This is a genomic window from Antarcticirhabdus aurantiaca (assembly GCF_009765365.1).
Taxonomy (GTDB): domain Bacteria; phylum Pseudomonadota; class Alphaproteobacteria; order Rhizobiales; family Rhizobiaceae; genus Antarcticirhabdus; species Antarcticirhabdus aurantiaca.
This window is the reverse complement of sequence record NZ_VTOM01000012.1, coordinates 113,163-169,773: the sequence shown is the minus strand read 5'-3', so window position 1 is coordinate 169,773 and position 56,611 is coordinate 113,163. Positions and strand designations below refer to the sequence as shown.

48 protein-coding genes and 1 tRNA gene (1 of these 49 running past the window's edge) are annotated in these 56,611 nt (G+C 71.4%); 30 read left to right on the top strand and 19 right to left on the bottom strand.

Features of this window, described 5'->3' with window-relative positions:
• Nucleotides 1–134 precede the first annotated feature (134 nt).
• From FZN60_RS15730 to FZN60_RS15680, 11 genes are all read left to right on the top strand, one after another.
• Nucleotides 135–1,244, top strand: coding sequence for an extracellular solute-binding protein (locus FZN60_RS15730; protein WP_158874439.1), 1,110 nt, complete (start codon nt 135–137; stop codon nt 1,242–1,244).
• 23 nt (nt 1,245–1,267) lie between these two features.
• The gene (locus FZN60_RS15725; RefSeq protein ID WP_246726851.1) at nt 1,268–2,269 is read left to right on the top strand and encodes an ABC transporter permease; all 1,002 of its coding nucleotides are present in this window, start codon (nt 1,268–1,270) and stop codon (nt 2,267–2,269) included.
• Entirely contained in the window at nt 2,269–3,066 is a 798-nt protein-coding gene (locus tag FZN60_RS15720) for an ABC transporter permease (protein ID WP_158874438.1), read from the top strand. The genes FZN60_RS15725 and FZN60_RS15720 overlap by 1 nt, the downstream gene beginning before the upstream one ends.
• Nucleotides 3,066–4,136, top strand: a complete 1,071-nt coding sequence (locus FZN60_RS15715; protein WP_158874437.1) for an ABC transporter ATP-binding protein — start codon at nt 3,066–3,068, stop codon at nt 4,134–4,136. The genes FZN60_RS15720 and FZN60_RS15715 overlap by 1 nt, the downstream gene beginning before the upstream one ends.
• A gap of 142 nt (nt 4,137–4,278) precedes the next feature.
• Nucleotides 4,279–5,766: an NAD(P)-binding domain-containing protein gene (locus FZN60_RS15710; protein ID WP_158874456.1), complete on the top strand. Its 1,488-nt coding sequence runs from the start codon at nt 4,279–4,281 to the stop codon at nt 5,764–5,766.
• Nucleotides 5,767–5,779: 13 nt separating this feature from the next.
• Nucleotides 5,780–6,274, top strand: coding sequence for a CMD domain-containing protein (locus tag FZN60_RS15705; protein WP_158874436.1), 495 nt, complete (start codon nt 5,780–5,782; stop codon nt 6,272–6,274).
• Nucleotides 6,275–6,278: 4 nt separating this feature from the next.
• Nucleotides 6,279–6,860, top strand: coding sequence for a peroxidase-related enzyme (locus FZN60_RS15700; RefSeq protein ID WP_158874435.1), 582 nt, complete (start codon nt 6,279–6,281; stop codon nt 6,858–6,860).
• 4 nt (nt 6,861–6,864) lie between these two features.
• Entirely contained in the window at nt 6,865–8,214 is a 1,350-nt protein-coding gene (locus FZN60_RS15695; RefSeq protein WP_158874434.1) for an MATE family efflux transporter, read from the top strand.
• A gap of 146 nt (nt 8,215–8,360) precedes the next feature.
• Nucleotides 8,361–9,563 carry a M24 family metallopeptidase gene (locus FZN60_RS15690; RefSeq protein ID WP_158874433.1) on the top strand — a complete coding sequence of 401 codons (1,203 nt, stop codon included), beginning with the start codon at nt 8,361–8,363 and terminating at the stop codon, nt 9,561–9,563.
• Nucleotides 9,564–9,706: 143 nt separating this feature from the next.
• A complete protein-coding gene (locus FZN60_RS15685) occupies nt 9,707–10,876 on the top strand; it encodes a DUF3095 domain-containing protein (protein WP_158874432.1) in 1,170 nt (389 codons plus the stop codon).
• A gap of 150 nt (nt 10,877–11,026) precedes the next feature.
• Nucleotides 11,027–11,707: an HAD hydrolase-like protein gene (locus FZN60_RS15680; protein WP_158874431.1), complete on the top strand. Its 681-nt coding sequence runs from the start codon at nt 11,027–11,029 to the stop codon at nt 11,705–11,707.
• Between the two features lie 387 nt (nt 11,708–12,094).
• On the opposite strand, the gene FZN60_RS15675 is transcribed toward FZN60_RS15680, so the two are convergent.
• Nucleotides 12,095–12,171: transfer RNA gene (locus tag FZN60_RS15675), tRNA-His, on the bottom strand.
• A gap of 136 nt (nt 12,172–12,307) precedes the next feature.
• A complete protein-coding gene (locus FZN60_RS15670) occupies nt 12,308–12,778 on the bottom strand; it encodes a phasin (RefSeq protein ID WP_158874430.1) in 471 nt (156 codons plus the stop codon).
• Nucleotides 12,779–13,071: 293 nt separating this feature from the next.
• On the opposite strand from FZN60_RS15670, the gene FZN60_RS15665 reads away from it, so the two are divergent.
• Nucleotides 13,072–16,623 carry an ATP-binding protein gene (locus FZN60_RS15665; protein WP_158874429.1) on the top strand — a complete coding sequence of 1,184 codons (3,552 nt, stop codon included), beginning with the start codon at nt 13,072–13,074 and terminating at the stop codon, nt 16,621–16,623.
• 144 nt (nt 16,624–16,767) lie between these two features.
• A complete protein-coding gene (locus FZN60_RS15660) occupies nt 16,768–18,594 on the top strand; it encodes an AsmA family protein (protein ID WP_158874428.1) in 1,827 nt (608 codons plus the stop codon).
• Between the two features lie 3 nt (nt 18,595–18,597).
• Here FZN60_RS15660 and FZN60_RS15655 read toward each other — a convergent pair whose 3' ends face one another.
• From FZN60_RS15655 to FZN60_RS15645, 3 genes are all read right to left on the bottom strand, one after another.
• The gene (locus FZN60_RS15655) at nt 18,598–20,034 is read right to left on the bottom strand and encodes a DUF6513 domain-containing protein (RefSeq protein WP_158874427.1); all 1,437 of its coding nucleotides are present in this window, start codon (nt 20,032–20,034) and stop codon (nt 18,598–18,600) included.
• A gap of 46 nt (nt 20,035–20,080) precedes the next feature.
• A complete protein-coding gene (locus tag FZN60_RS15650) occupies nt 20,081–20,719 on the bottom strand; it encodes an amino acid kinase family protein (RefSeq protein ID WP_158874426.1) in 639 nt (212 codons plus the stop codon).
• A gap of 115 nt (nt 20,720–20,834) precedes the next feature.
• On the bottom strand, nt 20,835–21,902 hold the full coding sequence (locus tag FZN60_RS15645) for a (5-formylfuran-3-yl)methyl phosphate synthase (RefSeq protein WP_158874455.1): 1,068 nt from the start codon (nt 21,900–21,902) through the stop codon (nt 20,835–20,837).
• Between the two features lie 201 nt (nt 21,903–22,103).
• Between FZN60_RS15645 and FZN60_RS15640 the strand changes: the two genes are divergently transcribed.
• From FZN60_RS15640 to FZN60_RS15605, 8 genes are all read left to right on the top strand, one after another.
• Complete coding sequence (locus FZN60_RS15640; RefSeq protein ID WP_246726847.1) at nt 22,104–23,390, top strand: ABC transporter substrate-binding protein; 1,287 nt, start codon at nt 22,104–22,106, stop codon at nt 23,388–23,390.
• A gap of 98 nt (nt 23,391–23,488) precedes the next feature.
• Complete coding sequence (locus FZN60_RS15635) at nt 23,489–24,850, top strand: HAMP domain-containing sensor histidine kinase (RefSeq protein WP_158874425.1); 1,362 nt, start codon at nt 23,489–23,491, stop codon at nt 24,848–24,850.
• Nucleotides 24,847–25,512: a response regulator transcription factor gene (locus FZN60_RS15630; RefSeq protein WP_158874424.1), complete on the top strand. Its 666-nt coding sequence runs from the start codon at nt 24,847–24,849 to the stop codon at nt 25,510–25,512. Before FZN60_RS15635 ends, FZN60_RS15630 begins: the two co-directional genes overlap by 4 nt.
• Before the next feature lie 152 nt (nt 25,513–25,664).
• Nucleotides 25,665–26,654, top strand: a complete 990-nt coding sequence (locus FZN60_RS15625; protein ID WP_158874423.1) for a PQQ-dependent catabolism-associated beta-propeller protein — start codon at nt 25,665–25,667, stop codon at nt 26,652–26,654.
• 74 nt (nt 26,655–26,728) lie between these two features.
• The gene (locus FZN60_RS15620; protein WP_158874422.1) at nt 26,729–27,379 is read left to right on the top strand and encodes a hypothetical protein; all 651 of its coding nucleotides are present in this window, start codon (nt 26,729–26,731) and stop codon (nt 27,377–27,379) included.
• Nucleotides 27,380–27,639: 260 nt separating this feature from the next.
• Nucleotides 27,640–28,455 (top strand): ABC transporter ATP-binding protein, encoded by an 816-nt coding sequence (locus tag FZN60_RS15615; protein ID WP_158874421.1) that lies wholly within the window; start codon nt 27,640–27,642, stop codon nt 28,453–28,455.
• Between the two features lie 95 nt (nt 28,456–28,550).
• Nucleotides 28,551–29,342, top strand: coding sequence for an ABC transporter permease (locus FZN60_RS15610; RefSeq protein WP_158874453.1), 792 nt, complete (start codon nt 28,551–28,553; stop codon nt 29,340–29,342).
• Between the two features lie 58 nt (nt 29,343–29,400).
• Nucleotides 29,401–30,189, top strand: coding sequence for a hypothetical protein (locus FZN60_RS15605; RefSeq protein ID WP_158874420.1), 789 nt, complete (start codon nt 29,401–29,403; stop codon nt 30,187–30,189).
• Between the two features lie 100 nt (nt 30,190–30,289).
• On the opposite strand, the gene FZN60_RS15600 is transcribed toward FZN60_RS15605, so the two are convergent.
• Nucleotides 30,290–31,390, bottom strand: coding sequence for a TRAP transporter substrate-binding protein (locus tag FZN60_RS15600; RefSeq protein WP_158874419.1), 1,101 nt, complete (start codon nt 31,388–31,390; stop codon nt 30,290–30,292).
• A 200-nt stretch (nt 31,391–31,590) separates the two neighbouring features.
• On the opposite strand from FZN60_RS15600, the gene FZN60_RS15595 reads away from it, so the two are divergent.
• Both FZN60_RS15595 and FZN60_RS15590 read left to right on the top strand, forming a co-directional pair.
• Nucleotides 31,591–32,229, top strand: coding sequence for a thiamine diphosphokinase (locus tag FZN60_RS15595; protein WP_158874418.1), 639 nt, complete (start codon nt 31,591–31,593; stop codon nt 32,227–32,229).
• Entirely contained in the window at nt 32,226–32,801 is a 576-nt protein-coding gene (locus FZN60_RS15590; protein ID WP_210253420.1) for a hypothetical protein, read from the top strand. The genes FZN60_RS15595 and FZN60_RS15590 overlap by 4 nt, the downstream gene beginning before the upstream one ends.
• On the opposite strand, the gene FZN60_RS15585 is transcribed toward FZN60_RS15590, so the two are convergent.
• The 4 genes from FZN60_RS15585 to osmF are packed head-to-tail and all read right to left on the bottom strand — an operon-like array spanning nt 32,802 to nt 36,614.
• Complete coding sequence (locus tag FZN60_RS15585; protein WP_199266571.1) at nt 32,802–33,539, bottom strand: ABC transporter permease; 738 nt, start codon at nt 33,537–33,539, stop codon at nt 32,802–32,804.
• On the bottom strand, nt 33,536–34,489 hold the full coding sequence (locus tag FZN60_RS15580) for an ABC transporter ATP-binding protein (protein WP_158874415.1): 954 nt from the start codon (nt 34,487–34,489) through the stop codon (nt 33,536–33,538). The genes FZN60_RS15585 and FZN60_RS15580 overlap by 4 nt, the downstream gene beginning before the upstream one ends.
• Nucleotides 34,486–35,676: an ABC transporter permease gene (locus tag FZN60_RS15575; protein ID WP_158874414.1), complete on the bottom strand. Its 1,191-nt coding sequence runs from the start codon at nt 35,674–35,676 to the stop codon at nt 34,486–34,488. Before FZN60_RS15575 ends, FZN60_RS15580 begins: the two co-directional genes overlap by 4 nt.
• Before the next feature lie 23 nt (nt 35,677–35,699).
• The gene (osmF, locus tag FZN60_RS15570; protein WP_158874452.1) at nt 35,700–36,614 is read right to left on the bottom strand and encodes a glycine betaine ABC transporter substrate-binding protein OsmF; all 915 of its coding nucleotides are present in this window, start codon (nt 36,612–36,614) and stop codon (nt 35,700–35,702) included.
• A 335-nt stretch (nt 36,615–36,949) separates the two neighbouring features.
• Here osmF and FZN60_RS15565 point away from each other — a divergent pair, with 335 nt between their 5' ends.
• The 4 genes from FZN60_RS15565 to xylB all read left to right on the top strand — a co-directional run bounded on the left by FZN60_RS15565 (nt 36,950) and on the right by xylB (nt 42,508).
• Entirely contained in the window at nt 36,950–38,305 is a 1,356-nt protein-coding gene (locus tag FZN60_RS15565) for an MFS transporter (RefSeq protein ID WP_158874413.1), read from the top strand.
• 51 nt (nt 38,306–38,356) lie between these two features.
• A complete protein-coding gene (locus tag FZN60_RS15560) occupies nt 38,357–39,394 on the top strand; it encodes a LacI family DNA-binding transcriptional regulator (protein ID WP_158874412.1) in 1,038 nt (345 codons plus the stop codon).
• 103 nt (nt 39,395–39,497) lie between these two features.
• Nucleotides 39,498–40,811, top strand: coding sequence for a xylose isomerase (gene xylA / locus FZN60_RS15555; RefSeq protein WP_158874411.1), 1,314 nt, complete (start codon nt 39,498–39,500; stop codon nt 40,809–40,811).
• 233 nt (nt 40,812–41,044) lie between these two features.
• Entirely contained in the window at nt 41,045–42,508 is a 1,464-nt protein-coding gene (xylB, locus tag FZN60_RS15550; RefSeq protein WP_158874410.1) for a xylulokinase, read from the top strand.
• A 15-nt stretch (nt 42,509–42,523) separates the two neighbouring features.
• Here xylB and rpe read toward each other — a convergent pair whose 3' ends face one another.
• The 4 genes from rpe to fni form a co-directional block, all read right to left on the bottom strand.
• Nucleotides 42,524–43,198, bottom strand: a complete 675-nt coding sequence (gene rpe, locus FZN60_RS15545; protein WP_158874409.1) for a ribulose-phosphate 3-epimerase — start codon at nt 43,196–43,198, stop codon at nt 42,524–42,526.
• A gap of 97 nt (nt 43,199–43,295) precedes the next feature.
• Nucleotides 43,296–45,302, bottom strand: a complete 2,007-nt coding sequence (tkt, locus tag FZN60_RS15540; RefSeq protein WP_246726846.1) for a transketolase — start codon at nt 45,300–45,302, stop codon at nt 43,296–43,298.
• A gap of 101 nt (nt 45,303–45,403) precedes the next feature.
• Nucleotides 45,404–46,441: a class 1 fructose-bisphosphatase gene (locus FZN60_RS15535; RefSeq protein WP_199266572.1), complete on the bottom strand. Its 1,038-nt coding sequence runs from the start codon at nt 46,439–46,441 to the stop codon at nt 45,404–45,406.
• A 337-nt stretch (nt 46,442–46,778) separates the two neighbouring features.
• Complete coding sequence (gene fni, locus FZN60_RS15530; protein ID WP_246726844.1) at nt 46,779–47,846, bottom strand: type 2 isopentenyl-diphosphate Delta-isomerase; 1,068 nt, start codon at nt 47,844–47,846, stop codon at nt 46,779–46,781.
• A gap of 170 nt (nt 47,847–48,016) precedes the next feature.
• On the opposite strand from fni, the gene FZN60_RS15525 reads away from it, so the two are divergent.
• Nucleotides 48,017–49,012 (top strand): polyprenyl synthetase family protein, encoded by a 996-nt coding sequence (locus FZN60_RS15525; RefSeq protein WP_246726843.1) that lies wholly within the window; start codon nt 48,017–48,019, stop codon nt 49,010–49,012.
• 46 nt (nt 49,013–49,058) lie between these two features.
• Here FZN60_RS15525 and FZN60_RS15520 read toward each other — a convergent pair whose 3' ends face one another.
• From FZN60_RS15520 to FZN60_RS15500, 5 genes are all read right to left on the bottom strand, one after another.
• Nucleotides 49,059–50,264 carry a diguanylate cyclase domain-containing protein gene (locus FZN60_RS15520; RefSeq protein WP_158874406.1) on the bottom strand — a complete coding sequence of 402 codons (1,206 nt, stop codon included), beginning with the start codon at nt 50,262–50,264 and terminating at the stop codon, nt 49,059–49,061.
• A 100-nt stretch (nt 50,265–50,364) separates the two neighbouring features.
• Nucleotides 50,365–51,297 carry a phytoene/squalene synthase family protein gene (locus tag FZN60_RS15515; protein WP_158874405.1) on the bottom strand — a complete coding sequence of 311 codons (933 nt, stop codon included), beginning with the start codon at nt 51,295–51,297 and terminating at the stop codon, nt 50,365–50,367.
• Nucleotides 51,294–52,835, bottom strand: a complete 1,542-nt coding sequence (locus tag FZN60_RS15510; RefSeq protein WP_158874404.1) for a phytoene desaturase — start codon at nt 52,833–52,835, stop codon at nt 51,294–51,296. Before FZN60_RS15510 ends, FZN60_RS15515 begins: the two co-directional genes overlap by 4 nt.
• Nucleotides 52,832–54,013: a lycopene beta-cyclase CrtY gene (crtY, locus tag FZN60_RS15505; protein WP_158874403.1), complete on the bottom strand. Its 1,182-nt coding sequence runs from the start codon at nt 54,011–54,013 to the stop codon at nt 52,832–52,834. The genes FZN60_RS15510 and crtY overlap by 4 nt, the downstream gene beginning before the upstream one ends.
• On the bottom strand, nt 54,010–55,293 hold the full coding sequence (locus tag FZN60_RS15500; protein ID WP_158874402.1) for a nucleotide disphospho-sugar-binding domain-containing protein: 1,284 nt from the start codon (nt 55,291–55,293) through the stop codon (nt 54,010–54,012). The genes crtY and FZN60_RS15500 overlap by 4 nt, the downstream gene beginning before the upstream one ends.
• A 181-nt stretch (nt 55,294–55,474) precedes the next feature.
• Here FZN60_RS15500 and FZN60_RS15495 point away from each other — a divergent pair, with 181 nt between their 5' ends.
• Together FZN60_RS15495 and FZN60_RS15490 are read left to right on the top strand one after the other, a co-directional pair.
• The gene (locus FZN60_RS15495; RefSeq protein ID WP_158874401.1) at nt 55,475–56,059 is read left to right on the top strand and encodes a DUF2585 family protein; all 585 of its coding nucleotides are present in this window, start codon (nt 55,475–55,477) and stop codon (nt 56,057–56,059) included.
• A 35-nt stretch (nt 56,060–56,094) separates the two neighbouring features.
• Nucleotides 56,095–56,611: the 5' portion of a glutathione S-transferase family protein gene (locus tag FZN60_RS15490; protein ID WP_158874400.1), read on the top strand. Its footprint extends 113 nt past the window's final position; the window shows 517 of its 630 coding nt (coding positions 1–517); the start codon lies at nt 56,095–56,097; its stop codon lies off the right edge, out of view.

Here is a 56,611-nt window from a genome sequence, read left to right as displayed (position 1 = left end):
GCCCGCCATCCCATTTGCCAAACCTAGACCGGCGCCGGCGCAGAATCGGGCATGCCGCTTCGATGCGCAGCGCTGGGTCATCAACCCAACGCGTTGATCAACAAAGACGGGAGCCGGCGCGGCCGGAAACGGATATGGGCGACATCAAGACGACGCGCCGCTCGGCGATCAAGCTCCTGGGCGCTAGCGCCGCCGGTCTCCTCGCGGCACCTGCGATCCTGCGCTCGCGCTCCGCCTTCGCGCAGTCCAACGTCCTCAACATCACGACCTACGACAAGTTCATCCCGGCCGACTTCCTCGAGAAGTTCCAGGCGGATACAGGCATCACCGTCAACATCCGCCTGACCGACGACCAGGGCAAGCAGTACAACCTGCTCACCGCCGAAGGTGCCAACCCTTCGACCGACATCGTCACCGTCGTCGGCCACCGCTTCTCGCAGTTCATCGGCTCGAACCTCCTCGCGCCCCTCGACACGGCGCGCATCGCCAGCTGGAATTCGCTGATCCCGGCCTATCAGCAGGCCGACTGGCTCACGACCGACGGCAAGACCTGGGGCCTGCCGATCCTCGCGGGCTTCGAGTGCCTGGCCCGCAACACCGACTACGTCGAGGACACCGGCAGCTGGGACGTGATGTTCGCGGACGCCAACAAGTCGGCCACCTCCTACATCGTGTCCGACTTCCTCTCGATCACCATGCGCTATCTCGGCGACGACGGCGACTACGTCACCTACGTCGACAAGCCAGACGTCGCGCAGGCCGCGACGAACAAGGCGCGCGACTTCCTGATCCAGCACAAGGACAAGGTGCGCAAGTACTACGACGCCGGGTCCGAGATCCAACAGATGTTCATCAACGAGGATGTCTACGTGGCGCAGGGCTGGTCCGGCCCGATCTCCAAGCTGATCATGGACGGCCACCCGATCGCGATCTCGGTGCCCAAGGAAGGCACCTACGGCTTCGTCTACACGCTGAACGTCGTGAACAACGCGCCGAACGCCGACAACGCCTACAAGTTCATCGAGGCGGTGGCCGCTTCGCCCGAGGTGGGCGCGGCGATGACGCGCCAGTCCGGCTTCACCTCGACCTTCGCCGGCGTCGAGGCCATCCTCGACGAGAAGGAGCGCGCCGCCTCCACCCTTCCGGCGGACCAGGTCGAGCGCATCACCTTCTTCTCCTCGGTGAACCGCGACATGAAGAACGAGATGGTCGATCGGGCGAGCGCCGAGATCAAGGCGGCCTGACGACGGGACGGGGCAAGACGCGGATGACGAGCCTTCCGGCAGACACGACGCATCGGGCGGAAGCGGGGGCGAAGCCGCCCGCCTCGGCCCCGCGCTACGCGCCCGGCTACGGCCGCCTCATGCGCTCGCCCTTCTACCGCGCGACCCTCGGGCTTCTGGCCGAGAACCGCGCCGCGCGGCTCGCCGTCTTCATCGGCGTGCCGCTCCTGTGGATCGCGATCGCCCATGTCGGGCCGATCGTCCAGCTCGTGCGGATCAGCCTCCTCCAGCATTATCCGATCACCGACGGGTCGAGCCCGAGCTACACCGTCGCCAACTACTGGGCTTTCCTGTCGGAGCCGCTCTATTCGCTGCCGCTCATGCGCTCGGTGGTCTTCGCCTTCTGCGTGACGCTGGTCACGCTGATCGTCGTTTATCCCGTCGCCTACTACGTGGCGAAGATCGTGCGCCCGCAGAACCGGACGCGGGCGCTGCTCCTTCTCCTCATCCCCTTCTGGGCGGGCGAGGTGATCCGCACCTTCTCCGTCATCATGCTCCTGGCGAACCGCGGCGCGCTGAACGTCCTCCTGCGCGAGATCGGCCTGATCGACCGCCCGATCCCCATGCTCTACAACTACTTCTCGCTGTCCTTCGGCGTGATCTATCTCGTCTGCCTCTACATGCTCCTGCCGCTCTATTCGGCGATGGAGAAGATCCCGAACCACCTGCTGGACGCGGCGGCAGACCTCGGCGCCGGACCCTTCACGCGCTTCGGCCGGATCATCCTGCCGCTGTCGAAGGACGGCATCGTGTCGGGCTGCTCGCTGGTGTTCCTCACCACCATCGGCGTCTTCGCGACCCCGATCCTCCTCGGCGGCCCCTCCACCGGGCTCTTCCCCGAAACCATCGCCGCCTTCTTCCACGGCGCCAGCGACAAGTGGCCGGTGGGCGCGGCGATGGCCGTCGTCATGCTCGCCGCCTCGCTCGGGCTCGCCGCGCTCTTCATGCGCCTCGTCGGCGGCAAGCGTTCCGCGAGGTTCCTGTGATGGCGGCCGGACGCACCCTCGACGGACCGAAGGCGGCGCTTTCCGCCGCCTACTGGGTCTTCGTCCTCTACCTTCTCGGCCCCCTCCTGCTGATGACCGCCATGAGCTTCAAGGCGGCCGAGTTCATCGCCTTCCCGATCGGGGAAACGACGCTCGACTGGTACGCCAAGGTCGTCCAGGACGGGCAGTTCCTGTCGGCCGTCGGCTATTCCATCCTCATCGCCGCGGCGACCACGCTCTTCGCGACCGTGATCGGCACCTGGATCGCGCTCGTCGTCTCGGCCGAGAGCCTGTGGCTGCGCAGCCTCGTCTTCGCGCTCGCCTGCCTGCCGGCCGTGGTGCCCGGCATGATCCAGGCGATCTCGGTCCGCATCTTCATCGCGACGCTCGACGTGCCGACTGGCACCGGCGCGATCATCTTCGGCCACACGCTGCACGCCGTACCCTTCGTCATGATCATGGCGCTGACGCGCCTTCGCACCATGCCGGGCAGCCTCGTCGACGCCGCGCGCGACCTCGGCGCCGACCCGGTGGTCGCCTTCCTGCGCGTGACGCTGCCCTACCTCAAGCCCGCCCTCTACGGCGGCATGATCTTCTGCGCGCTCCTGTCGATCGACGACTTCGTGCGCACCTTCTTTCTCGGCGGCTATCGCACGACGCTGCCGATGCTGATCTTCGCCCGCCTCCAGGGCGGCATGTCGCCGGAGATCAACGCCATGGCGACCCTGGTCCTGCTGACCACCGCCGTCGTCGGCCTCTACGCCGAGCAGCTCACTCGCAAAGCCAGGACCCGCTGATGGAACCGATCGTCCGCTTCGAGGCCGTCACCAAGGCCTACGGCAAGAGCGTCGCCGTCGACGCCCTCGACCTCGACATCGCGCCCGGCGAGTTCGTGACGCTTCTCGGTCCCTCGGGCTGCGGCAAGTCGACGACGCTGCGCATGCTCGGCGGCTTCGAGACGCCGAATTCGGGCCGCATCCTCCTGGCCGGCCGCGACGTGACGCGCCTCCCGCCGAACAAGCGCGACGTCAACATCGTCTTCCAGGACTACGCGCTCTTTCCCCACATGACGATCGCGAAGAACATCGCCTTCGGCCTGGAACTCAAAGGGCTCGAGAGCGCCGCCATCCACCGGCGCGTCGGCGAGCTCCTCGACCTCGTCCAGCTCGGCGACTACGCGGCGCGGATGCCGCACGAGCTGTCCGGCGGACAGCGCCAGCGCGTCGCGCTGATCCGCGCGCTCGCGCCCGACCCGCAGATCCTCCTCCTCGACGAGCCGCTCTCGGCCCTCGACGCCAAGCTGCGCGGGCAGATGCAGATGGAGCTGAAGGCCATCCAGCAGCGCACGGGCAAGTCCTTCCTGTTCGTCACCCACGACCAGGAGGAAGCGCTGACGATGTCCGACCGCATCGTCGTCATGAATGCCGGCCGCATCGAGCAGATGGGAACGCCCGAGGCGCTCTACGGGCGGCCCGCGAGCCGGTTCGTCGCGAGCTTCATCGGCGACACCAACCTCCTCGACTGCTCCGTCGTCTCGGCGGACGGCCCGCGCGTCGCGCTGGACTGGCAGGGCGTCGCGATCACCGCCGCGCGCGGCGAGACGAGCCCCGCGCCCGGAACGCGCGCGCGCCTCGCCGTGCGGCCCGAGGCGATCCGCCTGTTTCCCGCCGAGCCGGACACGGCCAACCGGGTGCGCGGGCGCGTCAGCCGCCGCGTCTTCAAGGGCAATCACGCGCTCCTGAGCGTCGAGGTGGACGGGCGCGGCCAGATCGAGGCGCTGGTCGACCCGCTCGACCTCGCCGTCCCGACCGAAGGCGAGGTCTGGCTCGGCTGGCGCGCGGAGAACGCCGTGGTGCTGCGGGACTGACCGCGCGAGGTGCCGGCTCCGCGCGCCGCGGATCGGGGCCGGCGCCCGGCGTCCGAGACCCGAGACCCACATCGAACGAAGCGGGCGGCGCCCTTTCGCACCGCCCGCCTGAAAACGGCGTGAAGCCAGAGGCATGAAGCTTATGTCGAGCCCCATTCCCGCTCCCGTCCCTCTCCATCCCGATGCCCGGCGCCGCCTGGCGGCGCTGGAAGCGCGGCTCGCCGAGGACCTCGCTCTCCTCAACGATCCGCCGGCGAACTGGGTGCCCCCGACCGCGGGGCCGAACGGGGAGCCCGTCAGCGACGTCGTGGTGGTGGGCGGCGGCATGTGCGGCCTCGTCGCGGCCTTCGCCCTGAAGCGCGCGGGAATCGCGAACATCCGGATCCTCGACCGCAACTCGGCGGGCCTCGAGGGCCCCTGGATGACCTATGCGCGGATGGAAACCCTGCGCAGTCCCAAGCAGCTCCTCGGGCCGGCCTACGGCATGCCCTCGCTGACCTTCCAGGCCTGGTACCGCGCGACGCACGGGTCGAGCGCCTGGGAGCAGCTCTTCCGCATCCCGCGCCCGCTCTGGATGGAGTACCTGCGCTGGTACCGCGCGGTTCTAAAGCTGCCGGTGGAGAACGGCGTCCATGTTTCCCGCGTCGGGCCGGCGGCGGACGGGATCCTGGCGCTGGAGATCGCGGGCAGCGCCCAGCCGATCCTCGCGCGCCGCGTCGTTCTCGCCAACGGCCGCGAAGGGCTGGGCAAGCCGACCATCCCCGCCTTCACCGACGGCCTGCCCCGCGAGCGCTGGGCGCATTCCATGGACGACATCGACTTCGAGGCGCTGAAGGGACGCCGCGTCGTCGTGATCGGCGTCGGCGCCTCGGCGGTGGACAACGCCGCGACGGCGCTGGAGGCCGGCGCGGCGGAGGTGCGGCTCCTCGCCCGGCGCGCCGTCATGCCGACGATCAACAAGCTGATGGGCGTCGGCTCCTACGGGCTCGTCGCGGGCTTTCCGGCGCTTTCGCCCGACTGGCGCTGGCGCATCATGAACTATGCCGGCCGCCAGCAGACGCCCGCGCCGAGCAACTCCACCCGCCGCGTCGGCCGTTTCCCCAACGCCTTCTTCCACTTCGATGCGGGCATCGCGCGGGCGAGCGTCGAGGAGGGTTCCGTGCGCCTCGAAACCACCAAGGGGCGCGTCTTCGAAACCGACTTCGTCATCCTCGGCACCGGCTTCACCATCGACGCCACCGCCCGGCCCGAGCTGGAGCCGCACACGGCCGCCGTCGCCGCCTGGCGCGACCGCTACACGCCGCCGCCCGAAGAGGCCAACGAGGATCTCGCGAGCTTTCCCTGGCTCGCCGAGGACTTCTCCTTCACCGAGAAGCGGCCCGGCGAGGCCCCCTGGCTGTCGCAGGTCCACTGCTTCAACTACGGGGCGACGATGAGCCTCGGCAAGGTGTCCGGCGACATCCCCGCGATCAGCGAGGGCGCCGCATGGCTGACCCGCGGCATCGCCGCAGCCCTCTTCCGCGACGACGTCGAAACCCATTGGGCGAACCTCCTCGCCTATTCCAAGCCCGAGCTGATCGGCGACGAGTGGACGGACGCCGACGCGCCGGCCCGCGCCGAGGCCGTTTGAGGACCGCCTGTCCATGAGCTACGACGACAACGTCATCGATCGGATCGCCGGGGTGGCGCCGGGCTCGGCGCTCTACGATCTTCGCGGCGAGCGCGAGGAGATCCTGCGCCTCAGCGAAACGAGCCACCGTGCCAGCCTTTCGCCGCGCGATCCCGGCCAGCTCTCCCCCGCCCTTCGCGCGGCGCTCGCCGCCCGCATGGCCCGGCTCCTGAAGGACGCGGCGGGCGCGGCGCATTACGACGCCCTTCTCGCGAAGGCCGTCCCCGACGCGCCGACCGCCGCCCTCGCCGATCCGGGCCACGCGCCCGCCGATCCGCGCCTCGCCGAGATCGTCCGGCGCGTCGACCTTCTGACCCTGACGCCCGAGGCCGCGACGCGCGAGGACGTCGAGCGCCTGCGCGCCGCCGGGCTCGACGATCCGGCGATCGTGACGCTCACGGGTCTCGTCGCCTTCGTGAACTACCAGCTCCGCGTCGCCGCGGGCCTGCGCATGCTGAAGGGAGCCTGACGCGATGAGCGAGGTCGTCCACGACTTCACCCTGTCTCCGGTCGACTGGCGCCCCTATGTCGAGCCGGTGGTTCTCGGCGAGGCGAGCCCCGAGCAGCTCGACGCCTTGAAGACCACGCCCTCCAACAAGGGCATCTCGGCCTATGCCTTGACCCTCGCGCTCGATCCCGAGATGCTGGCCGAGCGCACGCCCCTCTTCAACGACATCATGTACGCCCCCGGCGGCCTGTCGCGGGCCGAGCGCGAGCTCGGCAGTCTCGCCGCCTCCGTCATGAACCGCTGCGTCTACTGCGCCTATGTCCACGCCACGCGCTTCATCCAGCTCGACAAGCGCCCGGAGGTGGTGGAGGCGATCTATCGCAACGGCGCGCAGGCGCGCCTCGACGAGCGCGACCAGGCGATTCTCGACGTGTCGGTCAAGCTCACCCGCGCGCCGGATACCGTCGGCGCCGCGGATCGGGACCGGCTGCGTTCGGTCGGCCTCTCCGACCTCGAGATCCTCGACCTCGTCCACGCCGTGTCGATCTTCGGCTGGGCCAACCGGCTGATGCACACGCTGGGCGAGCCCTTCGCCAAGACCCCGTAACGCGATGAGCGCGTCCGGTGCGAGCGCGCCGCGTCCCTTCACCGTGGATCACCGCGCGGTGCTGCGCATCGCCCTGCCGATGATCCTGACCCACCTGTCCTCGCCGCTCGTCGGCTTCGTGGCGGCGGGCGTCGTCGGCCGCCTGGGGGACGCCGCTCTGCTCGGCGGCGTCGCGCTCGCCGCCGTTATCTTCGACGTCGTCTTCGTGTCCTGCAACTTCCTGCGCGGGGCGACCACCGGCTTCACGGCCCAGGCCGTGGGTGCGGGCGACCGCGCCGAGGAGCAGTCGATGCTGCTCGGCGGCCTCGCCATCGCCCTCGGCATCGGCCTGTCGCTGCTTCTCCTGCAGGGGCCGGTTCTGGCGCTCGGCCTCGCCGCCCTGTCGGCGAACGGCCCCGTGGCCGAGGCGGCGAGCGCCTATTTCGCCGTCCGCGTCTGGTCGGCGCCCTTCGTGCTCGTCAACTACGTCGTCTTCGGCTGGCTCCTCGGCCGCGGCGATGCGGGCCTCGCGCTCGCCATGCAGACGCTGCTGAACGGCTTCAACATCGCCCTCAGCCTTCTCTTTGTCCTGCATCTCGAATGGGGCGTCGAGGGCGCGGCGCTTTCCAGCCTCCTCGCCGAGGGGCTGACGGCCGCGGCCGGCGCGGCGCTGCTTCTCGCCCGCACCAGCGCGCGGCACTGGCACCTGTCCGCCCTTATCGATCCCGCGCGCGTGAAGCGCCTCTTCGCGGTCAACGCCGACATGCTGGTGCGCTCGCTCGCGCTCCTCGTCGGGCTGTCCTTCTTCACGCGCGAGAGCGGCGGCTTCGGCACCGACGTCCTCGCCGCCAACACGATCCTCCTGCGCTACTACTTCGTCGCCGTGGCCTTCCTGGACGGCATCGCGGCGGCCGCCGAGCAGCTCGCCGGCCGGTCGGTCGGGGCAAGGCATCGCCCGGCCTTCGAGGCCACGGTGCGGTTGACGACGCTTTGGGGCGTCCTCCTCGCCCTGCTTCTGTCCGCCGCGATTCTCGTCACCGGACCAGGGGTGATCGCGTTCATGGCACCGACGCAGGCCGTGCAGGATGCCGCCTCGCAGTACCTCGTCTGGGTCGTACTCCTGCCCCTGTCCGGCGTCGTCGCGTTTCAGATGGACGGCATCTTCATCGGCGCGACCTGGTCGCGCGAGATGCGCAACATGATGCTCCTGTCGCTCGCGGTCTACCTCGCCACCTGGAGCGTCGCCGAGCCATTGTTCGGCAATCACGGCCTCTGGTTCTCGCTGCTGGTCTTTCAGGGCGTGCGCAGCATCGTGTTCCGGATCTGGATGGCGCGCCTCGTTCCTCGAACCTTCGGCGGCCAGCCTGTGCTTTGAGCCGCACGACGTCGGCTCGGCGCGCCGCGTTCGGTGCGCCGGGCGATCGCAGGCGGATCGGCGCGCTCGACAAGGCGCGTCGGGCCGGAAATGGTGGATGACGGGTCCGGGCGAAGCCGGACGCCGGATCGACGGGAGCGGAATGCATGGACGGTTCGAGGCGCACGGCGCCCTTCGCGATTGAGGAGGGCCGAGGCGAGCTTCTCGCTCCCCTCTCCTTCGCTCCCGCCGAATACGAGCGGCGCCAGGCCGCCCTTCGCGCCGCGATGCGCGAGCGCGGCCTCGACGTCTTCGTGTCCTTCTCGCCTGAGAACATCTTCTATCTCACCGGCCACGATACGCCGGCTTATCAGTACCTGCAGGCCACGATCGTCACGCATGATGCGCTACCGCTGAACGTTCTGCGCTCGATCGACGCCAGCAACACGCTCGCCGCGTCCTGGTCGCGCCGCGCCGTCGTCTACGCCGACCACGACGATCCCGTCGACGCGGTCGCCTTTGCCGTCGGCCAGGCGGCTTCGCGCGGCATGCGGATCGGCCTGGAGGACGAGAGCTTCTTCGTCACGCCGCGTCGCTTCCAAGCCATCGAGGCCCGCCTCGCCGCGGCCGGCCTCGACGCCGTGCCGGCCCACCTTGTCGAGCCGCTGCGGCTCGTGAAGTCGCAGGAGGAGATCGCGCATATCCGCCGCGCGGCGGAGATCACGACCGCGGCCATGCAGGCGGCCATCGGCGCGGCGCGCGCGGGAACGAGCGAGAACGAGATCGCGGCGGCGGTCTGGTCGAGCCTCGTTCGCGGCGGCGGCGAGTTTCCCGGCCTGCCGCCCTTCATCGTCAGCGGGCCGCGCACCAGCCTCGGCCACGCGACCTGGGCGGGTCGGACGCTCCAGGCCGGCGACGCCCTCGCCTTCGAGATCCCCGGCGTCGTCCGCCGCTACGTCGCCCCGCTGTTCCGAACCGGCACGGTCGGCCCGCCGCCGGCCGAGATGCGCGACCTTTCGGCGCTCTGCATCGCCTCGCTTGGCCGGATGATCGAGGCGATCCGTCCGGGCGTCGAGATCGGCGCGGTTCACGCGATCAACGTCGACACCTTCGCCCGCGGCGGGCACGCAATCGGCCATCGCAGCGGCTATTCCGTCGGCGTCAACTACGCGCCCGACTGGGGTGAAGGCGGCATCCTGTCGATCATGGACGGCGAGACCCGGCGCTTCGAAGCGGGCATGGTCTTTCACCTCGTGCCCGGCATCTTCGTGCCCGGCCGCCACGTCGTGGTGATTTCCGAGACCGTGCTCGTCACGCCGACCGGCTGCGAGCGGCTGACAAACGTTCCGCAGGACCTCTTCGTCGTCTGAGTCCCCACGTCGGCGTTCCGGCAGGACGGGCGGCGGGGACGCCCCCGCCCGCCGCCGCGGTCGTCTCGCCGGGCGGCAGTAGGTGCCCCTCGACAGGTCGGAGCCGGACGATCTAGGAAAGGCTTTCAGGCGGAGCGCTGCGGATGCCCGAAGACGCGGAGGCCGGCGACGAACGCATCATCGACTTCTATGCGGATCTGCCGACCTTCGACAGCTTCGCGCGCCTGGTCGACGATGCGGCCTATACGCCGCTGCCGAACGGCTGGGTGCTCGGTCTCGCCGACATCGTGCGATCGACGCAGGCCATCGAGGACGGGCACTACAAGGCCGTCAACACCGCCGCGGCCGCCGCGATCGCGGCCGTCTCGAACCTCCTGCACAACAGCGACTTCCCCTTCGCCTTCGGAGGCGACGGCGCCAACTTCGCCCTGCCCCCGGCGCACGCCGAGATCGGCCGGGAGGCGCTTCGCGCCGTTTCGGCCTGGGCACGGGACGATCTGCAGCTCGACATGCGGGTCGCGCTCGTTCCGGTGGATCTCGTTCGCGCGCACGGCTTCGACGTGCGCGTGGCTCGGTTCGCTCCCTCGCCGGACGTCGCCTACGCCATGTTCACCGGAGGCGGCCTCGCCTATGCCGAGCGGGCCATGAAGGCCGGCGCGTTCCGGATCGAGCCGGCGCCGCCGGGCACGCGGCCCGACCTGACGGGCCTGTCCTGCCGGTTCGCCGAGATCGGCACCGAGCGCGGGGTCATCCTGTCCGTCATCGTCCTGCCGACGGCGGAAGGGGACCGCGAGGGCTTCGACTGGCTGATCGAGGATGTGCTTCGATTGGCTGAAGGGGGCACGGACGCCGGGCGTCCGATTCCCGAGGACGGGCCGCAGGTGCACTGGCCGCCGAGCGGCTTCGACCTGGAAGCGAGGGCTCTGCGCAAGACCGGCGCCTCCCTTTCGAGGATGCGCGCGGCGGTTCTCGTCCGGTCGCTTCTCAGCCACCTTCTGTTCCGCACGGGTCTTCCGCTCGGATCGTTCGATCCCAAGCGCTACCGGCGCGAGCTCGTCGAGAACACCGACTTCCGCAAGTTCGAGGACGGCCTGCGCATGACGCTCGACTGCACGCCCGAGCTCGCCGACCGCCTGGAAGCGCTGCTGGTCCGCGCCCGGACGGCAGGCACCGCCCGCTTCGGCCTTTGCAGGCAGACGTCCGCCCTGATGACCTGCTTCGTTCCCTCGGCCACGAGAAGCAATCACGTCCACTTCGTCGACGGCGCGCAAGGCGGCTACGCCGTCGCTGCCCGCATGCTCAAGTCTGCTTGAAGCCCATCCGACCGGCCGAGCGTCGTCGAGCGCGGCATCGAGCCCGGCCCTGAAGGCCATCGTCCCGCGCGACGACGATGCGGGCGGGGCGGCTGTTCACGGCGGCGCGGGCATGGCATCGCCAGAGTCCGATCCGAAAGCGAGCCGCCCATGACCCTGCCTCCGCCCACCATCCTCCTCGACCTCGACGGCACGATCATCGATTCCGAGCCCGGCATCGTGTCGAGCTGCCGCGCGGCGATCGAGTCCCTCGGCCTCGCCATGCCCGAGCGCACCGAAATCGCTCGCCTGATCGGCCCGCCGATCACGGACGTCATGGCCTATCTCCTGGAAGGCCAGGGCGAGCATCGCGTCGAGGAAGCGGTCGCCGCCTATCGCGAGGATTACGGCCGGCGCGGCATCCTCGACTGCGCGCCCTATCCCGGCATCGAGCAGGCGCTCGGCACGCTTCACACCGGCGGCGCCCGGCTCGTTCTCGCGACCTCCAAACGCCGCGACTTCGCGGTCCGCATCCTCGACCGGCTAGGCTTCTCGCCGCTGTTCTCGGCCGTCTACGGCTCCAGCCTCGGCGCCGCCTCGGCCCACAAGGACGCGATGATCGCGGGCATCGTGCGCGACCTCGCGCTCGATCCCAGCGATGCCGTCATGGTCGGCGACCGCCGCTTCGACGTCGCCGGCGCCCATGCCAACGCCATCCGCGCCATCGGCGTCCTCTGGGGCTACGGGACGGCGGACGAGCTGACCGCGGCCGGCGCCGAGCGCCTGATCACGGACACGCGCGAGCTCACCCTCGATACCGTCGCCCGAACGCTCGGGCGCTCGCCCGGCTGACCTCAAGCCCCCTGAGCCGCGCCGATGCCGGGCCGACATCGGCGTGCACGCCGAATGGATCGTGACCATAGGGAGCCGGACCGCGCCGACGAGATGGGGTGACGCTGATGCACGAACACAGCCGAGCCGACAGCTCGAAGCATGGCGCTGCCCCTGCCGTTCGCTCGCCCTGCCTGCTCAACGAGGATGACTCTCCGAGATCATCGGTGCGTCGCGGATGAACTCGCCGAAGAACGGGAGACGGCCACAACCTGACGATCCGATGAACGTCGCTATCTATCGCGGCCCGAAGGTCCTGCGCTGCATCCTCACATGGCCGGCCCTAGCATCGTGATGATGCTCGAACGTCCATCTCGAGTTCGATCAACGGGAAGAAATAAAGAGAAGTGGTACGGTTGGGCGGGTTCGAACCGCCGACCTTCGGAGCCACAATCCGACGCTCTAACCAGCTGAGCTACAACCGCGCGAGAAGCGGCGCGCACGGGGCGCCCGCTCTTCGGGAGGGGACATAGATTCTTTTCGGCCGCATGGCAAGGGACGCGAAAAACGCGGTCGGCCGAAGAAGTGGGCGCCCGGCCGTTCGGCGGGCGCCCGGGATCGTCAGATCTTCTGGTTGGTCGCGGCGGCGAAGGCGTCGCGGCCCGGCTTCATCATGTCCTTGGCGATGCTCTGCGTCAGCGACTGCATCTCCTTGACTTGATCGGTGGCCAGCTCGACCTGCTTGCGCACGTAGGAGCTCTGAAGCTCGATGATCTCGGCGACCGACTTGGCCGACATCAGGCTCTCGATGTGCGAGAAGCCGAGCTCGGCATTGCGGCGCATCGCGTCGACCGCCTTCTTCGAAAGGTTCAGCGAACCTTGATGGGCGCTCTCCATCGTGGTCTCGAGGGTCTTGGTCGCCTCGTCGGCCGCCGACTTCATGCGCTGATAGGCCTGGCGCGACTGCTCGACCGACTTCTCGCTCATGGAGCGGAAGGCTTCGGTCAGCTTGGCCGGGTCCATGCCCATCATCGCCTGCGCGTTCGGCATCCCGCCCATGCCGAAGGGATCGTTGCTGCTCTGGTCGGACATGCTCGTCTTCCTCCTAATGGGCTCGCGATGGCCCGGCTCCATCCGGACGATGTGCCGCAGCGAACCATCTTGCACATTTACATAGCAACATCTTTTGTGCACTGCAACATGAACGCTGTGGACCGAGGCCGCATTAACCCTTCCGACCATCGATACCGTCGCTCGTTCTGGATTTGGACCGGCCTCGCCTTTATTAAAGATCCGTTAAGGGTCCTCTCGTCGTTTTCGCGCGGGCCCGCCAGATCCGCTTATGGACGGACCGCCGGAACCGCACGCATGACCAGCCGCCGCCCATGACCCGCCAGAGCGCCCCAGACATCCTCCGCATCCTGTCGAGCGAGGCCGTGCGCAGCCGCGCCGACGCGCCGCTCGCAGCCCTTATGCGGGACCTGTCGCGTTTCGTCTGGGCCAACGCGGCGGGCGCGCGCCTCCTGGGCCTCGGCACCGGGCCGCTCACCGACGCGCGGCGGGCCGCCGCGCTGCCGGTGCCCCGCCAGCTCGGCTCGGCCGCGCGGGCGCTGTCCGATTCGGGCCAGGCGCGACTCGTGCTGCGCCTGCCGGGACGCGGCCTGTCGTCGCCGCTCGACGCGGCGGATCTCCTCGTCGTCGGGGACAGGGGCGAGGACGCCTTCGTGCTCCTGGCACTGCCGGGCGACCCGTCGGCCTCCACGATCGACCCGGCCGTCCGGCTCCTGCGGGAAGCGGGCGGCGGCAACGAGAACGGCCGCCTCGCCATCCTCAACGCCGACGGCAGCCTCGCGGCCGTCGACCCGGGCTTTCCGCTGGAATGGATCGGCGACCTGCGCCGCGCGATCACCGAGTTCCGGGAGGGCGGCGCGGATCGCGCGCTGCTCGATCCGGAGGGCGCGCGCCTCGCGGCCGCGCGGCTCGCCCACGGCTTCGTCGCCCTTCGCGTCGAGCCGGCGAAGGACGAGCCCTCCATCGCGACCGGCCGAACGGCGGCGCCGTCCAACCATGCCCCGCCGCGTCCGGCCGGCTTCGTCCCTAATCGGCGCGCGCCGTTCGGCCGAAGCTGGCTGCCGGCGCCCTTGGCCGGCCTTCTGTCCGCCTGGGCCGCGGCCCCGCCCCGCGCGACCGCTCCGGAACCCGCCGGCGCCGGGACCGTGCCGGAAGCGGAGGGCAAGACGATGCCCGCTCTCTCGCCGCAAGGCGCCGGCCCCGCCGCGATCGAGCCCGAAAGCCTGGCGGGGCCGGAGGCGGCGGAGCCGGTCGCCTCGCCGCCCGCGCCCGCGCCGCTTCGGACCCGCCTTCATTCCAACTGGGGCGCGGCGCCCGCCACCGCGCCGGAAGCAGCGGTCGAAGCGGAGGCGGAGCCGCCCGTCGAAGCGGCTTCGGAGATCGTTCCGCCGACCGAGGTTCCGCTTCCGCCTGCCGACGAAACCGACGATTTCGACGCATCGATCGAGCCCCAGGCCGTGCCGCCCGTCGACCAGCCCGACATCCAAGACGAGACGAGCATGACCGAGGCAGCAAAGGTGCCGGACGAGACGACGCTGGACCCACCCGGCCTGTCCGACTTCCGCCCGCGCTTCGACGTCGGGCCGGTGCGCTTTTCCTGGCAGATCGACGCCGAGGGGCGCTTCCGCGCCCTGTCGCCGGAGTTCGCGGCCACCGTCGGGCCCCGCTCCGCCGCAGTGATCGGGCGCCCCTTCGCCGAGATCGCGGACAGCTACGGCTTCGACGCCGACGGCGAACTCGGACGGCTTCTCGCCCGGCGCGAAACCTGGTCCGGCCGCTCGATCGAATGGCCCGTGGAGAACAGCGACCGCAAGGTTCCCGTGGATCTCGCGGCGCTGCCGACCCACGGCCGCGACCGCGCCTTCGACGGCTTCCGCGGCTTCGGCATCCTGCGCCCCGGCGAGTGGGTGGAGGATCCCGAAGCGATCGGCCTCATCATCGGCGGCCACCACGTGCTCGACGAGGAGCCGGAAGACGCAGCCGCGCCGCAGGCGACGCCCGAGAACGAGAACGAGGCTCCGCTGTTCCCGACGCCCCGGCGCGAGGGCGGCCACGACGATCTGCGCGCCGCGCTGATGGCCTCCTCCGTGTTCGGCCGGCGGACCGGCGGCGGTCATCCGGCGCCCGAGCCGACGCCGGCTCCGCTTCCCGTCAACGAGGCCGCGGCGCCCGACAAGGTGATCCGGCTCGAAGAGCGGCGCCGGACCGGCCGCACCGAGGGCGTTCTCACGCCCGACGAGGTGGACGCCTTTCGCGCCATCGGCACGACGCTCGCCGAATCGCCGGACGCCGAGCGCCTGTCGCAGGCCGTCGTCGAGGCGAGCGAGCGCCTGCGCACCACCGCGGCCGACGACGAGGCGGCGGGCGACGAGGAAACGCTCGCGCTCGACCTCGGCGACCTCGAGCCGGTCTTCTCGGCCCTGCCGCTGCCGATCCTCGTCCAGATGCGCGAGACCCTCGTCGCGGCCAATGCCGAATTCCTGGAGATGACGGGCTACGAGAGCGTTTCGGCGCTGAGCGAGGCCGGCGGCCTCGCCCACCTCTTCGCCGAGCCCGCCAAGGGCGCCGCGCCCGGCGCGCTCGCCATTCGCCGCGCCGACGGATCGCTCTCGGCGATGCGCGTCCACATGCAGCGGGCGAGCGTGCGCGGGCGCTCCTGCCTCGTGATGTCCTTCAGCCCCGACGGCACGATGGCCGCGCCCGAGGCCGGCACGAGCACGGCCGAGGCGAGCGTCCTCGACGCGGCCCACCGCCTCGCCATCCTCGATTCGACGGTGGACGGCCTCGTCGTCTTCGACACCGCCAACCGCATCGAGGCCATGGACGAGGCGGCGCACGCCCTGTTCGGCATCGCGCCGGGCGACGCGGCGGGCCGCCCCTTCTCCTCGCTCTTCGCGCTGGAAAGCCAGAAGCCGCTGATCGGCACGCTGTCGGGCCTGTGGTCGGTCCAGGCGCCGGCGACCGGCTTCGTGGAGGCGCGCGAGGTCGTCGGGCGCACGGCCAAGGGCGGCTTCCAGCCGCTGATGGTCCGACTCGGCCGCTTGTCGGGGACGCGCGGCTGGTGCGCCGTCATGCACCAGGACGGCGAGCGCGACCGGATCGAGCGCGACCTCCTCGTCGCCCAGCGCCGGGCCGAGGCCGCCAACATCCAGAAGAGCCGCTTCCTCGCCAATGTCAGCCACGAGCTGAGAACGCCGCTCAACGCCATCATCGGCTTTGCCGACGTCATGGCGGCCGAAGCCTTCGGCCCGATCGGCAGCGAGCGCTACCTGGAATATCTCGCCGACATCAAGCGCTCCGGCCACCACCTCCTCGACCTCGTCAACGACCTCCTCGACATCTCCAAGATCGAGGCGGGCAAGCTCGAGCTCGACATGCGCGCGATCGAGATCAACGACCTCGTCGCCGAAACGGTCGGCCTGATGCAGACCGAGGCGCAGCGCGCCCGCGTCATCGTGCGCACCAACCTGCCGCGCTCCGTTCCGGCGGTGACGGCGGACGGGCGCTCGATCCGCCAGATCGCGCTGAACCTCCTCGCCAACGCCGTCCGCTTCACCCCGGCCGGCGGCCAGATCGTCGTCTCGACCAGCCATTCGGTCAGCGGCGAGGTGATCCTGCGCGTGCGCGACACCGGCATCGGCATGTCCCGCGAGGAGATCGAGGTGGCGCTCTCGCCCTTCGGCCAGGTGCGACCGGCCGAGCGGCCCGGGGAGCGCCGGGCAGGCTCGGAAGGCTCCGGCCTCGGCCTGCCGCTGTCGAAGGCTATCGCCGAAGCGAACGGCGCGCGCTTCTCGATCGCGTCGACGCCCGGCGAGGGCACGGTGGTGGAGATCGCCTTTCCCGCCGAACGCGTCGCGGCTGAGTAGTTTCAATGTCCGCCCACCGCCGATAATCATCGCGGCGCCCGTCGCGCCGCCTTGCTCGCGCCACGAGGAGGCGGCAAAGGGCGTCACGGCGCCGCTTCCCCCGCTGGAAAACGCCCCTTCCCGCCCAATCCGAGCCGCTTGCCGATGACTTCACCGGGCCTGCCGCCCCTTCCCGCTCCGGCACGCGCAGGGATGCCGGCGCCGCGCCGCGCCGTTCGGCGCTGGGCGGCGCTCGGGCTCGCCCTGGTGGTGCTCGCCGGCGCGCTCGGTCTCGTCGGCATGCGCCTCGGCCTCGGCGTCGAGGCCGCCAAGCGCGATCTCGTGGCGGCGCTCTCGCAAGGCGTGCGCGGAGCGGTCCGGATCGAAGGGCCGGTCAGCCTGTCGCTCCTGCCCAAGACGCGCCTGGTCGCCGACGAGGTCTGGCTGGAGCCGGGCGACGGCGGCACGATCGCGGTGCGCCGGCTCGTCGCCGAGCTCGATCCGTTGAAGGCGCTGTTCGGCTCCGCCGCGATCAAGCACCTGCGCCTCGACACGCCGCGCTTCGACCCGCCCGCCGGGGTGGGACCTGCACTTTTCGACCGGCCGCTGGACGGGCTCGAGGCCGCCGCGGCGGCGCTGACCGTGCTCGACGACGTCGGCGAGATCGAGATCCTCAACGGCTCGCTGCCGGCCGGACGGGGCGGCATCGCGCAGGCCGACCTCACCTTGTCCGGCGACCGCTTCTCCACCGCCGCCGACATCGAGGGAAGCTTCCTTTGGAACGGCGAGCGCACGAGCCTCGAAGCCTCGATCGAGCGCGCCCATGACGGCGCCGTGATCCTGGAAGGCCGGCTGGAATCGGCGGCTCTGGCCGCTTCCCTGACCGGCCGGACGCAGGCGGGACCCGACCTGCGCTTCGAGGGCGCGATGAGCCTGTCGGCGCCCTCGCTGAAGCGCGTCGCGGCCTGGCTCGGCCATGCCGGACCGCCCTTGCCCGAGGTCGGCCCCGTTTCCCTCGACGCCTCGCTGCGCCTCGACGCGGCGAGCGCCAGCCTGCCCGACGCGAAGCTGCACTTGGCCGGCAGCCGCGGGCACGGCGCCCTCGTTCTCGTGCGCGACGGTCCGGCCCGCGCGCCCGGTCGGCCGCGGCTCGACGGCTCGCTCGCCTTCGCCGACCTCGACCTGAGGACGCTCGTCGGCGCGCTGGCGCCGCTTCCCGCCGGCCCCGCCGGCCTCGACCGGCCGATCGCGGTCGGCTTTCTCGGCCTCGCCGACCTCGACCTGCGCGTATCCGCGCAGGACGCGGACTTCGGCCCCGCGCCGGTGTCCGACATCGCCGCGACGCTGCATCTCGAGCGGGGCGTCGCGACGCTCGACCTCGGCGACGCGGCGCTGCTGGGCGGCCGGGCGCGGGCGCGGCTCGTTCTCGACTCGACGCGCGCCGTTCCCCGCATCACCGGGAGCTTCGGCCTGCGCGAGGCGGATCTCGCCGCCCTCGGCCAGGCGCTGGACATCCCCTCGCCGAGCTTCGCCGGCAAGGCGGCGCTCGACGGCACGCTCGACGCGCCCTTGTCGAGCTGGGCGGACCTCGCCTCCCGGTCTCGCGTGGAAGCGCGGCTGAACGGGCGCAACGGCACGCTCGATCTCGCCGCGCTGCCGGCCGCCGATGCCGCGGCGGCGCCGCTGCTCGCGCCCGGGCTCGCAGCGCTTCCTTATTCCACGCTCTCGGCGGACCTCGTCCTGTCCGGCCCGCGCGCGATTCTCAAGGACATGGTGCTCGACGCGCCCGGCGGCCGGCTGGAGCTGCGCGGAACGATGGCGGAAACGGGCGATCTCGGGCTCCGCGGCCGCTTCGAGCCTGCCGCGCCGGTTGAGGGGAGCGCGGCCGGCATCTGGGCGCCGGACGGCCCGCGCCGCGTCGAGATCACCGGCGCCTGGCCCGCGCCGCAGGTCGCCTTGCGCCAACTCGCGGCGAGCGCTCCCGCGCCCTGACGCTCACTCCGGCTCGCGGTCCGCAGCGCCGCTGCCGCGGCCCTTCAGCGTGTGCCCGGCCTCCTTCAGCCGCATGCGGTTCGCCTCGGCCGGCGCCGGGGCGGCGACGCCCCAGTCGATCGGCTCGTCCTGCGCGTAGCGCTTGGCGAGCCGCCAGGCGATCTCGGCCTTCTGCAGCTCGGCGCCGAGATAAAAGGCGTGCGCCGGGTCGCCCTCGACCTCGATGCGGGGAAAGAAGGCGAAGGCGTCGCGCTCCACCGCGTGGATCTCGCGATTGTAGAGGTGGACCCCGTCCTCGGCCGTTTCGATGCGGTAGTTGCGGTCGCGCACGGCCCGCGCCTGCTCGGCGATCTCCTCCGGCGTCGTGGAGAAGGGCCTGACGTCGTGGACCTGCAGGAGCCCGGGGCCATAGCCGCGCGGCAGGGCCCCGTCGGCGCGCGCGGCGTACATCAGGCGCCGGGCCACGTCGTGCTCGGCGATGGTGCGCCGCGTGTGCGGGCTGACGTGGACGACGAGGAGGTTGCGGATCGAAAGCTCCGAGCAGACCCCGAGCAGCATGGCGGTGACGCCCGACGTGTCGGCATCGGTGAGCTCGGTGAGGTTGCCCGTGCCCATCATGATCTCGGCCTCCGGGTGCCGCTCGCGCAGGGCGTGGTAGCGCGCGAGCGAGGCGGCGAAGCCGAAATGGATGGGATCGAGGATCGGGTCGGCGATCGCCGCGATCCCGCGTCGCTCCGCCTCCGCCATCGCCCGTTCCAGCGAGGCCATGTCGTGCGGCCGCGCGGGCACCAGCACCGGCACCGCGCCTCCTTCGCCCGCGATGTCGAGCGTGTCCTCGGTGAGGCTGAGCAGGAAGTCGGCGCCGGCGCGCGTCGCGCGGGCCAGCTCCTCGCGGCTGGCGGAATCGACGGAGACGCTTAGCCCCGCCTCCTTCAGCGCGGCGATCGCGTCTTCGAGGTGCGGGAACGGCGTGTCCGGCAGGCAGCCGAGGTCGATCACGTCGGCGCCCTCGCCGCGCATCGCCAACGCCTTGCCGAGGATCGCCTCGACGCTCAGCGCCGAGGCGTCGACGATCTCGGCGAAGATGCACATGTCGTGGCGCGACAGGTCCGGCGGCCCGCCGGCGCGGCCGAGCCAGGCCGGCAGGTCGGCGAGCTCGTCCGGCCCCCGCTCGAAGGGCACCCCGAACACGGCGGACAGGCGGTCGAGGTCGGCGCGGCAGCGGCCGGGCAGGATCACGCGGGTGGCGTCCAACGGTCCCTTGAGGCGCCGCTCGATGATCTCGCCCGTCGCGAGCGCGGCTACCTTCACGCCGATATCGGCGATCGACCAGGACAGGGCGGCGTCGCCGAGGCTCGCCAGAACGCGCTCCAGCCGCGGCCGCGCGAGGTGGCCGGTGAGAAAAAGGAGGCGCTCGGGAGCGTTGGGGGTCTCGGTCATGCGCCGACCGGCATAGCGCGCCGCGCGGGCGCGCGGAAGCGCCGGTCTATTCGGCGGCGACCATCGCTTCGCGTCGGCGCTCGACGGGTCGGCCCGGCATGCCGCCCTCCGACAGCAGCAGCGGCGCGGAGGCGAGGTCGCCCGGCCCCGCGATGTGGGCGCGGGTCTCGCTCCCCAGGTGGCGCGGGAAGGAAGGATCCACGATGTCGGCGCCGACGAGCGCATCGATCGCGGTGGAGCCGGACACGCCGATGCGCTTGACGAGGAGGAGGTCGCGCGCCCCCAGGCGCTGCGCGAGCCAGGCGGCGAGGGTGTCCGAGGTCACCGACCAGCTCTTCTCGATGCTCGGATCGTCGAGAACGGCGCCGCGCGCGGTCCAGACCGCGATGCGGCCGCGCTCCAGAACGGCCTCGATCGCGGCCTCGTCCGCGGCCCGCTCCAGGCGCCGCCCGAGGCTTTCCAGCGCGCAGGCGAACTGCGCCATGGCGAGGATCGCCATCTCGTGCGCCGCCGCGTCGTCGTAGCCGATCGTCGCCTGATGGCGCCGCACGGCGTTGGCGAACGGGCCGCCGCCCGGCACGATCACCGTCGGGCGCGAGGAGGCTTCGACCGCCGCGATCCACCGCGACAGGTCCGGCGAGGCGGCCGAGCTGCCGCCGATCTTCACGACGAGAATGTCCTTCATCTTGCCTCCCGAGCGGCCGGGCGCCTCCTCCCGAGGCGCTGCCGCCGTCACCGTCTTGTCACATTCCGTCGCGGACAACCAGCGGGCGGGCCGGCGGGTTGCATCCAGTCGCGGCTCAGGATGTGCGCCGGCGACGGATCTCGATGCCGACCGCGTCCGGCCCGAGATCGAGCTTCTCGACGCGCACGCGAACGGCGTGGACCCGTCGGTCGGCGAGCACCGCGTCCGCGAGGTCGAGGGCCAGCCGCTCGACGAGATCGGTGTGGCCGCGCGCGGCGAGCCCCCGGATCGCATCGAGGATGAGGTCGTAGGAATAAACGTCCTCGACCCCTTCCGCGTCCGACCGGATCCGGTCGATCGCGGCTTCGACGTCGAAGCGCACGCGCTGCTCGCGGCCGCGCTCGTGCGCGTAGGCGCCGATCGCGAGCGGCAGCGTGAAGTCGGTGACGCGGATGAGGTCGTGCTCTCCCGTCTCGTTCGCGGCGGCGGGCGCCGCGCCCGTCGTCGCGTCGATCAGGCGGCGGATGCGTCGAACGGCGCGCTCGTCCACCTCGTCGGCGCGCCCGCCCCCCGTCAGCGCGCCGCGAAAGCCGAGGAAGTCCGGCCCGAGCACCGCGAGGCGCGGCACGTCCGGCGGTTCCAGCGAGCCGGCGAGACCCGACAGGAGGCCGAGGGCGCGGCACTCGGCCACGAAAGCGCCGAGCGCGTGGACCGGCCGGTGGTCCAGGAGGCGGCCGGCGCCCTTGGTCATCGTGTCCAGCATGGCGCCTCGGAAGCCGGCACCCGCAAGCGCCGGCAGGAGCGACAGGTCGGGATCGGCGTCGGCGAAGAAGACGGCAACGAGGTCCGGCTTGTTGGCGAGCCGCCCGAGCGCCTCGATCGCCGCCAGGCTCGCCTCGCGGCGCGCCGGAAACAGCCCGACCTTGACGAAGTCGGCGCTCGCCCGCGCTGCGACGGCCGAGACCAGGGCCTCGACATCCTCCAGCGGCACGTTGCCCGCCACGGCCGAGATCTGCCGGCGCCCCATGACGGCGAGGATCGTCTGCAGCAGCGTGTCGGGCTCGACGGCGCCGAGCGCTCCGTCGGCGGGGTTCTTGAGGTCGACGATGTCGGCGCCGCCCCGAATCACGGTCGCGGCTTCGAGAGGTCCCGTGACGCTCGCGAGAAGCTGGGGGCTGGGCACGGCGTCGGCTCCGGGTGGCAAATCGGCTGGGCATCCTGTCTAGCGCGGGGAACCCCCGAGCGAAAACGGGAAAAAGTCCGGTTCGTCGCGAGCAAAGGCTGCCTTATCGTCTTTGCCGGGAGAAGCGCGCGCGGCCGGTCCGCGGGCGCGCAATATGCGCTCCGCGCATTCGCCGCGCGGGGGCTCGGGGAGGAACCAGGCGTGACACGATCCGCGACCGCGTCTTCGCGCGGCCGAGCCGGCTGGCTGGCCGGCGCGGCGCTCGCTCTTCTCGCCGGCGGCGCGCTCGCGCAGACCGGCGCGGCGCCGGCCGCTCCCGCCGCTCCGGGCCCCCAAGCGGCCGCCCCGGCGCCGGGCGCGCCGGCCGCGCAGTTGATCCGCATCGGCTTCCTGCGCTCCTACGAGCGGCGGCTCGCGCTGTCGGCCCTCGACATTCCGCCCGAGTCCATCGGCCTCGCGGGCGCCGAGGTGGCGATCGCCGACAACAACACGACCGGCGCCTTCATGAACCAGCGCTTCCAGCTGGAAACCGTGACCTTGAAGCCCGGCGACGACGTGTCTGCACCGGCGCGAGCCATGATCGAGGCCGGCGTCCACTACATCGTCACCGATCTGTCGGCCGCCGACACGCTCGCCGTGGCCGACCTCGCCGCACCTGCCGGCGCGCTCGTCCTCAATGCCGGTGCGCCCGACGACCGGCTTCGCGAGGCCGACTGCCGCGCCAACCTCCTCCACACCGCGCCCTCGCGCTCGATGCTCACCGACGCCATCGCGCAGTTCCTGATGTGGAAGCAATGGCGCAACTGGGCGCTGATCTCCGGCGAGCACGAGAACGACAGGCTGTTCGCCGAGGCGATGAAGAAGTCGGCTGAAAAGTTCGGCGGCACGATCGTCGCCGAGAAGGTCTTCGCCGATGCCGGGGGCGCGCGCGCCACCGACTCCGGCCAAGCCCAGGTCCAGCGCCAGATCCCGGTCTTCCTGCAGGACCTGCCGGAGCACGACGTCGTGCTCGTCGCCGACGAGAGCGAGGTCTTCGGGACCTATATCCCCTACAACAACTGGGTCCCGCGCCTCGTCGCGGGCACGGCCGGACTGACGGCCGGCTCGTGGCACCCGGCGAGCGAGCAGTGGGGCGGCGCCCAGATCCAGAACCGCTTCGAGGAGACCGCCGGCCGGCGCATGCTGCCCAAGGACATGAACGCCTGGGCGGCGGTGCGCGTCGTCGGCGAGGCCGCCTCGCGCACCCAGTCGGTCGACCCCGCGACCATCGACGCCTTCGTGAAGGGGCCGGACTTCACCCTCGCCGCCTTTCGCGGCCAGCGCCTGACCTTCCGGCCCTGGAACTGGCAGATGCGCCAGCCGATCCTTCTGGGCACGCAGGCCGCCGTCGTGTCGGCCTCGCCCCAGGAGGGCTTCCTCCACCAGGTGTCGGAGCTGGACACGCTGGGGATCGACCAGCCGGAAAGCACCTGCTCCTTCCCCGGCTAGGCGCGGTCCGAGAATCCGCGGGCGTGCGGCCTGGAGCCTGTTATGGACCATGGTCAGGCACTAAGGTGATGACGATCCGCTCCGAAGGCCGTGCCCCCGTGTCCCTGCGTCTCCGCCTCGCCGCCTCGCTCGCCGCCGCCTTCGCGGCGATCCTCGTTCTGGGCGGGGCGCTTCTCGGGCTGGATGCGGAACGGCGGCTGCAGGCGGAGCTCGCCGCCGCCCGAACGGTGGCCACGAACCGCGTCGCCGGGCTCATCGCCGCCCTACCCGCCGCGCACGACGTCCAGGGCGAGCTCGCCGGCTTCGCGCGCTCCTTCAACGGCGACCGCCACGTCCAGATGCTGCTGGTCGACCCGAACGGCCAGGTGCGCGCCGCCTCGACGCCCGATCCGGCGCGCCAGGCCGCCCCTGCCTGGTTCGGCGCCCTGTTCGGCGCGCGGCCGCGCACGATCGTCACGCCCCTGTCGGCGGCCGCCCTGCCGGTCGCGGCCGCCGCGATCGTCATCGACCCGGCCGCCGAACTCGGGGAGATCTGGTCGGGCCTGCGCGTCAATCTCCTCGTCCTCGCGCTGTTCCTGGCGCTCGCCACCCTGCTTCTTCTCGCCGTCATCGGCCGCGCGCTGCGCCCGCTCGACGCCGTGCGCGCCGGGGTCGCGGCGATCGGCCGGGGCGAGGCGGCGGCGCGGGTGCCGGTCCGCGGGCCGCAGGAGATGGCCGCCCTCGCCCGCGGGTTCAACGACATGGCCGACCGCCTCGATGAGATGGGCGCAGCCAACCGGCGCCTCGCCGATCAGGTCGCGCGCCTCGCCGAGGAGGAGCGGGCCGAGCTCGCCCGCGACCTCCACGACGAGATCGGGCCGGCGCTCTTCGCGATCGACGTCGATGCCGGCGGCATCGAGCGCCTCGCCCGTGCCGGCGACGGCGCCGACCGCGCCGCTCTCGCCGCGCGCGCGGGCGCGATCCGCCGCTCGGCCGCCGGCGCCAAGCTCGCGGTGCGCCGCATCCTCGGCCAGCTCCGGCCGGGTCTCCTGCCCGGCCTCGGCCTTGCCGGAACGCTGCGCGAAACGATCGACGGCTATGCCCGCCGCCATCCCGAGATCGACTTCCGCCTGGAGGCCGAGGACGGGGAATGGGGCGAGGCCGTGGAGCGCCTCGTCGCGAAAGCCGTGCGCGAGGCGGTGAACAACGCCGTGCGCCATGGCCGGCCGACCCGCGTCACCGCGCGGATCAGCCGCGACGAGGGCGGGCTGCGCTTCTGCGTCGTCGACGACGGCGGCGGCCTGCCGGAAACGGGAATTGCCGGCGGCTTCGGGCTCATCGGCATGCGCGAGCGCGTCGAAGCGGCGGGCGGCACGCTGTCCGTGTCGCAGGTGCCGCTGCCCGCCGGCCTGCGGGTCGAGGGCGTCCTGCCCCTGTCCCGGCGCCCCGACGCGGTCGAACCCGAGGAGCGCGCCGCGTGAGGCTCCTCGTCGTCGACGATCACACCGTGGTGCGCGACGGCGTGCGCCGCCTCGTCGAGGCGCTCGGCCCCGCCGAGATCGGCGAGGCGGACAGTCCGTCGACGGCCCTCGCCGCCTTCCGGAGCCTGAGACCCGACGTCACCGTCCTCGACATCAACCTCAAGAACGGCAGCGGGCTCGAAGTCCTGAAGCGGCTGCGCGCCGACGATCCGAAGGCGCGCATCGTCGTCTTCTCCATGTATTCCGACGTCGTCTACGCCACCTCCGCCCGGCGCGGCGGGGCGCTCGGCTACGTGTCGAAGAGCGCGCCCTCCGACGAGCTCCTGACGGCGATCGAGAAGGCGCTGGCGGGCGAGCCTTACGTCGACGCGGAAACGGCGGCGCTGATCGCCGCCCATCCCGACGCCGCGCCCGCCACGGCCGGCGAGCTGTCGCGGCGCGAGCTGCAGATCCTCCACATGCTGGGGGAAGGGCGCAGCCTCTCCGACATCGCTGACGGGCTCGGCGTCGCCTACAAGACGGTGGCCAACACCTCGACCCGCATGAAGGAGAAGCTCGGCCTGGAGCGCACCGCCGACCTCGTGCGCTTTGCCCTGGAGACCCGCGGCGGGCGGCTTCTCGGCGGGGTGGAGGGCACGACGGGCGCCGAGGACGGGAACTAATCCCATGGCGCGCCGCGGATAAGCCAAGCTAGCCTTCCTATCGGCCCGCCGGCCCCGACGGGAGATCGGACCGGCTCCGGCATCGCTCGAGGAGGAGCGACGCCCGGACGAGGCGAAGGACGCGGCGGACACGCGCCGCGCGGGGAGGACGAATGAGGAACTGGACGCTCGGTGCGCTCGTCGCCGCGCTTGGCCTGTCGGCGGCCGGACCCGCCCACGCCTACAAGATCTTCGTATCCAACGAGCGCGGCAACGACATCACCGTTCTCGACGGCACGAGCTTTCAGGTAATCGACACCTTCGCCGTCGGCCAGCGCCCGCGCGGCATCGCGGTGAGCCCGGACGGCGCGAAGCTCTTCGTCTGCGCCAGCGACGACGACACGATCCAGGTCTATTCCACCGCCGACTACAAGTTCCTCGGCACCCTCCCCTCTGGCCCCGATCCCGAGCTCCTCGTCGTCTCGCCGGACGGCACGCGCCTCTACGCCGCCAACGAGGACGACAACCTCGTCACCGTGATCGACCTGACCACCGGCGCGCGCGTGGTCGAGATCCCGGTCGGCGTCGAGCCGGAGGGCATGGGCATCTCTCCGGACGGGCAAACCATCGTGAACACGTCGGAAACGACGAACATGGCCCACTTCATCGACCGCGACAGCCAGCAGATCGTCGCCAACGTCCTCGTCGATTCGCGCCCGCGCTTCGCCCAGTACAAGGCCGACGGCTCGGAGGTCTGGGTCTCGGCCGAGATCGGCGGCACAGTCGCCGTGATCGACGCGGCTTCGAAGGCGATCAAGCACACCGTCAGTTTCGAGGTGCCCGGCCTGCGGTCCGAATCGATCCAGCCGGTGGGCGTGCGCATCACCGATGACGGCTCGAAGGCCTATGTCGCGCTCGGCCCCGCCAACCGCGTCGCCGTCGTCGACGGCAAGACCTACGAGGTGCTCGACTACCTCCTCGTCGGCCAGCGCGTCTGGCAGCTCGCCTTCTCGCCGGACGGCAAGCACCTCTTCACCACCAACGGCATCTCCAACGACATCTCGGTGATCGACGTGGAGAACGACGAGGTCACGCAGTCGGTGCAGGTCGGCCAGCAGCCCTGGGGCGTCGCGGTCGCCGACGTACCGGCGACGACCAACTGACGACCCCGGACGCGGCCGGCCCGGGAGAGCCGCCGCGCCAATCAAGATAGTTTCGACGAGGGAGGACGAACGATATGGCGAAGGAGCTCTGGCTCTCGGCTCTGGCTGCACTCTTGGCCTTTGCCCCGGCACAGGCCGCCTGGGCGCAGACCGCGGCGCCGGCCGCGCAGGCCGCGGACGACGACGACGGGGACGACGCCGCCCCGGCAGCGGATGACGATGACGGCGACGACGATGACGATGCGGGTGCCGCCTCGCATCGCGGCGCGATGGTGCCGCCGGCGAGCGGTCTGACGATCCCGCCCGGCTCCGAGCTGATGCCGGCGAGCGCCCTCAACGGCGACCAGATCGGCCTGCCGCCGGTCTCGCTCTCCTCGCAGATCGTGACGCCCCTCGTGATCGGCTCGGACGACGACCCTTACGCCATCTCCGCCAAGGACTTCTATCTGCGCGCCGGCCAAGCCTATCGCTGGGACATGGTCTCGGAGGGCAACGTCGAGTACAAGCTCCACGCCCCCGACTTCTTCCGAAACGTCTGGATGAACCAGATCGTGATCTCCGACCGCGAGATCCACATGGCCGGTCCGCCCGCCTGGCTCGAATACGACGCCAAGGGTCCGATCACCGTCCAGTTCCAGACCATCCGCCCGGGCCGCTACGACTGGTACGTGGAAGGGCTGGAAGGCGACCGGGAGATGCGCGGAACGATCACCGTGGTGCCGTAAGGCATCCATGAGATGCGGCATCGACGCGTCTCCCTTCTCCCGCTGGCGGGAGAAGGGCCCGGCAGGGGGATGAGGGTGGCTCCTGAAGGCCGCGACCTCGAAGGGTCATCGCTTGGCCGCTTGCGCGGGCGAGACCCTCACCCGGCGCTTCGCGCGCGCCTCTCCCGGAAGCGGGCGAGGCGATCCGCGCCCCCGTCGGCCAAGTCGATGCCCCGTCCCGCTCCCATGGCCGCCGCGCCCGCCCGCTCCAGATCACCCTTATGAGCATCCTCGCCCCCGACGCGCCGGCCGCTCCCCGCTTGTCCGACGCCGGCGCCGTGCCGGCCCTGGAGGTCGCGGGCGTCAGCCACGCCTATGGCACGCGCCGGGCGCTGGACGCGGTGTCCTTCCGCGTGCCGCAGGGAAGCTTCACCGCGCTTCTCGGCCCGAACGGCGCCGGCAAGTCGACGCTCTTCGCGCTTGTCACCCGCCTCTTCAACACCCGCGCCGGCACGATCCGCATTCTCGGCCACGAGCTTTCGAAGCGTCCGAGCGAAGCGCTGCGCCGGCTCGGCGTCGTGTTCCAGGCGCGCACCCTCGACCTCGACCTGTCGATCCGCCAGAACCTTCTCTACCATGCGAGCCTCCACGGCATCGCCAAGCGCACCGCCGAAGCCCGGATCGCCGAACTCCTGTCCGGCTCCGAGCTCTTCGAGCGCTTGTCGGACAAGGCGCGCCACCTGTCCGGCGGGCAGCTCCGCCGCGTCGAGATCGCCCGCGCCCTCCTCCACCGCCCGCGCCTGATCCTGCTCGACGAGCCGACCGTCGGGCTGGACATCCGCGCCCGCGCCGAGATCGTGCGCGAGGTGCGCCGGCTCGTCGCCGACGAGGGCGTCAGCGTGCTCTGGGCGACGCACCTCATCGACGAGATCGACGCGAGCGACCGGGTGGTGGTTCTCCATCACGGCCGCGTCCTGGCCGACGGTCTCGTCGCCGAGGTGGCGGACGCCGAGAGCGCCGACACGCTTCAGGCCGCCTTCGCGCGGCTGACGGAGCTCGGGGTCGAGCGGCGCGGCGACGGAGCCTGGGTTCCGTGAGCGCGACGCTCCCCTCCCGCGACCTGCCGCGCGACACCCCTGCCGGCGCCCGCCAAGCCGCCGAGGAGCGGCCCGGCTTCCCGCTCGTCGCCTGGATGATCTGCCTCAAGGGCATCGTCTGGCGCGAGGCCCTGCGCTTCCTGCATCAGCGCGAGCGCTTCGTGTCGGCGCTCGTGCGCCCGCTCCTGTGGCTCTTCATCTTCGCCGCCGGCTTCCGGCAGGTGCTCGGCGTCTCCATCGTCGCGCCCTACAAGACCTACATCCTCTACGAGGTCTACATCACGCCGGGCCTCGTCGGCATGATCCTCCTCTTCAACGGGATGCAGTCCTCGCTTTCCATGGTCTACGACCGCGAGACCGGCTCGATGAAGACGCTGCTCGTTTCGCCCCTGCCGCGCTGGTTCCTCCTGTCCTCCAAGCTCGCGGCGGGCGTCGCCGTCGGTGTCCTCCAGACCTACGTCTTCTTCGCGATCGCCTGGTTCTGGGACGTTCGCCCGCCTTGGACGGGCTACCTCTTCGTGGCGCCCGCCGTGATCCTGTCGGGCTTCATGCTCGGCTCGCTCGGCATGCTCCTGTCCTCGCTGGTCAAGCAGCTGGAGAACTTCGCCGGGGTGATGAACTTCGTCATCTTCCCCATGTACTTCGCCTCCTCCGCCCTCTACCCGCTCTGGCGCGTCCAGGAGGCGAGCCCGCTCCTGTACCGGCTCTGCCAGCTCAACCCCTTCACCCACGCCGTCGAGCTCATGCGCTTCGCGCTCTACGGGCAGATGAACTGGCCGGCGCTCGGCATCGTTCTGGGCTGCACCACCGTCTTTCTCGGCCTTGCCATCCTCGCCTATGATCCGGGCCGCGGAATCATGGCGCGCCGGGCTCCGGGCGCAGGCTGAGGGCGCCGGAACGCTTCGCGAGGTGGGCACCTCGATCCGTCATCGACCGGGAGGAACCATGCTCCGACATCCCCGCGCGGCCCTCGCGCTTCTCGCCCCGGCCGCCCTCGCCGCCACCATGGCCGCGCCGGCCATGGCGCAGGACGGAACGGCGCCGCGCGAGATCCCCGAAGGCTTCGTCGTACCGGGCCCCACGCCGACCAACGCATCGCCCGGCAGTGAAGCGGTCCCCGCCCGCCCGGCCCCGCCCGCCACGCCGGCGCCGGGCGCCGTGCGGCCGGAAGCGCTCGCCGCAGCGCCCCCGCCCGCGACCACCGACTGGCCCTGCGTCCAGCGCAAGGTCGGCGAGATCGCCGCCGCGGCGATCTGGAGCGGGCCGGACCTCGGCGCCGCCGCCCAGGCGCCGCGCGACGCCGACATGGCGGTTCTCGTCGACACCATCGCCTCGCGCCGCACGCCCCTGCCCGACGCCGAAGCAGCCGCGCGCGCCTTCGCGGACGCCCTGCCGGTTGAGGAGCGCGCGCCCAAGGTCTCGGCCGTCTTCACCGATCTTCTCGGCCGGCTCAACGCCGAGCGCGGCCGCATCATCCGCGGCATCGAGCGCTACGGCGCCCGGCAGAAGCAGTTCGCCGAAGCGCTCCGCGAGCGCCGCGCCGCCTTCGACGCGCTGCGCGAGTCGGGCGCCGACCGCCAGGCGGTCCAGGCGGCCCGCGACGCGCTCCTCCTCGACCAGCGGATCTTCGACGAGCGGCGCCAGTCGCTGACCTATGTCTGCGAGGTGCCGACCCTCATCGAGCAGCGCGCCTTCGGCCTCGGCCGCACACTGGCGGCCTCGCTGAAGGAGTAGGCGCGCGACGGCACCGGCGCCCGTTTCCCGGATGCGAAAAGGCCCGGCCCCTTCTCGCCGAAGGAACCGGGCCTCGTTTATCCGGCGATGACCGCCCGGCTTACTTGCCCGCGGCCTGCTGGGCGTAGCTGTAGCTGTCGTTGGTGTACTCCGCGACGCGGAACCACTCGTAGACCTCGCCGCGGAACTGGCGCCAGGGCTCGTAGACCGCCTTCCACTTCGGATTGTCGTTGGTGAGCTGGCCGTAGAGCGTCTGGGCCTGCTCGTAGGACGCGTCGAGCACGTCGCGCGGGAGGGCGCGCAGCTGCACGCCCTTGCCGACCAGCGAGCGGATGGCGCGGGTGTTGTTGACGTCGTAGAGCGCCAGCATGTTGAGGTTGGTGGCCTTGGCGGCCGCGTCGAGCGCCGCCTTGTAGGGCTCGGGCAGGCCGTCATAGGCCGCCTTGTTGAACAGGAAGTGCACCGTCGGGCCGGCTTCCCAGAAGGCGGGATAATAATAGAACGGCGCCACCTGATAGAAGCCGAGCTTCTCGTCGTCGAAGGGGCCGACCCACTCCGTCGCGTCGATCGTGCCGCGCTCGAGCGCCGGGTAGATGTCGCCGCCGGCCAGCTGCTGCGGCACGACGCCGAGCGGCTCGACGACGCGGCCGGCAAGGCCCGCGATGCGCATCTTCAGGCCCTGCAGGTCGGCGACGGAGTTGATCTCCTTGCGGAACCAGCCGCCCATCTGCGTGCCGGTGTTGCCGCCGGGCAGGCCGACGACGTTGTAGTCGGCGAGGAAGGTGTTGATCAGCTCGTTGCCGCCGCCGTGATAGAGCCAGGCGTTCTGCTGGCGGGCGTTGAGGCCGAAGGGGATCGCCGAGCCGATGGCGAAGGTCGGGTCCTTGCCGACGTAGTAGTAGAGGACGGTGTGCGCCGCCTCGACGGTGCCGGCCTGCGCCGCGTCCAGCGCCTGGAGGCCGGGCACCAGCTCGCCGGCCGGGAAGACGTCGATGGCGAACTTGCCGCCGGTCATGTCGGACACCGACTTCGCCAGCACCTCGGCGCCGCCGTAGATCGTCTCCAGCGTGTTCGGGAAGGAGGAGGTCAGGCGCCAGCGCACCTGCGGCATCTCCTGCGCGATCGCCGGCGCCGCCAGCGTGCTCGCGGCCGCCGCGCCCGTGGCGAGGCCCGCGCCCCGAATGAATGAACGCCGATCCATGTCCCGGATTCCTCCCCTTTTCGACCCGCGGTCCGCCGAATCCATCCCCTCGGCCCGGACCTTCCGCTTCCCGTTAAAGCCGAAGCCGCGCCCGCTCACAAGCGAAACACGGCGCAGCGCATCGATACCCGCGGGTTCTGTCGTCCAAGGCGCCGCGCCCGGCATTCCGCCCGCGCCCGCGAGCGGCTAAGCAGGCGGGCATGACGCGCTTCGTGATCCTCCTGTCCGGCCCGATCGACCCGACGCAAGACCTTCGAGCCGCCGCCGCCGGCTGCCGCTGCATCGCCGCCGATGCCGGCATCGACCACGCTTCGGCCCTGGGTCTCTCGCCCGAACTCTGGGTCGGCGACTTCGATTCCACGACACGCCCGCGCGAGGCCTATCCGCACGTGCCCGTGGAAACCTTCCCGACCGACAAGGACCGCACCGACGGCGAGATCGCCATCGAGGCGGCGATCGGGCGCGGCGCGAGCGCCCTCCTCCTCGTCGGCGCGCTGCGCGGCCCCCGCTCCGACCACGCCTTCTCCAACCTGATCCTGGCGCTGCGCTACGCCGCGCGCGGCCTCGACGTCGAGCTCTTCGACGGCCAGGAGCGCGGCTGGCCGCTCGCCGCCGGCAACCCCGCCCGCACCTTCCCCCTCTCCTCCGGCGCCCAGTTCTCGATCCTGAAGTTCACCGACCTCGCGGGCCTCACCATCCGAGGCGCCCGCTATCCGCTCGACAGCGTCGAAGTCCCCTTCCACTCCATCCTGACGCAGTCCAACGAAGCGCTGGGCCCGGTCGAAGTTGCGCTGGGCGCGGGAACGGCGATCCTGCTTGCGGAGGCACGAAGCGAATGAACAGCCTGTTGACACGCGCTCTGGGCTTCATGCTTGCCGGCGCGGCGATGAGCTGCTCGGCTGCGGCCGCGGAATTCACCGATCCGAAGACCGGCTTCTCCGTGACGGTGCCGGCCGGGTTCGCTTTGAAGTCGCCCCGCAGTGATCCCAATCATGATATCTTGATCGACGTGGTGAGCCTGTCCGGCCAGCCGCCCGCCGCCGGTGGCGGCGAGGCGATCTGCGCGGCCGGCTTCAAGCGGTTCCCGGATGGCACCGTCGCCTCGCAGGCCGAGCTCAACGCGCAGCCCGCGATCGAGAAGATGGCGAACGACATCAAGGCGATGCTTCGCAGCCACGACATGGAGCTGCAGCTGATGCGATCCATTCCCAGCAAGGACTTCGCGGGAATCGAGGTCGTGTCCAAGCCGATGCGCGGCCCCGATCACGAGAACGTCGCCATCTACATGGCGACCATGGATCGGGTGGTCGGCCGCACGAACATCGTCTGCGTCACGAGGGACGATGCGCTGATCGAAGCGATGTCCGTCTTCCAAGTCATCCGGGACGGCGCACGCCCGCCGTCCGGCTGATCACGACGCAAGCCGCGCCCGTAGCCGCCCCTCGACCCATAGAAACGCGTCGTTGATCAGGATCGCCAGGGCTGCCACGATCAGCCCGCCCTGGAGGACGAAGGCGGTGTTGCCGGACAGGAGGCCGGCGATCACCACTTCGCCGAGGGTCTTGGCCGCCACCGTCGAGCCAACCGTCGCGGTGCCGAGCGAGACGATGGCCGAGAGCCGGATGCCGGCGAGGATCACCGGCGCGGCGAGCGGCAGCTCGACGAGGCGGAGCCGCTGCAGGCCGGTCATGCCGCTGCCGCGCGCGGCTTCCGAAACGCCGGGCGAGACGCCCGAAAGGCCGGCCAGCGCGTTCTCGAAGACCGGCAGGAGGCCGTAAAGAAAGAGCGCCAGGAAGGTCGGCGCCGCGCCGAAGCCGAGAAGCGGCACGGTGAGCGCGAGGACGGCGACCGGCGGGAAGGTCTGCCCGGCATTGGCGAGCGCGCGTGAGAAGGGCAGGAACTCGGCGCCCGCCGGCCTGGTAACAAGGACGGCGAGGCCGAGCGCGAGGGCGCTCGCGGCGAGCGTCGCGGCAAAGGTCAGCGCGAGATGGTTCAGCGTCAGCGACAGGAGGCTCGTGCCGTCGTAGATCGCCGGCGCGTCGAAGCGCGTCAGCGGCGCGAAGATCGGCGCGAAGAGGTCGGGCCGCGCCAGGAAGACGCCGAGGCCGAGAAGGAGCGCGATCCGCCACGCCGCGCCGAGGAGCCTCACGCGGCGCGGCCCGCGCCGCCCGGCGCCGCGCGGTGGCGGAGCGCCGCCAGCGTCACGCGCCCGATCCGCCGTCCCTCGCGCTCGACCGGCAAAGCGTCGCGGCCCGACCACAGGCAGGCCGACAGCGCGTCGCGCAGACTCGCCTCCGCGTCGATCGGCGGGCCGTCCGCCTCGCCCGCCTCCACCGCCGCCTCGACGCGCTCGAGCGACAGGAGGCGGAAGGGCCGCTCGGCCCCGCCCACCAGCGCCTCGACGAAGGGCGTCGCGGGGCGCGCCATCATCTCGGCGGGGCTCGCGCATTGCAGGAGCCGGCCGCCGTCCATCACGGCGATGCGATGGCCGAGGCGCACGGCCTCCTCCATGTCGTGGGTGACGAGCATGATCGTCGTGCCGAGCCGCGCCTGGACGGCGGCGAGCTCGTCCTGCGCCCGGCCGCGGATCACGGGGTCGAGGGCGCCGAAGGGCTCGTCCATCAGGAGGAGGTCCGGCCGGGCGGCGAGCGCGCGGGCAACGCCGACGCGCTGCTGCTGGCCGCCGGACAGCTCGGCCGGCCGCCGGTCGCGGAAGGCGGCGGGCTCCATGCCGAACAGCCCGAGAAGCTCGTCGACCCGCGCCTTGATCTCCGCCGGCTTCCAGCCCAGGAGCCGGGGCACGGTGCCGATGTTCTGCGCGACGCTCCAGTGCGGAAACAGGCCGTGGCCCTGGATGACGTAGCCGATGCGCCGGCGCAGCTCGTGGCCGCGAAGGCCGCGCGTGTTCTCGCCGGCGATCAGCACGCGCCCCGCGCTCGGCTCGACGAGGCGGTTGATCATGCGCAGCAGCGTCGTCTTGCCCGAGCCGGACGTGCCGACGACGGCGCAGATCTCGCCGGCCGCGACCTCCATCGACAGGTCGTCCACAACAGGCGGACTGTCGCCGTAGCGCTTGGTGAGGTTCTCGACGCGGATCATCGCTCTGCCTTCCGGCGGTTCGATCCCGACAGCGCCTCGACGGCCGCGTCGAGAAGCACCGCGGCGGTGAAGGCGAGGAGGACGGTGGGCGCGGCGCCGAGGAGCACGAGGTCCATGGCGGTCTGGCCGACGCCCTGGAAGACGAAGACGCCGAAGCCGCCGCCCCCGATGAGCGCCGCGACGGTGGCGATGCCGATGTTCTGGACGAGCACGATCCGGATGCCTGTGAGGACGACGGGCGCGGCGAGCGGCAGCTCGACGCGGAACAAGCGCTGGCTGCGCCGCATCCCCATGCCGCGCGCCGCCTCGACGACGCTTCGGGACACGCCGGCAAGGCCCACCACCGTGTTGGAGACGATCGGCAGCAGCGAGTAGCCGACGAGCGCGACGAAGGCGGGCGCCGCGCCGATGCCGGAGATGCCGAGCGCCCGCGCGCCCGGCACGTTGGCCGCCACCCAGGCGAGCGGCCCGATGAGGAGGCCGAAGAGCGCGATGGAGGGCACGGTCTGGAGGATGTTGAGGACGGACAGGACGCCCGCGCGAAGGCGCCCGACGCGATGGCAGAGAAGCCCAAGCGGCAGGCCGAGGAGGCAGGCCGCGGCGACCGAGCCGAAGGCGAGCGCGACGTGGCGCCGCCCTTCCGCCCAGAAGCGCTCGGTGCGCGTTCCGTATTCCTTGAGGAGCGACAGTCCGTCCCAGGCCCCGCTCCACAGGAGCAGCCCGAGGAGGGCGAGTGCGAGAACCAGCACGGCCACCCGCCCGAGCGGGGGCAGCCGCAGCCGCACCAGCGCGTCCGCCGCGAGCAGGAGTGCCGCGAAGCTGAGGGTCCAGAAGCCCGAACCCGGCGCGACGCGCGCGAAGCTGTTGCCGGGCGGCGTCAGAAAGCCGGCCGAGCGGCCGACGAGGAGGCAGGCGAGCGCGAGGAGCGCGGCGCCCGCGGCGAGCTTCACCGCCGCCGGCACCCGCAGTACCGCGGCTGCGAGGAAGCAGAGGAGGGCGAGGCCCAGGAGCGCCGCCTCGGCGGGCGGCAGGGCGGCGGCGATGCCGCCCCCCTCGCCCGGCACGATGCGGTTCGCCCGGAAGAGCGCGAAGGGCAGGATCGCGCCGAGGATCGCGACGAGCGCGATCAACACGCCCAGCCGGTCGACCCGCCGCGACGAGGCGACGGGCGCGGCGAGAACCGACATCGAAGCGGCCGCGCCGGTCGAACCTATTTCAGAAAGCCCTTCTGCGTCAGGTAGTCCTTGGCGACGTCGCCCGCCGCCTCGCCGCCGAGCTGGACGCGCCCGTTCAGCTCCTGCAGCGTGGTCAGGTCGAAGGAAGCGAAGACCGGCTTCAGGAGCTCGGCGATGTTCGGGTGCTCCTTCAGGACCGCCTCGCGCACGATCGGCGCGGGCTGGTAGACCGGCTGCACGCGCTTGTCGTCCTGAAGGACGACGAGGCCCGCCGAGGCGATGCCGCCGTCGGTGCCGTAGACCATGGCGGCGTTGGCGCCGTTGGTGCCCTGCGCCGCCGCGGCGATGGTCGCCGCCGTGTCGCCGCCGGACAGGACGATGAGCTGCTCGGGATTCAGCTTGAAGCCGTAGGTCGACTGGAAGGCCGGCAGGGCCGAGGCCGAGTTGACGAATTCGGCCGAGGCCGCGAGCACCACCGTGCCGCCATCCGTCACGTACTTGCCGAAGTCGCTGAAGCTCTTGATGCCGCTGGAATCGGCGAGGTCCTTGCGCAGCGCAACGCCCCAGGTGTTGTCGGCCGGGGCCGGCTCCAGCCAGACGATCTTCTCGGCGTCGTAGTCGAGCTTCTTGGCTTCCGCATAGGCCTGGGCGGCGTCGTTCCAGATCGGCTCGCCGGCGCGGTTGTAGAAGTAGGCCGCGTTGCCCGTATATTCGGGGTAGATGTCGATCTCGCCGGCCTTGATCGCCTCGCGCACCACGGGCGTGCCGCCGAGCTGGATGCGGTTCTCGACCGGAATGCCGGCATGCTCCAGCACCTGGTAGATCACGTTGCCGAGGACGCCGCCCTCCGTGTCGATCTTGGAAGACACCACCACCTGGGCATTTGCCGCCGTTCCGGCACCGAGGGCGAGAACGCCCGCCAGAGCCAGCCCCATCATCGATCGACGCATCACGCTTGCCTCTCCGCGGGGCGGTTCGAACCACGGCAGGCCGTGCGGGACCGCGCCCCCGTCGGCTCCGTCCGCGCAAAGATGTGGCGCGACCTGCTTATGTCACCGCGGCGAGGGCCATTGATCGAGGAAAAATCGACGCCTACGGATCGGCTGCGGGAAATATTCTACCGATCTTCTAGATCATTCCGCGGCCTCTCCGCCGGACGGCTCCCGCGGCCTTCGCCCGAGAAACGGTTGCACGCCGGCCCGCGCCGCGTCATAGGGCAGACGGCTACGAATCGCCCGGCAGGGGGCCAGCGCGTGATTCGGCCGCCGGAAAGGTTGGGGCCGCCATGTCCTTCTCCTCCGCTCAAGCGCTCGGCACGAGCGCCGGTGACCTCGACGGGGCGCTGCGCCGCGCCGGCACCGGCGCCTTCCAGCGCCGTCTCCTGATGATCTTCGGACTCGTCTGGGCGGCCGACGCCATGCAGGTCATCGCCGTCGGCTTCACCGCGCCGAGCATCGCGGGAAGCTTCGGGCTGACGATGCCGGTCGCGCTGCAGACCGGCACGGCCTTCTTTCTCGGCATGTTCATCGGCGCCGCGCTCTTCGGCCGCCTCGCCGACCGGTTCGGGCGCCGCCGCGTGCTGCTCGCGACGGTCGCGCTCGACGCCGTCTTCGGCTTCGCCTCGGTCTTCGCGCCGGATTTCGCCTGGCTCCTCGCCTTCCGCTTCCTGACGGGTCTCGCCGTCGGCGGCACGCTGCCGGTCGACTACACCACCATGGCCGAGTTCCTGCCCGCCGACCGGCGCGGACGCTGGCTCGTGATCATGGAAGGCTTCTGGGCGGTCGGCACGGTGGCCGTCGCGCTCGTCGCCTGGGCCGCCGCGAGCGCGCAGGTGGAGGACGCCTGGCGCTGGATCTTCGCCGGCACGGCGCTTCCCGCCCTCATCGGCCTCGCCGTGCGCGCCTGGGTGCCGGAAAGCCCCTTCTATCTCGCCCGGTCCGGCCGGATCGAGGAAGCCCGCGCCGTGCTTGACCGGGTGGCGGCCGGCAACGGCAACCCGCCGGTCGGCGCCTCGCTCGATCCCGCCCTCGCCGCGCGCAAGCCCGCGAGCGAGACCGGCGGCGGCATCTTCTCGCCGGCGCTGCGCCGGCGCTCCGTCCTGGTCTTCCTCGTCTGGCTCCTCGTCTCGACGAGCTATTACGGCGTCTTCACCTGGCTACCCGGCCGCTTCGCGACCGAAGGCTACGGCTTCGTGCGCGGCTACGGCTTCCTCGTGCTCGTCGCGCTCGCCCAGGTGCCGGGCTACGCGCTTGCGGCCTACGGCGTCGAGCGCTGGGGCCGGAAGCCCACTCTCATCGGCTTCCTGATCCTGTCGGCGGCGAGCTGCGCGCTCTTCGCCGCCGCCAGCGACGCCGCGACGGTCGCGGCCGCCCTTCTCGTGATGAGCTTCGCGCTTCTCGGCACCTGGGGCGCGCTCTACGCCATCACGCCCGAGCTCTTCCCGACGCGGCTTCGCGGCAGCGGCATGGGCACTGCCGGCGCCTTCGCCCGGCTCGGCGGCCTCGCCGCGCCGACGCTGCTCGCGCCGGTCTTCGCCGCGGGCATGGGTCTGGCGGTCTCGCTCTTCGCCGCCTTCCTCCTCTTCGCGGCCGTCGCCGCCTTCCTGATCGACGCGGAAACGCGCGGCGCCGCGCTGGAATGACGGCGAGGATTTGAGTTGCGCGCATCAGGGCGAAATGATTAGCCTCGCGCCATGAACGACACCCAGGCTCCGACCCTCCTCGACGTCGCGCGGGCGGCCGGGGTGTCGCGCGCGACGGTCGACCGGGTCATCAACGGCCGCCCCAACGTCAAGGCCAAGACGCTGCAGCGCGTGCGCGAGGCGATGGAGCGCCTGAGCTACCGGCCAGACCCCCTCGCCGCCGGCCTCGCGCGGCGCGCGCGCTACCGCTTCTGCTTCCTCCTGCCCGCCGGCACCAACGCCTTCATGGACGAGGTCGCCGCGCAGGTCGCGGGGTCGGCGGCCTGGCTCGCCGGCACCCGCGCCTCGATCGAGCGGCGCTTCGTCGACGTCTTCGATCCCTTCGCGCTGGCGGGCGCGATCGACGCCGTCGACCGCGGCTTCGACGGCGCGGCGATCGTCGCCCTCGACGAGCCGCACGTGCGCGCCGCCGTGGACCGGCTGGTGGCGGACGGCATCCCCGTCGTCACCCTGATCTCCGACGCGCCCGCCTCGCGCCGGCTCGGCTTCGTCGGCGTCGACAACGCCGCCGCCGGGCGCACCGCCGCCGCCCTTCTCGGCCGCTTCTCGGGCGGGCGTGGCGGCTCGGTCGGCGTCCTCGTCGGCTCGCTGTCGCTGCGCGACCACGTCGACCGACTGTTCGGCTTCCGCCAGCTCGTCGAGCGCGATTACCGCCACCTCTCGCTCCTGCCCGTCGTCGAGACGCGCGACGAGGACGGCGAGGCGGAAGCCGCCGTCGCGCGGCTCGCCGCGGCCGATGCCGGCCTCGTCGCGATCTACAATGCGGGTGCCGGCAATCGCGGCGCCGGCCGCGCCCTTAGCCGGCTCGGCGCGGATCGCCGCCCCGTCTTCGTCGGCCACGAGCTGACCTCCGCTTCCGCCGGCCCCTTGCGCGAAGGGCTCTTCGACGCCCTGATCGCCCAGAATGCCGGCCACGAGGTCCGCTCGGCCGCCCGCCTCCTGATCGCCCAGGCCTCCGGCGCGCCGATCATCCCGGAGCAGGAGCGCATCCGGATCGACGTCTTCATCCGCGAGAACATGCCGGACTGAGGCGCGCCCCGAAAATTTTGAGGCACGCACTTCAAAATTTCGCCGCCGCGTGCGAGCAATGGGGCGAACGAGAGCCCGCATCCGGGCCCGGAGGAAACCCGACATGGCATCCAACCGCTTCTTCGACCGCGCCGATCCCATCGCCTTCGCCGGCACGGACAGCCGCGACCCGCTGGCCTTCCGCTTCTACGACAAGGACCGCGAGGTCATGGGCCGGCGGATGGAAGACCAGCTCCGCTTCGCCGTCTGCTACTGGCACTCCTTCACCTGGCCGGGCGGCGACCCCTTCGGCGGCGAGACCTTCAACCGGCCCTGGATGCACGGAAGCGACGCGCTGGCCCTCGCCCGGGACAAGGCGGACGTCGCCTTCGACATGTTCCGGCTCCTGGACGTTCCCTTCTTCACCTTCCACGACGTGGACGTCGCGCCCGAGGGTGCCTCGCTGAAGGAGTCGAACGACAACCTGAAGGCCATCACCGACATCTTCGCGAAGAAGATGGAGACCGAGAAGGTCCGGCTCCTCTGGGGCACGGCCAACCTCTTCTCCAACCGCCGCTACATGGCGGGCGCCGCGACCAATCCGGATCCGGACGTCTTCACCTACGCCGTCGGCCAGGTGAAGGCCGCGCTCGACGCGACGCACGCCCTGAACGGCGCGAACTACGTCTGCTGGGGCGGGCGCGAGGGCTACGAGACGCTCCTCAACACCGACATGGGCCGCGAGCTCGACCAGCTCGGCCGCTTCCTCTCGATGCTCGTCGACTACAAGCACAAGATCGGGTTCGAGGGGCCGATCCTGATCGAGCCCAAGCCCAAGGAGCCGACCAAGCACCAGTACGACTTCGACGCGGCCACCGTCTTCGGCTTCCTCCAGAAGTACGATCTCGTCGCCGACGTGAAGCTGAACCTCGAGCAGAACCACGCGATCCTCGCCGGCCACTCCTTCGAGCACGAGGTGAAGACCGCCTACGCGGCCGGGCTCTTCGGCTCGCTCGACATCAACCGCGGCGACGATCTCCTCGGCTGGGACACCGACCAGTTCGCGATGAATGTCGGCGAGATGGCCCTCGTCTTCCACGAGATGCTGCGCCACGGCGGCTTCACCACCGGCGGCCTCAACTTCGACGCCAAGATCCGCCGCCAGTCGATCGATCCGGACGACCTCCTGATCGCCCACGTCGCCTCCATGGACGCCTGCGCCCGCGGGCTGCTGGCCGCGGAAGCCATGCTGAAGGACGAGGCCCTCACCGGCCCGCTGAACGCCCGCTACGCCGGCTGGGACCAGCCGGAAGCCAAGGCCATCCTCGCCGGCGAGCGCACGCTGGAACAGGTCGCCGAGCGCGCCCTCGGCCTCGACCCGCAGCCGCGCTCGGGCCGCCAGGAATACCTCGAAGGCGTCGTCAACCGCTACGTCTGAGCGGCCGACCGACATCCATGAAGGACGCCTCCTCCGCCGGATGAGGCGTCCTCCCCTCGTCCGCTTGCGGGAGAGGGTGCGGGCCGCGCAAGCGGCCAAGGACAAACCATCGCCGCAGCCTTCACGAACCCCCTCATCCCGCTGCCGCGACCGTCTCCCGCCGGCGGGAGAAGGGACAAGCCGACCGGCGGCAGTCTATCTGATGGCCGACGTACCAATCGGGAGGAATCAACATGGCGACCTATCTCGGCCTCGATCTCGGCACCTCGTCGCTCAAGGCGCTCCTCGTCGACGGCGACCAGCGCGTCATCGGCTCCTTCACCGCGCCTCTGGAGGTGACGCGTCCCGCCTTCGGCTGGTCGGAGCAGGACCCGGACACCTGGATCGCCGCCTGCGAGGCAGCGCTCGAAGGCCTGCGCGCCGCCCATCCTGCCGAACTCGCCGCCGCCGAGGGCATCGGCCTGTCCGGCCAGATGCACGGCGCGACGCTGCTCGGTGCGGACGACGCGGTCCTGCGCCCCTGCATGCTCTGGAACGACACGCGCTCGGCAGCCGAGGCGCGCGCCCTCGACGATGCCGAAGCACGAAGCATCACCGGCAACATCGTGTTTCCCGGCTTCACCGCGCCCAAGGTCGCCTGGGTGCGCGAGCACGAGCCCGAGGTCTTCGCGAAGGTCCGCCGCGTCCTCCTGCCCAAGGACTACCTTCGCCTCTGGCTGACCGGCGAGGCGGTCTCCGACATGTCCGACGCCGCCGGCACGGCCTGGCTCGACACCGGCGCGCGCGCCTGGTCGCCGCGCATGCTGGAGCGCACCGGCCTCGACCTCTCCCACATGCCGCGCCTCGTCGAGGGCACGGAGAACTCGGGGAGCCTGCGGCCCGAGATCGCGAGCCGCTTCGGCATGAAGCCGGGCGTCATGGTCGCCGGCGGGGGCGGCGACAACGCGGCCTCGGCGGTCGGCGTCGGCGTATCCGAGCCGGGCACCGGCTTCGTTTCGCTCGGCACCTCGGGCGTCCTGTTCACCGCGACGCGCGGCTACGACCCGGCGCCGGACACCGCGATCCACACCTTCTGCCACGCCATTCCGGGCCTCTGGCACAAGATGGGCGTCACCCTGTCGGCCGCCGGCTCGATCGAGTGGCTGTCGCAGCTCCTGAAGGAGAAGCCGGGCGATCTCACGGCCGCCCTGCCGGCGGCTCCCGAGGGCCCCGGCCGCCTCCTCTTCCTTCCCTATCTCTCGGGCGAGCGCACGCCGCACAACGACGCTGAGATCCGCGGCGTCCTCGCCGGCCTCGAAGCCGACACCGACCGCGCCGCCATGGTGCAGGCGGTCATGGAGGGTGTCGCCTTCTCCATGCGCGACTGCCTCGCCGCCGGCGGGGCCGCCGACCGTCCCTCGCGCCTCGTCGCCGTCGGCGCGGGCTCGCGCTCGCCCTACTGGCTCCAGCTCCTCGCCGATGTCCTCGAAACCGAGATCGTCCTGCCGCAGGCCGGCGATTTCGGCGCGGCCTTCGGTGCCGCCCGCCTCGGCCTCTGCGCCGCCACGGGCGCCAGCGCGAGCCAAGTCATGACCGCCCCGCCCCTCGCCCGCAGCTTCGCCCCCAACGCCGCGCATCGCGACGCCTACGCCACGGCCTATGCCCGCTACCGGGCTCTCTATCCCGCGGTGAAGTCGGCGCTCGGCACCGGCGCCTGAGCGGAGCGGCGGCCTCTAGGCCGCCCGCTGCCCCGCCTCGCGGATGGCGCGGATGTTGGCGGCGTAGCTGTCTCGCGTGCCGCCCTTGAAGACGGCGGAGCCGGCGACGAGGACGTCGGCGCCGGCTTCCACCACGAGGGGAGCCGTTTCGGGCGTGATGCCGCCGTCGACCTCGATGTGGATGGGGCGATCGCCGATCATCGCCTTGAGCCGCCGCGTCTTTTCCAGCACGGCGGGAATGAAGGCCTGCCCGCCGAAGCCGGGATTGACCGTCATCAGGAGCACGAGATCGACGCGGTCGAGGACGTAGGCGACGGCGCTTTCCGGCGTCGACGGGTTCAGAGCGACGCCCGCCTTGACGCCGAGGCCGCGGATCGCCTGGAGCGAGCGGTCGAGATGGGTTGTCGCCTCGGCGTGAACGGTGATGACGTCGCAGCCGGCCTCGGCGAAGGCTTCGAGATACGGATCGCAGGGCTCGATCATCAGGTGGCAGTCGAAGATCTTGGGCGAGCTCTTGCGGATCGCCTTCACCACCGGCGGGCCGAAGGTGATGTTGGGCACGAAGTGCCCGTCCATGACGTCGAGATGGATCCAGTCCGCCCCCGCCGCGTCGACGGCCGCCACCTCCTCGCCCAGGCGCGAAAAGTCGGAGGACAGGATCGAGGGAGCGATGAGGATGTCGCGGGTCATGGCGGGCCACTCTCCGGTCTGGCCGTGATCGAGGTCCGGGCAGGATCCCGGAAAAGGGCGGCGCCCCGCGAGAATGCGGGACGCCGCTGGTCGGATGTCAGCGCACGAGGTCCTTCGCGGCCTGCGCCACGTGGTCCGCGGTGATGCCGAACTTCTCGTAGAGGAGCGGCGCAGGTCCGGAAGCACCGAAGCCGTCCATGCCGATGAAGCGGCCGGAATCGCCGATCCAGCGCTCCCAGCCGAAACCGCCGGCCGCCTCGACGGCGACGCGCGGCGCGGTGCCGAGCACGGAGGCGCGGTAGGTCTCGTCCTGCTCGGAGAAGAGCTCCCAGCAGGGCATGGACACGACCGCCGCGCGGATCCCGTCCGCCTTCAGCTTCTCGGCCGCGTTCACCGCGATCTCGATCTCCGAGCCGGTGGCGAGCAGCGTCACCTGACGCTCTCCCCCTTCCGCCTCGCGCAGGACGTAGGCGCCCTTGGCGGAGCGGTTCTCGGCGACGTCGCCGGCCCGCACCGTCGGCAGGTTCTGGCGCGACAGCGACAGGACCGAAGGGTGGTGGCGGTCGGTGAGGGCCAGCTCCCAGGCCTCCGCCGTCTCGATCGCGTCGGCCGGGCGGAAGACGCGCAGGTTCGGCGTCGCCCGCAGCATGGCGAGGTGCTCAATCGGCTGGTGCGTCGGGCCGTCTTCGCCAAGGCCGATGGAATCGTGGGTGAGGACGTAGATCACCCGCAGGCCCATCAGCGCCGACAAGCGCATGCCGCCGCGCATGTAGTCGGAGAAGACGAGGAAGGTGCCGCCGTAGGGGATGAAGCCGCCGTGGAGCGCGATGCCGTTCATCACGGCGGCCATGGCGTGCTCGCGGATGCCGTAATGGATGTAGCGGCCGCCGTAGTTCTCGGCCGACACGTTCGTCATCCCCTTCGTCACGGTGAAGACGGAGTGGGTGAGGTCGGCCGAGCCGCCGATCGTCAGCTCCGTCGCGGCGTTGACGATGCCGAGCGTCGCTTCCGAAGCCTTGCGGCTGGCGATCTTCGGCTGCTCCTGCGAGAGCTGGGCGCGGTAGTCCGCCATGGTCTTGGCGAAGTCGGCCGGCAGGTCGCCGGTCAGGAAGGCGTCGAAGGCGGCGGCGTTCGGGGCGCTCGCGTGGCGCTTCTCCCACTCGGCACGCAGCTTCGCGCCCTTCGTGGCGATCTCGCGCCAGCCCTTCTCCACCTCCTCGGGGATAACGAAGGGCTCCGACTCCCAGATCAGCGCCTTGCGGGTCGCGGCGACCTCGTCGGGGCCGAGGGCGGCGCCGTGGCTCTTCTCGGAGCCTGCCAGCTTGGGGCTGCCATAGCCGATGATCGTCTTGCAGGCGAGCAGCACCGGGCGGTCGGACTTGTGCGCTTCCTCCAGCGCCGCGCGGATCGAGTGCTGGTCGTGGCCGTCGACGTGCATCGCCTTCCAGCCGGCGGCCTCGAAGCGCTTGACCTGGTCCATCGAGGTCGCGAGCGAGGTCTTGCCGTCGATCGAGATGCCGTTGTCGTCGAAGAAGACGATCAGCTTGTTGAGCTTGAGATGGCCGGCGAGGTCGACCGCCTCGTGGCTGATGCCTTCCATCAGGCAGCCGTCGCCGGTGAAGACGTAGGTGTGATGGTCGACCAGCTCGTCGCCGAAGCGGGCATTGGTCATGCGCTCGGCGAGCGCCATGCCGACGGCGGTGGCGAGACCCTGGCCGAGCGGGCCGGTGGTGGTCTCGATGCCGAGCGCGTGGCCGTATTCCGGATGGCCGGCGGTCTTCGAGCCGATCTGGCGGAAGTTCTTCAGCTGGTCGATCGTCATGTCCTCGTAGCCGAGGAGATAATGGATCGCATAGAGCAGCATCGAGCCGTGGCCGTTCGACAGGACGAAGCGGTCGCGGTTCGGCCAGTCGGGCTTCGACGGGTCGATGCGGATGAAGTCGCGGAACAGGACGGTCGCGATGTCGGCCATGCCCATGGGCATGCCGGGATGGCCCGAATTGGCCTTCTGGACGGCGTCCATGGCGAGCGCTCGGATGGCGTTCGCCATGTTGCGGGCGTCGCGGTCGACGCCGTCGGCGTCGGTCTTGGGAGCTGCGGACATGGGAAGCGTTCCTCGGGGTCGGTTCGCCGCGTCCCCGGCGGGCGACGCGGCGTTGTCGGTCTTTGAATCAGGTGAGTCGCGAAAGCGGCTTGTCCAGCCGCTCAGGGCGCCGCGTCGGCGAGCGGCTTGCGCGCGGCGGCGGCCGGGTCCGCGGCGTAGCGGCCGACGCTCTCGACTTCGCTCGTCGAGCCGAAGACGAGGGGCGTGCGCATGTGCAGCCCGTCCGGCACGATGTCGAGGATGCGGTTGACGCCGTCGGTCGCCTTGCCGCCGGCATGCTCGACGCAGAAGGCGATCGGGTTCGCCTCGTAGAGAAGGCGCAGCCGGCCCTTGGCGTAGCCCTTGCGCGCATCGCCCGGATACAGGAACACGCCGCCGCGAAGCAGGATGCGGTAGCAGTCGGCGACGAGCGAGGCGATCCAGCGCATGTTGAAGTCGCGCCCGCGCGGCCCCGTCGAGCCGGCGAGGCAGTCGTCGATGTAGGCGCGGAAGGTCGGGTCCCAGTGCCGGTAGTTCGACGCGTTGACGGCGAACTCCTTGGCCTCCGGCGCGATCGACAAAGCGGGCTTCCACTCGATGAAGCCGCCCGACGAGGGCTGGTAGGCGTAGGCCTGCGTGCCGCTGTCCGCTCCCAGAGAAAGGACGAGAAGGAGCTGCGGCCCGTAGACGAAGAAGCCGGCCGCGGCCTGGCGCGAGCCCGGCTGCAGGAAGACCTTCGAGGTATCGGCGCGATGGGCGTCCTCGACCGGCAGCAGCGAGAAGATCGTGCCGATCGAAACGTTGGTGTCGATGTTGGAGGAGCCGTCGAGCGGGTCGATGGCGATGGCGAGCGGCGCGTCGGCCTTGAGGGCCACGGCCTCGTCCTGCTCCTCCGAGCCGTAGAAGGCGATCGGCGAATTTTGCGCGGCTTCCAGGAACACGCGGTCGGCGAGGACGTCGAGCTCCTTCTGGATGTCGCCGCCGGCGTTCTCCTCGCCGTGGCTGTCTCCCAGGTGCGCGCCCGAGCCGCCGTCCGCGATCGTGTCGCGGACCTTGATGGCGGCGAGGCCCAGCTCGCGGATGGTCTGGGCGACCGCGGCGGCGAGCCCGCCGCCTGCCGCATGCGAACTCAGACGGGAGTCGAGTGACTCGGCCATGATGCGAAGCCTCCTTCTCGCGGACGGGGCGAAAATCCCGTGGCTTCCCTACAACGGCCGATGCGTCCTTGCCCAGGAGCCGCGGGCCGCCGACGCCCGCTTTCTTGGCGGAGAGCGCGATTTTTTGGGCGCCCGGCGGACGGTGTGGAGGCTCGGACGGTTTCGACGCGGCAATCGGCGACGATCCCGCGCCAGGTGTCGCATGAGCCGAAACGCGCATCGAGGTCCTCGAACGGCGCGGGGCGGCGCACCACCCGCTCCCGCGAATCGGCGCCGGCGGCCAAGCCCGGATCGTTGGCGGCCGTGAGCACCGCGGGCACGGCGGCGAGGCGATGCGGTATCAGCGCGGCTCGACGAGCCGCGCCTCGCGCAGGGCCGCAAGGTCGGGCGAGCCGGTGCAGAAGCAGGCGATGCGCAGCTCGTCCACCACCCCGGCGAAGTGCGCGGCCACCGCCTCGGCCGAAACCTCCGCCGCGGCGAGCGTCGCGGCGGCCTGGCCGACGATGTCGGCGCCCAGGCGGATCGCCTTGGCCGCGTCGATGCCGTTGCGGATGCCGCCCGAGCCGATGACCACCGCGTCCGGGCAGGCGGCGCGCACCTGCCGGATCGCCGCGGCGGTCGGGATGCCCCAGTCGGCAAAGGCGCGGGCGACCGCCGCCTGGCGCGGCGTCGGCGCCCGCGCCGCCTCCACCGCCGCCCAGCTCGTGCCCCCCGCCCCGGCGACGTCGATCACCGACACGCCCGCGTCGAGCAGCCGGCGCGCCACCGCGCCCGACAGGCCCGCCCCGACCTCCTTGGCGACCAGCGGGCAGCCGATCTCGCGCGCCAGCGCCTCGATCGCGGCGAGGACGCCGCGCCAGTCGCGGTCGCCGCCCGCCTGGACCGCTTCCTGCAGCGGGTTGAGGTGGAGGATGAGGGCGTCGGCCTCGATCATGTCGACGGCGCGGCGCGCCTGCGCCAGGCCGAAGCCGGTGACGAGCTGCACGGCGCCGATATTGGCGAGGATGGGAATGCCCGGCGCGAGGCGCCGCAGCGTGCCGTCGAGACCGCCCGCCCCGCGCGCCTCGATGGCGATCCGCTGCGAACCGACGGCGAGCGCGAGGCCGAGGGCCTGGGCCGCCTCCGCGAGATTGGCGTTGATCGTGCCGGCGCGCTCGATGCCCCCGGTCATGGAGGAGATGAGCAGCGGGGCGGCGAGGCGCCGCCCGAGAAAGCGCGTCGACAGGTCGATCGCGTCGAGATCCAGCTCCGGCAGGGCGACATGCTCGAATCGGATCGCCGAAAAGCCGCTTCCCGCGTCCGTTGGAGCCGCGGCATGCTGGGCGAGCACGATGTCGAGATGGTCGCCCTTGCGCGCGGCGATATCCGAAGCGCCGGCGCCCGGCTTGTTCGGCGGCCTGATGGTCAAGTTGATGTCCTTATCGTCGCAGCCGGCCAAAATATACGTGGAACCAACTGGCCCTGCGCTTGAGGAAACCCACCATAGAATGGAATGATCAGCGCGGCCGTTGCCCAAAAGCCGCCGCCAAGCGGAAACCATGAGGGCGTCGCCGGCCCGCTTGGGCGCAGCCGCGCGTCGTGGAGGACGAATCCCTGCTCGAAACACGCGACATCGACGCCGCCCCCGTTGAGGCTTCCGCCCTGCCCGATGCCGGCACCGTCCAGCTCGGCTTCGAGGCGCATCGCCGCCGGATCGACGAGCGGCTCGCGGCGCTTCTGCCCCGCGCCCTGCCCGGCCAGACGCTGCTCGACGATGCGATGCGCGACGCGGTGCTGGCGCCCGGCAAGCGTCTGCGGCCGATCATGACCGTGCTGGTTTCGGAGGCGCTCGGCGGCCCGACGGCGGCGGCCGTGGATGCCGGCTGCGCGGTGGAGATGGTGCACGCCGCCTCCCTCGTCCTCGACGACCTGCCCTGCATGGACGATGCGAGCCTTCGGCGCGGCCGCCCGACCGTCCACGTCGCGCACGGCGAGGACGTCGCGGTGCTCGCGGCCGTCGCGGCCCTGTCGGGCGCCTTCCGGCTGCTGGCGGAGATCGAATCCCTGTCGCCGACGGCGCGCATCGAGGCCGTGTCGATCCTGACGGGGTCGGTCGGCCTTCACGGCCTCGTCGGCGGCCAGTTCAACGATCTGCGCGGCGGCCGGGACAGCCGCCCGATCGGCGAGATCGCCACCGCCAACGGCTTGAAGACCGGCGCCCTGTTCTGCGCCGCGGCGGAGATCGGCGCGGTGGCGGCGGGCGCGCCCGCCCGCGCCCGCCAGCTCCTGTGCGGCTTTGCCGCCGAACTCGGCCACGCCTTCCAGCTCCTCGACGACGTGATCGACTCCTGCTCCAGCCTGCACGCCGCCGGCAAGGACGTGGGCAAGGATGCGGGCAAGTCGACCATCGTCGCGCTGATCGGGCGCGGCTCCACCGAGGCCCGCATCGAGCGACACGTCGCCGGCGCGGAAGCCAAGCTCACAGAACTCTTCGGCCCGTCGAGCCGGCTCCACGCCTTTGTCGGCGGCATCGTCGAGGCCGCGCGGACGGCCGGCGCGCCGTCGCGCCCCGAGATCGCGGCCGCCAGAGGCTGAGCCGGCGCGAAACGGTGGGGCGCGCCGCCGGGACCGCTCCTCGATCTCAGGCCTGCCGGCGCGCTTCGACGGGCGCGGCCGGGATTTCCTCGCCGGAAGGCGGGAAGACGCGGTCGCGGCCGGCACGCTTGGCGGCGTAGAGCGCCGCGTCCGCGGCCGCGACGAGTTCGTCGAGGCCGACCTCGCGCAGCGGCCCCGCGGCCACGCCGAAGCTGCCGGTGACGCGTCGCCCCTCCCCGATGCCCTCGTGCGGCTGGGAAAGCCGCTCCAACGCCGCCCGCGCCGCCTCGGCACGCGCCCGCGCGGCCGGCAGGTCGAGGCCGGGCAGAAGCAGCGCGAATTCCTCGCCTCCGAGACGCGCCACCGTCTCGCCCGGTCCGGCCGTCGCGAGAAGCGCCTCGGCGACCCGCTTCAAGCAGGTGTCGCCGGCCACGTGGCCGTAGAAGTCGTTGAACGCCTTGAAGTGGTCGATGTCCATCATCACCAAGGCAAGGCTCGCCGGCTGCTCCAAGTCGTCCGCCAGCCTGGCCGCAGCGGCCTCGAAGCCGCGCCGGTTCGCGGCGCCCGTCAGGCCGTCGCGCATCGCCCGGCCCTCGGCTTCGCGGCGCCGGAGGGTCTCGCGCAGCTGGACGAGGAAGCTGAAGCGGGCATTGCGGTCGATCCGCTCGGCCGCCATCAGCGTCGTCCAGGCGACGTGCATCATCAGGGCCACGGACGTGAACTTGGCGATCGTGAACGGCCCTTCCGGGGCGAGCCCGGCCAGGAAGATCGCGACCACGAGCGCGGTCATCCGCCGGGCGTAGCGATAGCCCAGCTGCTGATTGACGTTCATGTAGATCACGCCGACGAGGGCGAGGTACTGGTAGTGGTCGGCGGACGGCAGGTCGCTCGCGATGAAGGTCGCCAGGGTCTGCAGGATCATGAGCACGCACATGCTGCCGGCGACGAGGGTGCGCCCGATCGTCGACCGCAGGCGACGGTAGAGCGGGCCGGCGGCCACCAGGCAGGCCGAAACGACGACGTGGAGCGCCGCGCTAAACAGGATGACGTCGGGAACCAGCACCCAGTCGAAGATCAGGAAGACGTTGTAGACGACCACCAGCCGCAGGATGCCGCGCTGCATGGTCCGGTCGTGATGGGGGCGGACATAGGCGGCGAAGAGCGCGTCGAGCGGCGGCGCGAGCGCGAGCATGGTCCGGCGGTTCGCGAGGGCCGCTTCCACCTCGGACAGTGATGCATCGCGGCTGGTCATCGAGTCGGGCCCCCAAGCGCGCGGATCATTGCTGCGAGGAGACTAAGAATGACTGAAGCTGGCGGCAGCGATAACTACATGTATTCCTTATAATAAACTCTCAGGTTCTGTTCCGTGGGCCGAAGGCGATCGCGCTGCCCTTGGCCGCGAGGCGCAGCTTGTCGAAGCCGGAGGTCGACACGCGCGTGTCCCAGGCCCGCTCGCCGCGCTCCACCACGCGCAGCCCGATCTCGCGGTAGACGCCCATCGCCGTCGCGACCGCCCAGGCCGAGCGGCGCGGCAGGGCGTCGATGCCGAGGCGCGCCGAGGCATAGAAGGGCTCGGCGCTCTCCACCAGCCGCCTGGCCAAGCGCGCGACGGCCGGACGGCTCGCCGAACCGAGGATCGCCGCGGCACTCGGCGCGAGCCCCTCCTCCGCCATCCAAGCCGCCGGCAGGTAGACCCGGCCGGCATGCGCGTCCGGCACGATGTCGCGGGCGATGTTGGTGAGCTGGAAGGCGCGGCCGAGATCGGCGGCGCGCACCAGCGTTTCGGGGGCGCGCGCGCCCATCACGACCGACATCATCTCGCCGACCACCCCGGCGACGCCGTAGCAATAGTCGAGCACCTCGGCGAAGGTCCCGTAGGTCCGGCCCTCGACGTCCATGGCGAAGCCGGCGAGGTGGGCGAGCGGCAGCTCCTGCGGCAGCGCGTGGCGGCGGTTCACCTCCGCGAGCGCGCGGAAGGCGGGCACGTCCGGAGGCCGCCCGGCCAGGGCTGCCAGCGTTCCTTCGCGCAAGGCTTCGAGCCGAGCCAGAAGCTCGGGAGGGCTCGGCGCCGGCGCGCCGGTCGCGTGACCGAGATCCTGCCCATCGATGACGTCGTCGCAGTGGCGGCACCAGGCATAAAGCAGGATCACGCTCTCGCGCGTGTCCGCGTCGAAGAGCCGGGCGGCGGCGGCAAAGCTCTTGGAGCCCTTGGCGATGGTGTCCGCCGCGCCCGTCGTCAGCTCCGCGCCCGCTCGCCCCGCACCCGCGGGCTGCGCCACCGTCATTCGGCCGCCAGCGCCGGAGCGGCGGCGGAAAGCCGCGCGCCGGCGTCCCCGATCATCAGCCCCGCCGTCGCCTTGGCCGAGCCGACGACGCCCGGAACGCCCGCGCCGGGATGGGTTCCCGCGCCGACGAAGTAGAGGTTGGGAACAACGTCGTCGCGATTGTGGGTGCGGAACCAGGCGGACTGGGTCAGCACCGGATCGAGCGAGAAGGCGCTGCCGAGATGCGAGTTCAGTTCGTGCTTGAAGTCGGTCGGCGTGAAGATGCGGCAGGTCTCGAGATCGGCTCGGAGGCCCGGAATGCAGCGCGCCTCCAGGTAGTCGAGGATGCGGTCGCGGTAGAGCGGCCCTTCCCTCTCCCAGTCGATCTCGGCATTGCCGAGATGCGGCACCGGCGAGAGCACGTAGAAGGCGCCCTTGCCCTCCGGCGCCAGGGAGGGATCGGTGACGCAGGGGTTGTGGAGGTAGAGCGAGAAATCGGTGGCAAGCTGCTTGCCCTTGAAGATCTCGTCGATCAGCGGCCGGTAGCGCGGCCCGAACAGCACGGTGTGGTGGGCGATCTCCGGCCGGTGGCGCTTCAGCCCGAAGTAGATCACGAAGAGCGACATGGAGAAGCGCTTGGCTGTCAGGCGCTTGGCCGCCGCCTCCCCTCGAGGCGTGCCTTTCAGGAGCTCGGCATAGGTGTGGACGACGTCGGCGTTGGAGCCGACGAACTCGGCCGGAAAGCGCCGCCCGTCCGCCGCGACCACGGCGCTCGCGCGGCCGTCCGCCAGCTCGATCCGCGCCGCCGGGCAGTTCAGCTCGATCCGCCCGCCGAGATCCTCGAAGAGCCGCGCCATGCCGCGCACCAGCGCCCCCGTGCCGCCGCGCGGGAACCAGACGCCCCATTCGCGCTCCAGCGCGTGGATCAGGGCGTAGATCGAGGAGGTGGCGAAGGGATTGCCGCCGACGAGCAGCGAATGAAACGAGAAGGCCTGCCGCAGCTCCTCGTCGCGGATGAACTCGGAGACCTTGGCATAGACCGAGCGCCAGGCCTGAAGCCGGGCGAGCTGGGGCCCCGCCCGCACCATGTCGCGGAAATGGAGGAAGGGCACCGTGCCGAGCTTCAGGTAGCCCTCGCGGAACACCTCGCGCGAATAGTCGAGGAAGCGCCGGTAGCCCTCGACATCGGCCGGGCTCTTCGCGGCGATCTGCCGGTCGAGGTCGTCCTGGTCGTTGGCGTAGTCGAAGGTGAAGCCGTTCTCCCAGGCGAGGCGGTAGAAGGGCGCGACGGGGAGAAGCTCGACGTAGTCGCTCATCCGCCGCCCGGAGAGCGTGAACAGCTCCTCGATCGCGGTCGGGTCGGTGATGACGGTCGGACCGGCGTCGAAGGTGTAGCCGGCGTCCTCGTAGACGTAGGCGCGCCCGCCCGGCTTGTCGCGCTTCTCCAGAAGCGTGGTGGCAAAGCCCGCAGCCTGGAGCCGGATGGCGAGCGAGAGCCCCCCGAAGCCCGAGCCAATGACGACGGCGCGCGGAGCGCCGGGGGAAGCGGGGGCGGTCATGGGACGGCGAAGCCCTTCGGCGGAGGGGGAAAGGCGAGGACGCGCAACGCGGCCCCGACGGGAACGGGCGGGCGCCCGGTCAGGATGCGCAGCTTGTCGGCGGCGGTGAGCCGGGCGGCGTAGAAGCGGGCGACCAGCCCCGGATCGAGGCGGTAGAAGTGCTGGAGGACGCGGTAGCGCTCCTCCGGCGGACCGGCGAGGAAAAGCATGCGGTTCAGCATCCGGAAGAAGCGCCGCTCGCGCCAGATGGCGATCGAGTGGCGCCGCACTGCCGCGAAGAGCGCCGGCGCCGACAGGTCCGGCAGGGTCGCGAGGTGGTCGGCGAGGCGCACGGCGTCGGGCAGCGAATAGCCGGTGGTCGGGTGGAACAGGGCGGCGGAGAGCCCGCTCGCCGGAACGCCCCGCTTCTCGTCCCAGAAGGCCTCGATGCTGCCGCCGAGCGCGATCGGCAGGATGCCCTCCTCCTCGCGGACGATGCGGGCGACCGCCCAGCCCTGCGCCTCGGCATAGGTCTCGATCTCGCGGGCGAGCCGCGCCGTGTCGAGCACCTCGCCGTCGGCGTAGTAGGTGTCCTCGACGAGGAGGCGGTCGGGCGCGAAGGGCAGCGAGTAGACGAAGCGGTAGCCGTCGGTCTGCGGCACCGTCGCGTCCATGATGATCGGCCCGGAAAGGCCGTGGGGCCGGCGCGTCTCGATCTCGATGCCGAGGAACTTCTGGAAGCCGAGCCGCATGTGCGGGCTCGGGCGGGGTCCGCGGCCGTCGACAACGGCGCCCGCCTCGATCGTCTCGCCGCCGTCGAGGACGACGCGCGTCGGCGCGATCTCGGCAACGCGGGCGCGGGTCCGGATGCGCGTGCCCAGCCGGGCCCGCAGCGCCTCGGCGAGCAGCGCGGAGGTCGCCGAGCGATAGCCGGTGGGAAGGGTCTTGCGCCGCTCGGGAAAGCGCACCTCGTTCTGCGCCCAGCGATGGGCGACGAAGGGGGCGGTCCAGCGGTGCTGATCGCCTGTCAGGTCGCCGTCGTGGAAGGACCAGGTGTGGTTGCCGCCGATCTCCGGCCCGGCTTCGAGCACGAGCACCGACACGTCCGGCCGCGTTTCGGCGAGGCGCCACGCGATGAGCCCGTTGGCAAGACCGCCCCCGACGAGCAGGAGGTCGACGGGCCGCGAACGCGCGCTCACCGCGCGGCGGCCCCGCTGCGAACGGCCGACGATCCGATGCCCAAGGCTTCTTCGATGAGGTCCGCCGCCAAGCTGCGTCCGCCGCTCCGTTCGATCTCGCGCCCGATACGCGACGCGTTGGCTCGGAAGCTAGGCTCCTGCAGGAGCCGCGCAAGAGACGTCTCGACCGCGCGGGCGGACAGAAGGACGCGGCCGAGGCGCAGCCCGGCGCCGTGATGAACGAGGCGCGCGGCGACGCCCGGCTGGTCGAAGGCGATCGGCACGGCGAGAACCGGGGTCCCCGCCTGCATCGCGTCGAGCGCGGTGTTGAGCCCGCCATGCGAGACGCAGGCATCGGCGCGGGCAAGGATCGGGCCCTGCGGAAAGAAGTCGCGCACGAGGTCGGCGCCGATCGAGGCGGCTTCGGCCGGCGACAAGCGCCCGCAATGGGCGACGACGCTCACCGCCCCGAGCCGCCGGCATGCGGCGGCGACCGTGCGGAAGATTCCGAGCCGGTGCCCCTGCATGGTGCCGAGCGAGGCGAAGACGATCGGGCGCCCGGCCGGAAGGTCGGCGAGCGCCCGATCCGCACCGGCGCTCTCGCGGGCTCGGATCGGGCCGACGCCGCGGATCGGGCTCGGCGCGGAATGGGGAAAGTCGAAGGCGGGAACCGTCTGCGACAGGCGCAGCCGCGTCGAGGTCCAGTCCTCCGCCCCCTCGCGCGGCTCCAGCCCGAAACGGCGCGCCCACAGGGCCAGGACGCGGCGCTGGCGCGTCAGAAGGAGCCGCGCGACCGTCCGCCCCCCGGCATTGCGCTTCAGCCCTTTCTCGCTCGGATCGTAGTCCCAGGCGAGATAGGGCAGCGGCACGGCGGGATCGGGATCGACCGGCAGGCCGCAGGCGATCGAGACGAGCGGCAGCCCGAGACGGGCGGCGAGAAGGCCGGCGGCGCCTTCGGTCTCGTCGCCGACGATCGCCTCGGCGCCGAGGGCGGCGAGGAGCCCCGGCCCCTCGCGGCAGAGCTCGTCCGTCAGCCGGGCGGTATCGGCGACGGTGCGCAGCGTGCCAAGGATGCCCGTCGGGCGCGCGGCGCCGCGCATGGCCAGCACCGCCGGCGGCGTGCCCCGGCCGGCATGCTCGGCCTCGACGGTGGTGAGACGCCGCGTCGCACCGAGCGGTTCGGCCGCGCCCGCGTTGAGCACCAGCGTGACGCGATGGCCGCGCGCGGCGAGCTCACTGCCCAGCGCTTCGAAGACCCGGAGATGGCTGTAGAAGGGCGGACAAAGGAGGGCGAGGTGCAAGGCGCGGTCATCTAAGGTTTTCGCCGGCGCGCGGCACTGGAAGGCGGACGCGCGCGCAGCAGGTATTCCCCGCGGCCTTCCCGTCCTTCTTCTGACAGAACGCAGAGAAATTGAAACCCGAACAGGTCCTTCCATCGACGGCGATCGCTTGGCCGGCGCCGATCCGCGGCGCGGCCTCCCCATGAGCCGCAGCGCCGATCCCTTCTTCGAGACCGAGGCCGAGGCGCCCGTGCCGCCGCGCCGGGCGGTGCAGGTCCTGCTCGTCGTCCTCATCGTCGCGACGAAGCTCCTCGTCCTCGCCGCGCTCGGCCACGACGCGGTCTGCTCGTGCGGCACGATCCTTCTCTTCCAGCACGCCTTCGACGCCAACGGCAACAGCCAGCAGGTGTCGGACTGGTACTCGGCCCTCCACGTCCTGTTCGGCCTCGGGCTCTTCGTCTTCATCGACCGGATGCGGCCCTTCTGGGGGCTCGGGCAGAAGGCGGTGGTGGCGATCATGGGCAGCGCGATCTGGGAGGTGGTGGAGAACCTCCCCTTCACCATCGCCCTCTTCCACGCGCCGAGCGGCGCCGTCCCCTATACGGGCGACAGCCTCCTCAACTCCTTCACGGACACGCTCTTCGTGGCGCTCGGCTTCTTCGTGGCGGCGAAGATCCCGCTATGGGCGACGATCCTTCTCGGTCTCGCCCTGGAACTCGCCGTCACGCTCGCCATGGACGACGGGATGATCGTCGGCAGCTTGCGCATCCTGGGGCTCGACGTCTAACCCTTGGGAAGCCAAGACAGGGGAGACGACGTAAGATGATGACGCTCTACTACTCGCCCAACGCCTGCTCGCGGGCCGCCCACATCGCGCTGGAGGAGACCGGCGCGCCCTACGAGCGCGTGCGCGTCAGCCTCAAGGACGGCGAGCAGCACCGCCCCGAATTCCTAGCGGTCAACCCGAAGGGCAAGGTCCCGGCGCTCAAGGTCGACGGGCGCGTCGTCACCGAATGCCCGGCCGTTCTCGCCTTTATCGCGGCGAGCTTCCCGGAAGCGGGCCTCAGCCCCGCCAACGACCCCTTCGCCGCGGCCGACATGCTGGCCTTCAACCTTTATCTCGCCTCGACGGTCCACGTGTCCTTCGCGCACGACCGACGCGCGGCGCGCTGGGCCGACGACGAGGCGGCGCAGGCGGCCATGCGCGCCAAGGTGCCGCAGAACCTCGTCGAGCAGTTCGGCACGATCGAGGAGCGCCTCGGCGACGGCCGCACCTTCGTTCACGGCGACAGCTACAGCGTGTCCGACCCCTACCTCTTCACCTTCACCGGCTGGCTGC

Coding starts and splice junctions, on each gene's coding strand:
- xylA (WP_158874411.1), top strand. CDS start 39,498: ATGGCATCCAACCGCTTCTTCGACCGCGCCGATCCCATCGCCTTCGCC.
- rpe (WP_158874409.1), bottom strand. CDS start 43,198: ATGACCCGCGACATCCTCATCGCTCCCTCGATCCTGTCCTCCGACTTT.
- FZN60_RS15685 (WP_158874432.1), top strand. CDS start 9,707: ATGCCCGAAGACGCGGAGGCCGGCGACGAACGCATCATCGACTTCTAT.
- FZN60_RS15605 (WP_158874420.1), top strand. CDS start 29,401: ATGCTCCGACATCCCCGCGCGGCCCTCGCGCTTCTCGCCCCGGCCGCC.
- FZN60_RS15515 (WP_158874405.1), bottom strand. CDS start 51,297: ATGACGGTGGCGCAGCCCGCGGGTGCGGGGCGAGCGGGCGCGGAGCTG.
- osmF (WP_158874452.1), bottom strand. CDS start 36,614: ATGCGTCGATCGATGATGGGGCTGGCTCTGGCGGGCGTTCTCGCCCTC.
- FZN60_RS15575 (WP_158874414.1), bottom strand. CDS start 35,676: ATGTCGGTTCTCGCCGCGCCCGTCGCCTCGTCGCGGCGGGTCGACCGG.
- FZN60_RS15655 (WP_158874427.1), bottom strand. CDS start 20,034: ATGACCGAGACCCCCAACGCTCCCGAGCGCCTCCTTTTTCTCACCGGC.
- xylB (WP_158874410.1), top strand. CDS start 41,045: ATGGCGACCTATCTCGGCCTCGATCTCGGCACCTCGTCGCTCAAGGCG.
- FZN60_RS15510 (WP_158874404.1), bottom strand. CDS start 52,835: ATGACCGCCCCCGCTTCCCCCGGCGCTCCGCGCGCCGTCGTCATTGGC.
- tkt (WP_246726846.1), bottom strand. CDS start 45,302: ATGTCCGCAGCTCCCAAGACCGACGCCGACGGCGTCGACCGCGACGCC.
- FZN60_RS15720 (WP_158874438.1), top strand. CDS start 2,269: ATGGCGGCCGGACGCACCCTCGACGGACCGAAGGCGGCGCTTTCCGCC.
- FZN60_RS15690 (WP_158874433.1), top strand. CDS start 8,361: ATGGACGGTTCGAGGCGCACGGCGCCCTTCGCGATTGAGGAGGGCCGA.
- FZN60_RS15665 (WP_158874429.1), top strand. CDS start 13,072: ATGACCCGCCAGAGCGCCCCAGACATCCTCCGCATCCTGTCGAGCGAG.
- FZN60_RS15710 (WP_158874456.1), top strand. CDS start 4,279: ATGTCGAGCCCCATTCCCGCTCCCGTCCCTCTCCATCCCGATGCCCGG.
- FZN60_RS15580 (WP_158874415.1), bottom strand. CDS start 34,489: ATGATCCGCGTCGAGAACCTCACCAAGCGCTACGGCGACAGTCCGCCT.
- FZN60_RS15725 (WP_246726851.1), top strand. CDS start 1,268: ATGACGAGCCTTCCGGCAGACACGACGCATCGGGCGGAAGCGGGGGCG.
- FZN60_RS15680 (WP_158874431.1), top strand. CDS start 11,027: ATGACCCTGCCTCCGCCCACCATCCTCCTCGACCTCGACGGCACGATC.
- FZN60_RS15495 (WP_158874401.1), top strand. CDS start 55,475: ATGAGCCGCAGCGCCGATCCCTTCTTCGAGACCGAGGCCGAGGCGCCC.
- FZN60_RS15730 (WP_158874439.1), top strand. CDS start 135: ATGGGCGACATCAAGACGACGCGCCGCTCGGCGATCAAGCTCCTGGGC.
- FZN60_RS15660 (WP_158874428.1), top strand. CDS start 16,768: ATGACTTCACCGGGCCTGCCGCCCCTTCCCGCTCCGGCACGCGCAGGG.
- FZN60_RS15610 (WP_158874453.1), top strand. CDS start 28,551: ATGATCTGCCTCAAGGGCATCGTCTGGCGCGAGGCCCTGCGCTTCCTG.
- FZN60_RS15670 (WP_158874430.1), bottom strand. CDS start 12,778: ATGTCCGACCAGAGCAGCAACGATCCCTTCGGCATGGGCGGGATGCCG.
- FZN60_RS15600 (WP_158874419.1), bottom strand. CDS start 31,390: ATGGATCGGCGTTCATTCATTCGGGGCGCGGGCCTCGCCACGGGCGCG.
- FZN60_RS15615 (WP_158874421.1), top strand. CDS start 27,640: ATGAGCATCCTCGCCCCCGACGCGCCGGCCGCTCCCCGCTTGTCCGAC.
- FZN60_RS15565 (WP_158874413.1), top strand. CDS start 36,950: ATGTCCTTCTCCTCCGCTCAAGCGCTCGGCACGAGCGCCGGTGACCTC.
- FZN60_RS15590 (WP_210253420.1), top strand. CDS start 32,226: ATGAACAGCCTGTTGACACGCGCTCTGGGCTTCATGCTTGCCGGCGCG.
- FZN60_RS15560 (WP_158874412.1), top strand. CDS start 38,357: ATGAACGACACCCAGGCTCCGACCCTCCTCGACGTCGCGCGGGCGGCC.
- FZN60_RS15700 (WP_158874435.1), top strand. CDS start 6,279: ATGAGCGAGGTCGTCCACGACTTCACCCTGTCTCCGGTCGACTGGCGC.
- FZN60_RS15620 (WP_158874422.1), top strand. CDS start 26,729: ATGGCGAAGGAGCTCTGGCTCTCGGCTCTGGCTGCACTCTTGGCCTTT.
- FZN60_RS15650 (WP_158874426.1), bottom strand. CDS start 20,719: ATGAAGGACATTCTCGTCGTGAAGATCGGCGGCAGCTCGGCCGCCTCG.
- FZN60_RS15625 (WP_158874423.1), top strand. CDS start 25,665: ATGAGGAACTGGACGCTCGGTGCGCTCGTCGCCGCGCTTGGCCTGTCG.
- FZN60_RS15520 (WP_158874406.1), bottom strand. CDS start 50,264: ATGACCAGCCGCGATGCATCACTGTCCGAGGTGGAAGCGGCCCTCGCG.
- FZN60_RS15705 (WP_158874436.1), top strand. CDS start 5,780: ATGAGCTACGACGACAACGTCATCGATCGGATCGCCGGGGTGGCGCCG.
- FZN60_RS15715 (WP_158874437.1), top strand. CDS start 3,066: ATGGAACCGATCGTCCGCTTCGAGGCCGTCACCAAGGCCTACGGCAAG.
- FZN60_RS15695 (WP_158874434.1), top strand. CDS start 6,865: ATGAGCGCGTCCGGTGCGAGCGCGCCGCGTCCCTTCACCGTGGATCAC.
- FZN60_RS15595 (WP_158874418.1), top strand. CDS start 31,591: ATGACGCGCTTCGTGATCCTCCTGTCCGGCCCGATCGACCCGACGCAA.